We start from the raw sequence: 57671 nt of genomic DNA on the forward strand, positions 1-57671 counted from the left end.
CTACACAACTATGTAAGCTATACGCAAATTGTTTTTCTCTTTCACCTTTAACATAGTAACCAGCTTCTGGATCGGTAGTACTGACTTTCTTATTTTTAAACTCCTCCTTTTTCTTATTTTTTATGGGCTTTTTTCCTTGCGCTAACCTCTGTTGATTAATTTCATTATTAAGTTCTTCTTGGAAATGTAATGTATCCTTTTTTACAACTTGATTAATATATTTATTTTTATTCGCATTAGCTTTGATATGTGTTGAATCAATGAATAACGTTGAGTGGTCAATTAAGTTATTCTTAATCGCAATTTCTAATATTCTTTCGAATATTTGTTCAAACAGGTCAGTATCATGAAAGCGTCTTGTATAATTTTTACTGAATGTACCATAATGAGGGACTTTATCAAGAAAGCTAAATCCTAAATACCAACGGTAAGCTACGTTAGTTTCAATTTCTTTAATAGTTTGCCTCATTGATTTTATGCCAAATAATCTTTGAATCAGTAAGATCTTAACTAAGATAACAGGATCAATAGAAGGACGTCCGTTATCTAAACAGTATTTATCTTCAACAAGTTCATAAACGAAGTTTAAATCTAATATTTTATCAACTTTTCTCAATAAATGATTTTTAGGTACTAACTCTGAAACAGAAATCATTTCATATTGGTCACGTTTATTCTCGGATTTATTTAACATAGAATCAACTCCTAAATAAAATTTCAACTATATTATAAAATGGATTATTAATTTTTGGTATTTTTTTAGCGCTGACTCCTGCGGGAACAGCATGATTCGAAGACTACAGGCTGAGAACATGCCCGCGGAAAGCATGCGCATAAAAAAATGCCGGCAAAGTCTAAGACTTTGTCGACACTCTGAGGCGAAGACATGGTAAATGTCTTTGCCTTTATTTTTTTCTGAGTTCATGGATGTTTTTTCTAAGTCAATTAGTATATCTATACGAAATGACTTGTGGTATCATTATATAATGAAAAAAAGAGGTGACAGTATGATATATCTTGATAATGCTGCAACGACAAAGCCTAATGAGGACGTTATTCAAACATATACACAAATGAATCAACATTACTTTTTCAATCCAAATAGTCCTCATTCTGCCGGCATAAAGATTGCTCATTTACTTGATAAAGCAAGAGAAAATATTAAGCAATATTTAAATTTAAAAGATCCATTCAATATTATATTTACAAGTGGTGCTACTGAATCGAATAATATCGCACTTCAAGGGATGGCGAAAGCGAAGAAGAGATTTGGTAACACAATCCTTACAACTAAAATGGAACATCCGTCAGTTCTTGAAACGATGAGAGGATTAGAGGACGAAGGTTTTAATTTGAAATATATTAAAACGACGAAGGATGGGAAATTAGATATATCATCTTTACAAGAATTGCTTAACGATGATGTTGTTCTTGTTACATGCATGCATGTCAATAATGTAATGGGGCAGATTCAACCAATTGAAGAAATTAGTCGAATTTTAAAAGGTTATCCTAAAGTACATTTTCATGTAGATGGTGTACAAGGTTATGGAAAATTACCATTAGATATTAATTTAGCAGATAGTTATAGTTTAAGCGCACATAAATTCCACGGATTAAAAGGTTCAGGTATACTGGCAATTAAACAAATTAAATCGATTAAACAAATTATATTTGGTGGCGGACAAGAGCAAGGCTTAAGAAGCGGTACAGTTAATGCACCTGTCAATATTGCATTAGCAAAAGCGATGAGAATAATGAACGATCATATGGAAGATAATGCTCAAGTATTAAGTCAAAGAGGTAAAGAAATTAGAGCTTTTGTAGAACAATATAAAGGTGTCTTGATTAATTCACCAATCGATGCAGCACCATATATATTAAATATTTCTTTTCCAGGCGTTAAAGGTGAAGTATTAGTCAATGCATTTTCTAAATTTGAAATTTATTTGTCTACAACGAGTGCATGTTCTTCAAAGAAAAGTTCTCATAACGAAACGTTAAAAGCAATGGGATTAAGTAACCTTGTTATTGAAGGAAGTATAAGAATAAGTATTGCACCAGATTTAACGAATGAACAAATAGAACGTTTTAAAGATGCCTTTGATAAAGTATATAAAGAGGTAAAGGAGTTAATAAAATATGAATTATGATCACATATTAGTGAGATACGGAGAGCTGACTTTAAAAACAGGTAATAGAAATATGTTTGTGAATAAATTAAAAGCAAATATCAAAAGCCGATTAATGCCACTTCAAGGTTATAAAGTACGGGCAAATCGTGACCGTATGTATATCGATGTACACGAAGGTTCTGACATTGAAGAAATGATGAGCAGAATTCAAACTGTGTTTGGCGTACACTCTGTAAGTCCAGTAGTTCGAATTGAAAAAGATTTAGATTTAATGAAAGAAGTCGCTTTAAAGTTTGCGCATGATTTTAAAGATGGAGACACATTTAAAATTGACGTCAAACGTGCTGATAAAACGTTTGAACTTGATACTTTTCAATTGCAACAAGAGTTAGGTGGGCATGTACTTCAAAACACTGATCACATAACAGTAAATGTTAAACAACCAGATCATAAAATTAAAGTAGAAGTTCGTAAAGACGCTATTTATATGTACAACCGCGTACTTGAAGGCGCTGGTGGATTACCTGTTGGGACAGGTGGTAAAACATTGCTTATGCTTTCAGGTGGAATAGATTCACCAGTAGCAGGTGTGGAAGTGATGAAACGAGGCGTGACAATTGAAGCTATTCATTTTCATAGTCCGCCGTATACAAGTGAACAGGCTAAACAAAAAGTAATCGATTTAACAAAACAACTTGCACACTTAACAGGCGATATCAAATTGCATATTGTACATTTTACAGAACTTCAAAAGCAAATTCATAAAGTTGTTGAAGAAAGCTATACAATGACAAGTACAAGAAGAATGATGTTAAGAGTTACTGAGAAAGTAGCACATGAAATCGGTGCACATGCAATTGTAAATGGTGAGAACTTAGGACAAGTAGCGAGCCAAACTTTAGGTAGTATGTATGCTATTAATAGCGTAACATCAATGCCGATTTTACGTCCGTTACTTACATTTGATAAAGAAGACATTGTTAAAAAAGCGAAAGCTATTAATACATTTGATTTATCAATTCAACCATTTGAGGATTGTTGTACGATATTTACACCAAAAAATCCAAAGACAAATCCTAAACTAGAAAAAGTGGAATATTTTGAATCAAAATTTGATTTTGGTCCACTAATTGATGAAGCGGTTAAAAATGTAGAAACACTTACAATTTCTAAGCATGATGATTTGAATCAACAAAAAGACGAATGGATGGATGAACTACTTTAATACGAACGTTGGGATGTCGTTATCATTAAAGTAGAGGAGATATCCATATGGAGTTTGATTTAAATATATTATTAATCATTATTTTGTTTGGTTTAATTGCATCGTTTATCGATTCAGTTGTAGGTGGAGGAGGATTGATTTCTTTACCTGCATTACTAGCAGTAGGAATGGATCCAGCCACAGCTCTAGGTACAAATAAATTAGCGAGTTCATTCGGTTCATTTACGAGTACGATGAAATTTATAAGAGCGAAGAAAGTAGATTTCGATATTGTAGGTAAATTATTTCCATTATCCTTTGTAGGTTCGATATTTGGTGCGATTACGGCTACATATTTACCACCAGAATATTTAAAGCCATTGGCAATCATTATATTGGCACTTGTAACCATATACTCAATTGTAAAAAAAGATTGGGGAGACATTAATCGATATAAGAAATTGTCACTAAAAAAAGCAATCTTGTTTATTATTGGTGTAACGGTAATTGGTTATTATGATGGATTTCTTGGAGGCGGAACAGGATCATTCTTCCTATTTGCTTTATTAATGATTGGTCTTGATTATTTACACGCAGCCGGAAATGCTAAATTTTTAAACTTTGCTTCTAACATAGGTGCATTACTGTTATTTATGGTTTTAGGACATGTCAATTATATCTATGGATTAAGTATGGCAGTATCTATGGTAATCGGTTCGTATTTAGGGGTTACATTTGCAATTAAAAAAGGCGTATCTTACGTTAAAGTATTATTTATTATTGTAACGATAACGTTAATTCTCAAAAATCTATATGACTATATTAGTAGTCACTTTATGTAAAAAAACACCTTAGCGTCTATGCGCTAAGGTGTTTTAATTTATGAGGTTGTTGCTTATTTTTATAAGAATTTTCTTTGTACTTTACTCCAGAATGAATTCTGAGGTAATTTCAATGTTCGAATATATTTATCTTGAATTCTAAGTGAAATAAAGTCTGTTTCTTGAATACTTAATGCTTCATTATCTAGTCCCATAATTGGATAATAGTTACCTTCTTTATCAAGAATGATTTTAAGGGTTCTTGTATCACCCAATACTACTGAACTACTCACTGTTCTGAAATTGTTATTATTCAGTGACGCGATTTCGGTTAATTGCATGCTTCTAATTTTAGGGTCAATAATTGCGCCGTCTAATGATTTGTTATATCCAGTTGATCCTGTTGGTGTTGAAATTAATAAACCGTCTCCGTTGAATGCCTCGAAGTATTCGTCGTCAATGTATATTTCCATCTTCATCGGCTTGATGACGCTTGATTTAATGTAAAAATCATTTAAACACATATAAGACATTTGGTTATTCAAGTTTACTTCTAGGACAGGATATTTTCTGACACTTACTTCATGAGAATCAATAGATTCAATTAAATGTGGAATGTCATCTATACTAAAATCAACATATAAGTAATTCTGATCTAGTCGTGTTTTGATACCAATATAAACTTTGTCTTTATTAAAGTTCGTTTTTCTACAAGCTTGTAAGAAACTCCCATCTCCCCCGACTGAAGCAATAATATCTGCATCATCGTAATTTGAAATAAATTCAAATCCGTGTGGTTCCATTTCTTTCTGGATTTTTTCACGTGTTTCTAATACGTCACGGTCTTTTGAACTAAATAAATAAATACGTTTATACGAAGTCATAATTTGTTCCTCCCAAAAGTTACAGTTATTATTAAAGTCTGTTATTATTATAAATGTAAATATTTAAAATAGAAAGGATGATACTATGTCTAAACGAATTATTGCGATAATCATCGCAGCTGTTTTAGTTGTAGGTGGTATAGTTGTCAGCACAGTTGGCATATTTTTAGACGATTCGTGGAAAAAAGCAGTAACAGATTCAGATGGCATAAGTGAGTCTGTCGTATCTGGTAGTGATAGTAGTAGCAAAATTGTTAAATTATCAGTAGATGGTACCATTCAAGATACAGGTGTCCAAGAGTCATTATTTAGTGGTGGAGGGTATAATCATCAATCCTTCTTAAAACAACTTGATAAAATTAAAAAAGACGATCAAGTTAAAGGTGTACTTCTAGTTGTCAATTCACCAGGTGGTGGAACATATGAAAGTGATGAAATACATAAAAAATTAGAAGAAATTAAAGCTAAAGATAAAAAAGTTTATGTTCAAATGAAAAATATGGCAGCATCAGGTGGCTATTATATCTCAACACCAGCTGACAAAATTTATGCAGGATCACAAACATTAACAGGTTCACTTGGGGTTATTATCTCAAGCATTAATTATTCAGAACTTGCGAATGATCTAGGTGTGAAAGATGAATCTGTAACTTCTGGTAAACATAAACAAATCTTGAACCCAATGAAAGAAATGTCGAAAGAAGAACGTGATATCATGCAATCCATCATTGATGATAGTTATAAACAATTTGTAAATGTCATTAAAGATGGTAGACATATGTCAGAATCAGAAGTTAAGAAATTAGCTGACGGTAGAATTTATTCTGCACAACAAGCTAAATCAAACGGTTTAATTGATGAAATTGGTTATGAAGATGATGCTATTAAAGCATTAAGAAGTGACATAAAATCAAAACATGCACAAGTTATAACGTATGATACAACAGGAGGATTCTTAAACTTCCCAATGGCTGCTAAAAGTAAACTTTCTTCTATGATAGGTTTAGATGATATGACTAAATACGAAGCCTTAATTAAAGCGAATAAATCACCACAACCTATGTATTTATACGGTGAATAAGGAGGGATTGTAATGACAGAAACAAGTTATGAACAAGTCGCTACTACACGTGAACAAAGTGAAATTGAGCGTACTGTCAATAAATATATGTCTGATATTAAATCCATCGTATTTGCTGGATTCTGGGTCCGATTTTTAGCTTATATCATCGATATTTTAGCTTTAGCAGGATTTAAAGGTATTGTACTAAGTCCGATATTTGCACTTACAAGTATTAATACTTCATATCTGTGGGTTCCATACTTCAGTGTTGAAAATATGGCAAGTGCCTTAATATTTTATTTATATTTCGTGTTGATGACGTATTATTTTAAAGCAACACTAGGCAAGATGATCTTAGGTTTAAGTGTCTATCGAGAAGATGCACAACCGCTCAAATTGAAGGATGTTCTATTTAGAGAATGGATCGGGCGAATTATCTCTGGTGCATTATTAGGCATTCCATATATTGTAGTAGCATTTACGAAAAAGCATAAAGGTATTCATGACTATTTTGGGGAAACAGTCGTTCTCAAAAACAAATATGTTCAAATGAGAAAAGACTTCCAAAATGTGATTGGATAATTAAGTTATAATCAAAAGAATTTTAAAGTCTCTTTAATCATGATAAAATATATTTATCATGAATAAGGAGGCTTTTTTTATGGCGCAAGTTACATTCAAGAATGAACCAATTACAATATTAGGTGAGGAAGTTAAAGTAGGTTCAGTAGCACCTGATTTTACTGTATTAGCAAACGACCTATCTGAAAAGACATTAAAAGACTATGAAGGTAAAAAGAAACTTATTAGTGCCGTACCTTCTTTAGATACAGGCGTGTGTAGTCAACAAACACGTAAATTTAATGAAGAAGCTGCAAATGAACAAGATGGCGTTGTCTTAACGGTTTCTAACGACTTACCATTTGCTCAAAAAAGATGGTGTGCAGCTGAAGGTTTAGATAATGTGATTACATTAAGTGACCACCGTGATTTATCATTTGGTGAAAACTATGGTGTTATCATGAAAGAACTTCGTTTATTAGCACGTTCAGTATTTGTTTTGGACAAAGATAATAAAGTTGTTTATGCAGAAATAGTGAGTGAAGGTACAAACCATCCTGACTATGACAAAGCTTTAGAAGCATTTAAAAATTTAGACTAATTAACAACCATAAACTGCTGTCCATTTAGTGGACAGCTTTTTATACGAAAGAGGGCAATTATGACTGAAGAAAAGAATATGATGGAAGTATTATTTGAAAAACTTGATGTAAAAAGTAAAGACCTCCACGACGAGAATGGACAAAGCTATATAGAGAATCTTGGTTTGGCAATGGAAGACATTTATACAAACCAAAGAGATCTTTTAGAACAATCAACATTACAAGAACGAAGAAAAGCGTTCCAATTTGCTTATTTAAGTTTATTAAAAGAAGAAGTGATTCAACCCAATCATCAAATGACGCCAGATTCAATTGGGTTTATTTTAAGCTACCTTGTAAACTTATTTAATAAAAACAAAAAAGAATTAAACATTGTAGATATTGCAAGTGGTACAGGACATTTGAGTGCAACAATCAATGAACAAAATCAAGATAAGACATTGATGCACCACTTGATTGAAGTAGATCCTGTATTACAACGTGTAAGTATACATTTAGCTAACTTCTTAGAAATACCATTTGATGTATACCCACAAGATGCTATTATGCCACTACCTTTAGAAGAAGCGGATGTCATTGTCGGCGATTTACCAGTCGGATATTATCCAGTTGATGAACGCAGTAAAGAGATGAAATTAGGCTTTGATGAAGGGCATAGTTATAGTCATTATTTATTATTAGGACAAGCTGTTACAGCAACAAGACCAGGTGGTTATGTATTCTTAATCGTACCAACAAATATCTTTGAAGGTGAAGAAGTGAAACAGCTTCAAAAATATATTGCAACAGAAACAGAAATGCAAGCATTTTTAAACTTTCCTAATTCATTGTTCAAGACAGAACAATCACGTAAATCACTATTGATTTTACAGAAGAAAGACCCTGGAAATACTAAGAGTGTTGAAGTATTGCTAGCAAATATACCAGATTTCAAGGCACAATCTCAATTGCAAACGTTTTTATCAGAAGTAGATGAATGGATGAAAGAAAATCATTCTTTATAAACTGTATTAATGCTTGATTCATAACTGTATTAGTGTTTAAATAGTATAGAATAGTATTATCAGGAGGAAGTCTAAATGACAAAAATTATAGCAATTAATGCTGGTAGCTCATCTTTAAAATTCCAATTATTTGAGATGCCTGAAGAAAAAGTTATCACAAAAGGATTAGTCGAGCGTATCGGATTGAAAAATTCAATTTTCTCAATTTCGGTAAACGGGGAAAAAATCACAAAAACATTAGATATTGAAAATCATGAAGTTGCAGTAAATATCATGATTGAAGCTTTAAAAGAGCACAATATCATCGAAGACATTAATGATATTCAAGGTACTGGTCATCGTGTTGTTCACGGCGGAGAATTATTCCCAGAATCAGCACTTGTTACTGAAGATGTATTAGCTAAAATCGAATCATTAACTGATTTAGCACCATTACACAATCCTGCAAACATCATGGGTATTAAAGCATTTAGAAAATTATTACCAAGTATCCCACACGTTGCAGTATTCGATACATCATTCCACCAAACAATGCCAGAAGAATCATATTTATACAGCTTACCTTACAACTTCTATAAAGATTTCGGTATTCGTAAATATGGTTTCCATGGGACAAGTCATAAATATGTATCTGAAAGAGCAGCAGAATTATTAGATCGTCCATTAGATCAATTAAGAATTATCTCTTGTCATATCGGTAATGGTGCTTCTATTGCTGCAATTGACGGTGGTAAATCTGTTGATACTTCAATGGGCTTCACACCATTAGCAGGTGTTACAATGGGTACACGTTCAGGTAACCTTGACCCAGCTTTAATTCCATACATCATGGAGAAAACTGGTAAAAATGCTGAAGAAGTATTAAATATCCTTAATAAAGAATCAGGTTTACTTGGTATTTCAGGTTCATCAAGTGACTTAAGAGATATTCAGCAAGATGCTAACGAAGGTAGCGAACGTGCTAAATTAGCATTAGATGTATTCGCATCTAGAATCCATAAATATATGGGATCATATGCTACAAGAATGCACGGCTTAGATGCAATTGTATTTACAGCTGGTGTAGGGGAAAACTCTGACACAGTTCGTGCTAAAGTATTAGAAGGATTAGAATTCATGGGTGTTTATTGGGATCAACGCTTAAACACAGGTTTACATGGAGAAGAAGCGTTCATCAACTACCCACATTCACCAGTAAAAGTTATTGTAATTCCAACTGACGAAGAAGTTATGATTGCACGTGACGTTGTGAAATTTGGTAACTTAGGATAATAAAGTATTTTTAAAAGCGAGACAGGCGTATCTTATATGTGAATAAGATGCCAGTCTCGTTTTTTTTATGTTTAAAAAGTGATTCTACGGTTATATGTAAGTAATGCATATTCTAAGGAGGATATATAAATGAGACCAGAAAGAGCATTAATGAAATTAGTTAGAATTGTTACACGTAGAGTCGTTAGAGAACAATCTAAAAAACAGAAACAAGAAAATAACCAAAACTTAAAAGATCAAAATAATAATCAAAACTAATATAAAAGCGTTCAGCCATAAGGTTGAATGTTTTTTTATTGTAATAGAAAATATGTGAAAATGAGTAATAGATTTATGTGATTTGGGGAGAATATGAGATAAAGAGGTAGTAAACCCACGAGATTAGGAAAGATGTGAGTTAATGAGGAAGTAAACTCACGAGATTGAAAAAGATGTGAGTTAAAGGTGGAATAAACTCACATGTTTTAAAAATTTTATAAAAATCATTTAAAAATGAAAAAAGCGTCCAGCCATTACGACTGAACGCTTTTCTGATATTTATTTACCTTCGTGGTGTTCTTCGAATAATTCTTTTGTTGCTACAACTGGTTCGAAATCTTCAGGCATTGTTTCTGTTCTTACTACTAGAACGTCACATGGTGAGTTTCTTACAATTGATTCTGATACAGAACCGACGATAAATCGTTCTACTGCATTTAATCCAGAAGTACCACACATGATTAAATCTACGTCAAATTCTACTGCTAATTTTTTAGGAATAACTGTTTTTGGAGATCCGAATTCAAGTTTAGTCGCTACATTATGAACACCATTATTCTCAGCGAATTCTTTATATCCAGATAATAAACTTTCAGCAAAACTTGTTGCTTTATTTACTATTTGAGTATCATAGGCTTCAACACTTGCATATGATCTAGAATCTACAACGTTAACAATTGTTAATTTAGCGTCATTACGTTTAGCAACGGCTACAGCTTTATTATAAGCCCATTCTGATTCAGTTGATCCATCTACTGCAATTAAAATATTTTTGTAACTTAACATAGAAACCGCCTCCTAGTTCTTTTGTTTAATTATATCATAATTTTCTGAAAAAATAACATTATAAACTTTTAAATAATAGGGAATTTACACGATTTTTATATAATGTGTGTTAAAATTAGCTGTAGTAAGAAAATTTAAAAAATTTAGAAAATAAGGATAATATAAAAATTGAATAATAATGATTGCGCTTTCAAATTAGTGGCGTTATGATAAAAACAAGGAGGAATGAAAAATGATTATTGGAGTACCAAGAGAGATTAAAAATAACGAAAATAGGGTGGCATTAACACCTAGTGGCGTGGCAAGTTTAGTTGCACAAAATCATGTTGTTAAAGTAGAAACTGAAGCAGGATTAGGTTCACAATTTACTAACGAAGATTATCAACAAGCTGGAGCAGAAATTGTAAGTCAAGAAGAAGCATGGAATGTTGAAATGGTTATGAAAGTTAAAGAACCATTACAAGAAGAATATCAATTCTTCAAGAAAGACTTAATTCTATTTACATACTTACATTTAGCTGCTGAAGAGGCTTTAACAAATGCATTACTAGAAAATGAAGTAACTGCAATTGCTTATGAAACTGTTCAGTTAAGCGATCGTTCATTACCATTACTAGCGCCAATGAGTGAAGTAGCTGGAAGAATGTCAACTCAAATTGGTGCGCAATTCCTACAAAAAACACACGGAGGCATTGGAATATTATTATCTGGTGTGCCAGGTGTTAAAAGAGGGAAAGTAACAATAATCGGTGGAGGTCAAGCAGGAACAAATGCTGCTAAAATGGCAGTTGGTCTTGGAGCAGACGTTACGATTATTGACTTAAATCCTACACGCTTACAACAATTAGATGATTTATTTGGTGCAAGCGTGCAAACGATGATGTCATCACCATTAAATATTGAAGAAGCAGTTGTTGAAAGTGATTTAGTAATTGGATCAGTACTTATCCCAGGCGCTAAAGCACCAAAACTTGTAACTGAAGAAATGGTTAAGAAAATGAAACCAGGTTCAGTATTAGTAGACATCGCGATTGACCAAGGTGGTTCATTCGAAACATCAGATAGAATTACGACACACGATGATCCAACATATGTTAAACATGGTGTCGTACACTATGCAGTTGCTAATATGCCAGGAGCAGTTCCAAGAACATCTACAATTGCATTAAATAATGCAACAACTCCATATGCAATTCAATTAGCAAACAAAGGCTACGTTAAAGCATGTCAAGATAACGAAGCACTTGCTAAAGGCTTAAACACAATACATGGTAAATTAACATATAAAGAAGTTGCAAAAGCTTTTGATAAAGAATACACACCTTATCAAGAAGTTTTGAGATAACTCCACCAAAAAAACCTGAGACGAATTTCGTCTCAGGTTTTTCTTATTATACGATTTTTGTACCGTGTACTTCATCGAATGGTATGTCTTCTATTAATTGTGATAAGTTATCTTTATTGAGTCCGCCACCTGGCATGATTGTGATATTGCCTTTTGAGTGAATCAACAACTTTCCTAAATGGTTAATGTTATCAAATATCACACTATCACTTGGTCCGCCATGTGTTAGTAGGCGACTGAATTGGTGTTTAATTAACCAGTCTAATGATTTTAATTGATGATATGGATTAATAGAATCAAACGCCATATGACAAACGGCGGGTATGATACCACATGTTTCTTTTAATGCTTTCATCTTCCATTCGTCAAGATGTCTGTGTTCATCTAAGCATCCAAATACAAATGCATCAACTTTCAAATCTTTCAGATGTAATATATCTTGTCTCATGATTTCATATTCGAAATAATTATAATTAAAATCTCCACCACGAGGTCTAATCATGACAGCGACTTCAACGTTATGTTGATGACATAATTCTATTGCAATCTTTACCATTCCGTAACTTGGTGTTGTGCCACCAACTGAAAGGTTATCGCAAAGTTCAATTCGATTTGCACCATTTTTAATAGCATGTTCAATTTGCGAAATTGTTTCTACACAAGCTTCTTTAATCATTTTTGGTAGCCTGTTAGTATGCGATGTCCGTCTTCAGTTACAACGATATCGTCTTCAATTCTAACACCAGCAACACCAGGAACGTATATTCCAGGTTCAACTGTTAATACCATGCCTGGTTTGAATTCATCCGTATTTGCACTTGAAATGTCTGGGAATTCATGGACACTTAATCCAAGTCCGTGACCAAGTCTATGTGGGAAGTATTCACCATAACCAGCATTGCTAATAATATCTCTAGCTACTTTATCGCAGTCAGCAATTTTAGCACCTGGTTTAATCATTTCAATCGCTTGTTTGTTAGCATCAAGAACGACATTGTAAATTTCTTGTGCTTTATCAGAAGGTGTACCGAATGGAACAGTTCTAGTGATATCTGAACAATAACCTTTATAAATGACACCTAGGTCAAATAGTACATATTCGTTTTCTTTTAAAGTTCTTTCTCCTGGTGTACCATGAGGAGCTGCTGCATGATCGCCGAATAATACCATAGTATCAAAGCTCATCTTAGAAATACCATGTTGTTTCATAGTTGTTTCAATATGATTTAATACTTCAATTTCAGAAACGCCAACTTCTAATTTATCAACGCCAGCTTGAATAGCTAAATCTGCATATTTAGCCGCTTCTTGTAACAACTCAATCTCGTCATTTGTTTTTACATTTCTAATATCTTTTAATACTTGATCAATATCAACAATTGTTTCAACATTAAATGCTTTTTCAATTTCACGAAGTCTTTTAACTGATAAATGCTCTGATTCAATCGCGAAAGTTTTATAAGATTGTTGTTCAATCAAATCGAATGGTGATTCTGTATCTAAGTATCCAACGATGTTTCCAGTGAAACCTGCATTTTTAGCTTCTTCTACTTCCATTTTTGGACAAAATAGCGTTTCTTCACCATCTTTAGTGACTAATAAACTAAATAGACGTTCATGTGGTTCAGATAAATAACCTGTTAAATAAAAGATGTTTAAAGGCGTTGTAATCCATGCTGCGTCCGCACCTTTATCTTTTAAAAATGTTGCAATTTCATTATGTTCCATTATTCTTCCTCCCAAATCTCTTTCTTACATCATTATTTTAGACTTCTTGATTCATAAATTCAAATTTAGGGTATATAATATACGGAAAAGACAATTTGAGGAGGGAGATTCATGAAAGTATCATTTCATGGACAATCAGTAATCTATTTTGAAAGTAAAGGACATAAAGTGATTGTGGATCCATTTATAACAGGGAATCCATTATCAGATTTGACGGCAGATGAAGTAGAAGCAGATTATATTATATTAACTCATGGTCATGGTGATCATTTAGGTGATACTGTTAGCATTGCAAAAAGAACAGGTGCAACGGTTATAGCGTTACCTGAAGCGATTGATTATTTATCAAATAAACACGGATTAGAAAACTTACATCCAATGAATATTGGTGGGAATATTGAATTTAATTTCGGAAAAGTAAAATATGTGCAAGCCTTTCATAGTAATAGCTTTACAGAAGAAGATGGGGAAATCGTCTATTTAGGTATGCCAGCAGGAATTGTATTAGAAACAGAAGCAGGTACTATTTATCATACAGGTGACACAGGTTTATTCAGTGATATGAAATTAATCGCAGATAGACACCCAGTTGATTTATGTTTTATTCCAATAGGCGATAACTTTACAATGGGCATTGATGATGCAAGTTATGCAATTAATGAATTTATCAAGCCGAAAAAAGTAGTACCTATTCATTACGATACATTTGATTTTATTAAACAAGACCCTAAAGATTTTGAAAAAGCTGTTACAGAATCAGAAGTTCACATTTTAAAACCTGGTGAATCGGTAGAATTATAAATGAATATGATAGATAGTTTAGTAAGCTGAGATGATTTTGTCGTCTCAGCTTTTAAGTTTAAGAAATGAACTGTATAAGAAACTTAATTTAATGAGCGGTGTTTCAATCTTTTATTAAATTTTTAAGATATCATTTAAGACATTAAAAATGTATAATAGAAAGTAATTCATAAAATTTGATAGAGGGTATAAACATGACGAAACATGAGCAAATTATTGAGTATATTGAATCGTTATCTGTTGGACATAAAATCTCGGTCAGACAGATAGCGAAAGATTTAAATGTCTCTGAAGGTACAGCTTATCGTGCAATTAAAGAAGCGGATAATCAAGGGCTTGTAGCATCTATTGATAGAGTAGGGACAGTTAGAATTGAGAGAAAATCTAGAGAACAAATTGAAAATTTAACATTTAATGAAATTGTTAAAATTGTAGATGGTCAAGTATTGGGCGGTAAACAAGGCTTATATAAAACTTTATCAAAATTTGCAATAGGCGCAATGGAATTAAATGATGTCGTTAAATATTTAACTAAAAATACTTTACTTATTGTTGGTAATAGAGCAGATGTACAAATGGAAGCTTTAAAAAGAGGTTCTGCCGTGTTAATTACAGGTGGTTTTGAAGCGCATGAAGATATTATAAACTATGCTGATGAACACGAACTTCCAATTATTTCATCTAATTATGATACATTTTTAGTGGCCAATATTATTAACAGAGCCATATATGATCAAATGATTAAAAAAGAAATTTTAATGGTTGAAGATATTATGATTCCAATTGAATCAACTTCTTATTTAGATGATAAACAAAAAGTGCGAGATTGGAATGAATTATCACAACAAACATCTCATACACGTTTTCCAGTTGTTGATAGCGAAATGAAAGTTGTAGGTATTTTAACTAGTAAAGATATTGTAAATGAAGAACAAGATAAAAGTATCAGAACGTTGATGACTAAATCACCTATCATTGCACATTTAAATACGACAATCGCAACTTGTGCCCACCTTATGATCTGGGAAGGAATTGAATTGTTGCCAGTTGTATCAACCTCTAAAGTATTAATCGGTATCATTTCTCGTGAAGATGTATTAAAGACGATGCAATTAATGAGTAGACAACCACAAATAGGTGAAACGATTCATGACCAAATTGCAAAACAAATCACAATGGACAATGGTAATGTTGTGGTGAATATATCCCCACAATTAACAAATCAATTCGGTATGTTAACGAAATCAGTCTATATTGCAGTTATTGAAGAAGCGTTACGTTATGAAATAAGAAAAATGAAAAAATCAGAAATCATGATTGAACATATAGATATTTATTATTTGAAAACTGTTCAAATCGATGACGATGTAGAAGTGAAGATTACAACATTAGATATCGGTAGAATATTTGCTAAATTCGAAGTTACAATGGTGAGCGGTAGTGCCACAGTTGCGAAAGCATTACTGATGTGTCAAATTCTCGAAAAATAAAAAAGCGTTATGTAATACAACGCTTTTTAAAATATTATTGATGTTTTTTTTGTTCGAATTCTTCCCAAGCTTTGTTCTCGATAGGTAAGTTACCTTTAAAGTATTTACTTGCTCTATAGCCATAAGATACGTTTAAAATACCAAAGAATAATAATACTAAAACAATAATATAAGTGACTAATGTTGGGAATAACAATACTTGGTCTGCTGCAAATGCGATCATAAATATACCAAAGTAAAATCTTGAACGCGCTTTATGATACGCTTTTCTAACGTCACGTTTCGTTCTAAATGAACGTGCTAAATTTAAAATAGCAAATATTAAAGCAATAATCATAACAGTTACTGCCAAAGCAACAAGTGTAGACATAATTTCAGATGACATGTTTGATTCCTCCTACCAAGTCGAATTATATCAATTAATAAAATATAAGTAAATATAAAGAAAGAAGGATCACAATGGAAGAAATATTAAATAAAATAAAGCAATATGAAACAATTATCATACATAGGCATGTTAGACCAGACCCTGATGCATATGGCTCTCAATTAGGCTTGAAATATATATTACAAGAGGCTTTTCCTGAAAAACATATATATGCAGTCGGTCAACCTGAACCGACGCTAACATTTATTGGAGATTTGGATGAAATTGCAGATGAAACATATAATGGCGCACTTGTGATTGTTTGTGATACAGCAAACGCACCACGTATTGATGATAGTCGCTATAATACTGGTGACGAATTAATTAAGATTGATCATCATCCACCAGTAGATTCATATGGTGATATTAATTTTGTAAATACAGAAGCATCATCTACAAGTGAAATTATCTTTGATTTAAATAAATCATGGAATTTAAATGGTTCAAATGTAAGTGAGAAAGCAAGTAGAGTATTATATTTAGGAATCGTTGGTGACACAGGTAGATTCTTATTTGATAATACGTCTACACATACAATGGAAGTTGCAGCAGAGTTAATGACGAAAGAATTCGAACGTACTAAATTACTTAACCAATTGAGTGAAAGAGATCCAGCTTTACTTCACTTCCAAGGATATATCCTTCAGAATTTCAAATATGATGGTGAAGGATTCTGTTCAATTAAGATTACGAAAGATATACTTGAACAGTTCAACTTACAGCCTAATGAAGCTTCATTATTCGTGAATACCGTTTCAGATATAAAAGGATTAAAAGCATGGGTATTTGCTGTTGATGAAGGTAAAGAAATAAGATGTAGAATTCGTTCAAAAGGCATAAAAATTAATCATATCGCAGCTAAATATAACGGTGGAGGACATCCAAATGCTTCAGGTGCATCTGTATATAGTTGGGAAGAGTTTGATGCATTAGCAGCAGATATTAAATCTGAAATATAGGAGGTGAGCGCATGGTAAGTCATTTAAATATTCATTCATCATATGATTTGCTTAATTCAAGTATTAGAATCCCAGATGTTGTTCAAAAAGCTAAAAATGAAAATTATCAAGCGCTTGCTCTTACAGATTTAAATGTTCTGCACGGTGCTTTACAATTTTATGATGCATGTATAAAAGAAAATATAAAACCAATCTTCGGATTAACTATTTATTTAGATGACCAACTCAATCAAGTTGAATGTGTGGTCTTAGCTAAAAATAAAACAGGCTATCATAATTTAATTAAGTTATCATCTGCTATATCTATTAAAGAACGATTTTCAACACCCATTGAATGGGTTAATGCTTATTCAGAAGGACTTATAATTATTGGTAAACAAATCAATGAAGCCAACTATTATTTATTCCAAGCTATAACAATTGGGGATGATGATAAATATATTTCTCATGATTCTACGATACATATGAATCATAAAAAAGTATTTATGAAGTCTGCACTTTATTTGAATGAAGAAGATGGGGATAGTTTAATCGCACTTCACGCAATTAAAAATAATGAAAAATTAACGATGAGTGATTTTCAACAAAATTTAAATCATCATTTTTTAACTAAAGAAGATATATCTCAAATTAATGTAGATGAAGCGTACATACAAAATACAGATGAAATAGCTCAAAAATGTCAGGTTGAAATTGAGTATCATCAAGATTTATTACCAAAATATAAAACGCCTAATAATCAATCAAGTGATGAATATCTTTGGGAATTATTAATGATGAATAAAGCCAAGTATCCACAATTTAATGAAGTATATGAAAAACGACTTAAATACGAATACGATATTATTGTGAAAATGGGATATTCAGATTATTTCTTAATCGTTAGTGACTTAATCAATTATGCGAAAGATCAAAATGTATTAGTTGGTCCTGGACGTGGTTCATCTGGTGGATCTCTAGTTAGTTTTATTTTAAATATTACTACTATTGATCCGATTGAATTTGATTTGTTATTTGAAAGATTTTTAAACCCTGAACGTGTGACGATGCCGGATATTGATATCGACTTTCAAGACACTAAGCGCGATAAAGTGATTCAATATGTTCAAGAAAAATACGGTGATAATCGTGTTGCTGGTATTGTAACTTATGGTCATCTTCAAGCGAGAGCAGTAGCAAGAGATGTAGGTAGAATATTGCAGTTTGATGATGCTACACTCAATTACATTTCAAAATTAATTCCTCATAAATTAGGTATTACATTAGACGAAGCATTTGAAGATGATGCGTTTAAACAATTTGTTAACCAGAATCATTTGCATGAAAAATGGTTTCAACTAAGTAAACAATTAGAAGGTTTACCGAGACATACATCTACACATGCAGCAGGTATCATTATTAATGATCAGTCATTACATCAATTTGTACCTACGATGATGGGTGATACAGGTGTCTTAACGCAATGGACTATGACTGAAACTGAAAAGATCGGGTTATTAAAAATCGACTTTCTTGGTTTAAGAAATTTATCGATTATTCAACAAGTGGTCAATCAAGTTAAATATCAAGAAAATCAAATTGTAGATATTGAAAAAATTCCTTTTGATGATCCTAAAGTCTTTCAACTATTGTCTAAAGGTGAAACAACAGGTATTTTCCAACTTGAATCTCAAGGTGTTAGAAGTGTATTAAAAAGGTTAAAGCCTGACCATTTTCTCGATATTGTAGCAGTTACCTCTTTATATAGACCTGGACCAATGGAAGAAATACCAACATATATTAAAAGACGTAGACAAAATGCAGAGATAGAATATTTACATCCAGATTTAAAAGATATATTGAAATCAACATATGGCGTTATTATATATCAAGAACAGATTATGCAAATCGCAAGTAAGTTCGCAGGATTTTCATATGGTGAAGCGGATATTTTGAGACGTGCGATGAGTAAGAAAAATAGAGCAGTGTTAGAAAATGAAAGAAAACATTTTGTGAATGGTAGCTTAGAAAGAGGTTACGAGGAATCAACAGCTGTAAAAATATTTGATTTAATACTGAAGTTTGCAGACTATGGTTATCCAAAAGCACATGCTGTAGCATATAGTAAAATTGCGTATATCATGACTTATTTGAAAGTACATTATCCGACATACTTTTATGCTGCGATTCTTTCTAATGTTGTTGGTAATGAAGTTAAGACAGAACAAATGGTAACGGAACTTAAAAGAATTGGTGTGAAAATATATCCACCGTCCATTAATCATAGTGAATGGTTTTATAAAGCAACTAAAAAAGGAATATATACGTCACTTGGTGCAATTAAAAGCGTTGGTTATCAAAGTGTAAAAGTGATTGTTGATGAAAGAAAAACAAACGGAACGTATAAAGATATGTTTGATCTTGTACATCGATTACCAAGTAAGGCTAAAAGTAAGAAATTGATACAAGCGCTTATATATGCTGGTGCTTTAGATGATTTTGGTCAGACTAGAGCGACATTGTTACAGTCTATTGACGATGTTTATGAAAGTAGCGAGTCTGTCGGAGATTCTAATAATTTATTGAAAGAATTAGGTTTGAACGTAAAGAAAGAATTTAAAGAAGTTGAAGAAATGCCTAATCTTATGAAAAGTGAATATGAAAAAGAATACTTAGGGTTCTATGCAACTGAGCATCCAATCATTGCATTATTCAATCAACATCAATATTTATCGATTTATCCATTAAGAATAGACCATAATAAAGTACCGATGCTCGTAATGATTGCGTCACTAAGAAAAATTAGAACTAAAAAAGGTCAAAATATGGCTTTTGTCAATTTAATAGACGGATTAAATGAAGTTGAAGGGGTTATATTCCCTGATGCATATAAACAAATTGAAACAACTAATATCATCAATGTCCCAGTAATTATCAATGGCAAATTCGAAAAAAGAAACGGTAAGACACAAATTATTATTAACAAAATAGATACATTAGATGCATTTAAACAACATAAATTTAATACGACAAAAGAAGTCGTCGTAAGAAATGTAGAAGATTTAGCAGAGTGGATAACAAAAGACCACAATCGACAAATTAAAGTAACGTATTTTAATGATGAAGATTATAGTTCAAAAATGCTTGGCTATTTAAACTTAAATCATGGTAACTTTGAAGAATTTATAAATCAAATAGGTTATGAAAATGTACGTCTTTTATAGGCTTTATTAATTAAATAATTTATGCTATAGTATTCTTCATGGTGGTCTGACCACTATGAAGAATTTTTTAATTTAATTATAGAAATTTAATGTATAATAAAGGGATAGATACATACATACAATGAAGGGATGATTATTTTGTCATTAAGAGATGATGCTCTATATATGCATAAAGAAAAACAAGGTAAATTAGGCGTTTATGCCAAAGTTAAAGTTACTAATAAAGAGGAATTAAGTCTTGCTTATTCTCCAGGTGTAGCAGAGCCATGTAAAGATATACATGAAGACGTAAGAAAAGTATATGATTATACAATGAAATCTAATGCGGTAGCTGTAATTACAGATGGAACAGCTGTATTAGGCCTAGGTGATATCGGTCCTGAAGCAAGTATTCCTGTAATGGAAGGGAAAGCAGTTTTATTCAAAAGCTTTGCTGGTGTAGATGGTGTGCCAATCGCACTTAATACGACAGACGTTGATGAAATTGTGAATACTGTTAAATTATTAGAACCTAACTACGGTGGCGTTAACTTAGAAGATATTTCAGCACCTCGATGTTTTGAAATTGAAGAACGTCTAAAAAAAGAAACTAAAATACCTGTCTTTCATGATGATCAGCATGGTACGGCTATCGTAACGGTTGCTGGTTTGATTAATGCATTGAAAATTACTGACAGAAAATTATCCGATATAAAAGTTGTTTTAAACGGTGCAGGTGCAGCAGGAATTGCAATTATTAAATTATTATACAGTTATGGTGTAAGAAATATGATTATGTGTGATTCTAGAGGTGCGATTTACGAAGACCGTCCTTATGGTATGAATCCTACTAAAGACTTTGTTGCCAAATGGACAAACAAAGACAAAACAGAAGGTCAATTATCAGATGTTATTAAAGATGCGGATGTATTCGTAGGTGTATCTGTTGAAGGCGCATTAACTAAAGAATTAGTTGAAACTATGGCTGAAGATCCAATTATCTTCGCTATGGCTAACCCAGTTCCTGAAATTATGCCAGATATAGCAAAAGAAGCGGGTGCTAAAGTTATTGGTACAGGTCGTTCTGATTTCCCTAACCAAATTAATAATGTATTAGCATTTCCTGGTATTTTTAGAGGTGCATTAGATATTCGTGCAACTCATATAAATGAAGAAATGAAACAAGCAGCAGTAGAAGCAATTGCTAACCTTGTTTCAGAGGAAGAATTAAACGCGGATTATGTCATTCCTGGACCATTCGATCCAAGAGTTGCACCATACGTTGCGAAAGCAGTAGCAAAAGCTGGTATGGAATCAGGCGTGGCACGTATTGAAGTTGATGTTGATGAAATAGAACGTAGAACATATGAATTAGCAGACTTGTCATAATTTTGGAAGGAGACTCACGTTGGATAAAGAAAAGCAAAAAGGATTAATCAAGATTGTCGAACAAATTCAGTCAATTATTGTTGAAAAAAATATTCAAGTGGGTGAAAAACTGCCTTCCGAAAGATTTTTAAGTGAAACCTTAAATGTTGGACGTTCAAGTATCAGAGAAGCCCTAAGAGCATTAGAACTTTTAGGGGTGATACATACTAGAAGAGGTGAAGGTACATTCTTAAGTGATATGTACCAACACCAACTTTTTGATTTAATCGGAAGGTTCTTAATTCATAATGAATCACAACTAGATGAAATCAATGAATTAAAATGGATGATTGAAAATTTCTGTGAAGAACACAATAACATTGAAACAAATTCAAAAGAAGAACTTGTTTCAAATAATAATAATCAAATTATGTATATGATTTGGAAGCTACTCTCTCAATATAGTGATAGATTTGAAAGAGATAATTGTAAATAAAATCAGGGGGATAGTGACATGTTTAAAGACTTGTTCAATCGAAGCCAGAAAAAGAAGAAATATGTAACTGTTCAAAACAGTAAAGATAATGACGTGCCTGAAGGTATCATGACTAAATGCCCTAAATGTAAAAAAATCATGTATACAAAAGAGCTCGTACAAAACTTAAATGTCTGTTTTAACTGTGATCATCATATTGCATTAACTGCTCACGATAGAATTAGAGCTGTGAGTGATGAAGATGCATTTAAAGAGTTTGATGTTGGTATGACTGCTTCAAACCCATTAGAATTTCCTGGATATGAAGAAAAATTAGAAAAAGATAGAAAAAGTACTGGTTTAAATGATGCAGTTGTTACAGGTGTAACGTCAATTGACGGTATTCCTTATGGTATCTGTGTTATGGATTCTAGATTTAGAATGGGAAGTATGGGTGCAGTAGTAGGAGAGAAAATTTGTAGAATTGTCGATTATTGTGCAGATCACAATTTACCATTTGTATTGTTCACAGCAAGTGGTGGTGCAAGAATGCAAGAAGGCATCATCTCACTTATGCAAATGGCAAAGACAAGTGTATCCATTAAACGTCATAGTGATAAAGGCTTACTATTCATTTCATATATGACACACCCTACAACTGGAGGCGTTTCAGCAAGCTTTGCGTCAGTAGGTGATTTGAACTTTGCAGAACCGAAAGCTTTAATTGGATTTGCTGGTAGAAGAATCATTGAACAAACGATTAGTGAAAAACTACCTGACGATTTCCAAACGGCGGAATTTTTACTAGAACATGGCCAATTAGATAAAGTTGTACATCGAAAAGATATGTATAAAACTTTAAGTACTGTGCTTAAGATGCATCATAACGAGGTGAAAGACAATGCTTGAATTTGAAAAACCTTTAGAAGAAATTAAAGAAAAAATAGCATCTCTACAATCTTATCAAGAAAAACATGGTGTAGACTTAACAGATGAAATAGAAATATTGGAAGCCACTTTAACAAAAGAAACAGAACACATTTATAATAATTTAAAGCCTTGGGATAGAGTACAAGTTGCGAGATTACAAGAAAGACCTACAACTTTAGATTATATCCCTTACATATTTGATGATTTTATCGAACTTCACGGTGATCGTACTTTCCGTGATGATCCAGCATTAATAGGTGGATTGGCTTACTTTAATGGGTTACCAGTAACAGTTATAGGTCACCAAAGAGGTAAAGACACTAAAGATAATATTTTTAGAAACTTTGGTATGGCACATCCAGAAGGATATCGTAAAGCTTTGCGTTTAATGAAGCAGGCTGAGAAGTTTAATAGACCGATCATTACGTTCATTGATACGAAAGGTGCATATCCTGGTAAAGCTGCAGAAGAACGTGGACAAAGTGAATCTATTGCTAAAAACTTAGTCGAAATGGCATCTTTAACAGTACCTGTTATTTCTATTGTTATTGGTGAAGGCGGAAGTGGTGGCGCACTTGGATTAGGCGTAACCAATCGTCTACTCATGTTAGAAAATAGTACTTATTCAGTTATTTCTCCAGAAGGTGCAGCAGCATTGTTATGGAAAGATTCTGGGCTTGCTCAAATGGCAGCTGAAACAATGAAAATTACAGCACCTGACTTATTTGATTTAGATGTTGTAGATGAAGTTGTTAAAGAACCATTTGGTGGTGCTCATAAACATCTAGAATCACAAGCTTCACTTATAAAGACATCAATTGAAAAACATCTTTCAGACTTAAGAACATTAAATGCAGAAAGTTTAGTTGAAGATCGTTTTAATAAGTATCGTAATATAGGAAGTTATATCGATTAGGATATTTAAAATGACAAGTAATCATTTATACTGATATAATTTCTTTTCATAAATTTATGTATATGTGCATAATTGAATTAAAATTAAGCGATTCCAACTTTTGAAAAATTACAAAAGTTGGAATCTTTTTTTAAGAAGACGTTTACATATTTAAATAACAGTAGTTTTAATGGAATCAAGCCAATATTTGTGTTATTTTTAAATTAACAATCATATAACAAGAGAGGTCTGTATATTTATGAAAAAAATTGCGGTTTTAACGAGCGGTGGAGATTCACCAGGGATGAACGCAGCAATTCGTGCAGTTGTTCGTAAAGCTATTTATCATGATATTGAAGTTTATGGTGTATACCAAGGTTACTTAGGCTTAATAAATGATAATATCAAAAAACTTGAATTAGGTTCAGTTGGTGACATGATTCAAAGAGGTGGTACATTCCTTTATTCTGCTAGATGTCCAGAATTTAAAGAAAAAGAAGTGCGTGCGAAAGCAATTGAAAACCTTGAAAAAAGAGGTATAGAAGGATTAGTTGTTATCGGTGGAGATGGAAGTTATAGAGGTGCACAAAGATTAAGCGAAGAAGCTAAAAATCTTAAAACAATCGGTGTACCCGGTACTATCGATAACGATATTAATGGTACAGACTTTACAATTGGTTTTGATACAGCACTTAACACAATCATTGATGCTGTCGATAAAATAAGAGATACAGCATCAAGTCATGAACGTACTTTTATTATTGAAGTAATGGGAAGAGACGCTGGTGATTTAGCGCTATGGTCAGGATTAGCAGCTGGAGCGGAAACAATTTTAATTCCAGAAGTTAAATCAGACATTGAAGAAATCGCTGAAAAAATTCAACATGGTATGGATAGAGGGAAAAAACATTCTATCATTATTTGTGCTGAAGGTGTCATGACTGGTCATCAATGTGGGGAAGAATTGAAGAAATTTATTAACATTGATACACGCGTTTCATGTTTAGGCCACATCCAAAGAGGCGGTACACCTACTGGAATGGATAGAGTACTTGCTTCTCGTTTAGGCGGTTATGCAGTTGAACTACTTATGCAAGGTGATAGTGCTAAAGCAGTTGGAATCCAACAAAATGAATTAACATGTACGCATTTTGATGAAATATTCCAAGCAGAACATAACATCGACAAGAAAATGTATGATTTAGCACATCAATTATCTATATAAAAAAAGAAAAACTACGGAGGTCATTTTAATATGAGAAAGACAAAAATTGTATGTACGATAGGTCCAGCATCAGAATCAGAAGAAATGTTAGAAAAATTAATGCTTGCAGGCATGAACGTTGCTAGATTGAACTTCTCACACGGAAGTCATGAAGAACACAAAGGTCGTATAGATACAATTAGAAAAGTAAGTTCTAAATTAAATAAAAATATTGGTATCTTATTAGATACAAAAGGTCCTGAAATTAGAACTCATAACATGAAAGATGGTTTAATTGAACTTACTAAAGGTAGTGAAGTAACAGTTAAAACAACTGAAGTAGAGGGTACTAAAGAAGCGTTCTCAGTTACTTACGAAAAATTAGCAGAAGATGTAGAAGTTGGATCAACAATTCTACTTGATGATGGTTTAATCGAACTTACAGTTAAATCAATTGATATCGCTAAAGGTGAAGTTCACTGTGCAGTAGAAAATACTGGCGAATTAAAAAATAAAAAAGGTGTTAACTTACCAGGTGTTAAAGTAAACCTTCCTGGTATTACTGATAAAGACGCTAGTGATATCCGCTTCGGTATCGAACAAGGTGTAGACTTTATTGCAGCTAGTTTCGTAAGACGTCCATCAGATGTATTAGATATTCGTGCAATTTTAGAAGAAAAAGAAAATAACGTTATTAAAATTATTCCTAAAATTGAAAATGAAGAAGGAATTGAAAATATCGATGAAATTCTTCAAGTTTCAGATGGTTTAATGGTTGCTCGTGGTGATATGGGTGTTGAAATTTTACCAGAAGCAGTTCCAATGGTACAAAAACAATTAATCCAAAAATGTAATAAATTAGGTAAACCAGTTATTACAGCAACACAAATGTTAGATTCAATGCAAAGAAACCCACGTTGTACAAGAGCAGAAGCAAGTGACGTAGCGAACGCTATTTACGATGGTACAGATGCAGTTATGTTATCTGGTGAAACTGCAGCAGGATTATATCCTGAAGAAGCAGTACGCACAATGCAAAATATCGCAGTAGCTGCTGAAGAAGCTCAAGATTACAAAAAATTATTATCTGATCGTTCAAAAATGATCGATACGAATTTAGTTAATGCAATCGGTGTATCAGTTGCACATACAGCTTTAAACTTAAATGTAGAATCAATCGTTGCAGCAACTGAAAGTGGTGCTACAGCTCAAACAATCTCTAAATATAGACCACATTCACACATTATAGCTGTTACACCTAATGAAACAACTGCTCGTCATATGACATTAGTATGGGGCGTATTACCAGTTGTGAAAAAAGGTAAACAAACAACTGATGAATTATTAAATAATGCTGTATCAACAGCTGTTAACACAGGTTTAGTTGATAATGGTGATTTAATCATTATTACTGCAGGTGTACCAACAGGTGAAACAGGTACAACTAACTTAATGAAGATTCATTTAGTAGGTGATGAATTAGCTAAAGGTCAAGGAATCGGTCATCATTCAACAGTAGGTAAAGCTGTAGTAGCAAATACTGCTGACGATTTAAAAGGTAAAGATTTAAGTGAATCAATCGTTGTGACACAATCAACAGATGCTGATATGGTTCCATATTTAGAAAATGCTAAAGGAATTGTAACAGAAGAAGGCGGATTAACTTCTCACGCTGCAGTTGTTGGCCTTAACTTAGGCGTAGCAACTATCGTTGGTGTTGAAGGCGCTCGCGAAAAAATAGCAGATGGTACATTAATTACATTAGATCCAAAACAACACAAAGTGTTCGAAGGATATGCTAACGTATTATAATATATAAGACAGAGGCTGGGATATGATATCTTAGCCTCTTTTTTTATTTATGAATGCAAATGCCGTTATTAGCAGTTCTGGCTAAAAGTACAAATACTGGTGCCGTTATAATAAATAAGGCTACAAAAAAACATCTCATTTTCTGATTTGCTCAGGAAAATGAGATGTTTTAATTTACTTTATTTAAATACTTTACGTTTTTGATTAAAGTACATGAATGTCAAAATGATAAACCAAATTGGTGTAATTAATATAGCGATTAATGTCACTTTATTTGTCATCAATAACACGAATACGAAAATAAAGAATATTAATGTAATCCATGCTACTGGAACACCACCAGGTAATTTGAAATCAGATGCTTTGTTTAATTCTGGTGATATTTTACGATATCTAATATAAGCAACAATGATTAATGACCATACTACTAAGAAAAGAACAGTTGAAACTGATGTTACATATTTAAATACTTCACCAGCATCTTTAATCACGTAGTTTAAAAGTACTGAGATCATTAATAAGAAACAACTAAATAGTGTTGCTTTATAAGGGACACCAGTTTTGTTTGTTTGACCAAAGCTCTTATTTGCTTGTCCATTTTGTGATAAACCATAAAGCATTCTACTATTTGAGAAAATACCACTATTACAAGACGAAGCTGCAGCTGTTAAAACAACAAAGTTGATAATTGCTGCTGCGATTGGAATACCAATCAGTCCGAATAATTTTACGAATGGACTTTCGGCAGGGTCGATTTTGTCCCAAGGTGTAATAGACATGATGATAATAAGTGAACCTACATAGAAAAGCATAATTCTAATTGGAACACTGTTAATCGCTCTTGGTATTGTCTTATGTGGATCTTTCGTTTCACCAGCTGTAACACCGATTAATTCAATACCTACAAATGAGAAAGCTGCCATTTGGAATGATAAGAAGAAACCATTCATTCCATTCGGGAATATACCATTATGATCCCAAATATGTGTTAGTGAAGCTGTACCGTATGGTGTTTCATATGCCATTACGATCATGATAATACCGACAACGATTAAAGCTACGATTGTTGTAATTTTAATAATAGAGAACCAGAACTCTAATTCACCAAATAGTTTAGCAGTCATTAAATTCATCGTCATCAATATGAGTATTGTAAATAATGCTGTAATCCATGTTGGTATGTCAGGAAACCAAAAACTTATGTATTTTGCTACTGCAGTTACTTCGGCCATACCAGTTACAATCCAACAGAACCAATAAGTCCATCCTGTTATATATCCTGCGAACGGGCCGATGTATGTATGTGTGACATCTGCAAAAGAATGAAAATCAGTGTTTGAGAGTAATATTTCCCCTAGAGCTCTCATAAACAGAAATAAAATTAAACCTATTATAATATAGGTCAGTAGTATTGAAGGGCCTGCTGAACTGATTGTTTCTCCAGCACCTAAGAATAAGCCTGTACCTATAGCACCACCTATCGCAATAAGTTGTACATGCCTATTGCTTAACTCCCTTTGTAAATTGTTAGCCATATAAACTTTATCCCTCTTTCATATACAAACTTTCATGTTATTATTATGCGCTTGCTGTAAGAAAATAGCAATTAAAAAATGAATGTTTAACAACTGTTTGATACCTGTTAACATGATTTATTATTTTTATCATATATAATAATAAAAATGAATGGATAAACGACGAAATGACCTATTCTGATAAAAATGATAGGGTATTATTCACTCGTAAATCCTTCTGTGTTCACGTTTTCGGGATATATTTAATTTACTATAGCAATATTATAAAAAATATAAAATTACAACTGTTTATTTTTATTCATCTAAAATTACTAAAGAATTTAAAGTTTAAAGGTCCTTCGCATTCACAAATCTCAAGAAATTATATATAATGATAGATGAAAGCCATTACATATATGGGCAATTATTTAGTAAGGGGGATATTATTATGGCACAAGTAGCAAAAGGGTTAGAGGGCATCATTGCTTCTGAAACTCAAATTAGTTCAATCATAGATAATCAATTAACTTATGCAGGTTATGAAATAGATGATCTAACTGAAAATGCTTTATTTGAAGAAGTTATGTTTTTACTATGGAATTTAAGATTACCAAACAAAGAGGAATTAGCAGAACTAAATGAGAAACTACTAGGATATATGACTCTAAACCCTAGAATGTATACACATTTCGAAGATTATGCGACTGATAAAGTTCATCCAATGACTGGATTACGTACTTCATTATCTTATTTAGCGCATTTCGATCCAGACGCTGAAAAATTTGATGAAGAAATGAACTATGAACGTGCAATTAGAATTCAAGCAAAAGTTGCATCATTAGTAGCAGCATTTTCTCGTGTAAGACAAGGTAAAGAAGTTGTGAAACCTAAAAAAGATTTAACATATGCAGCAAACTTCTTATATATGTTAAGAGGTGAAGTTCCAACTGATGTTGAGGTAGAAGGTTTTAACAAAGCGTTAATTTTACACGCTGACCATGAATTCAATGCTTCAACATTTACAGCACGTGTAGCAGTTTCGACTTTATCTGATATGTATTCAGGTGTGACAGCAGCAGCTGGCGCATTGAAAGGCCCATTACATGGTGGTGCTAACGAACAAGTTATGAAAATGTTAACTGAAATTGGTACTGTCGACAAAACTGATGATTACATTAAAGATAAAATCGCAAACAAAGAAAAAATTATGGGCTTCGGACACAGAGTTTATAAAAATGGTGATCCTAGAGCGAAGTACTTAAAAGAAATGAGTCGTCGTATTACAGATGAATCAGGTCAAAAAGAATTGTTTGAAATTTCTTTAAGAATTGCTGAAATTATGAAAGAAGAAAAAGGATTATTACCTAACGTTGACTTCTACAGTGCAACTGTATATCACAGCATGGGTATTGATCACGATTTATTCACACCAATATTTGCAATTAGCCGTATGTCAGGTTGGACAGCTCATATTCTTGAACAATATAGAACAAATAGAATTATGAGACCAAGAGCTGAATATACTGGTGAACGTGATCGTAAATATGAACCAATTGAAAACCGTTAATTTAATTAATATAATATAACTAACAAATTTAGATGGAGGAATCATATAATGACAGCAGAAAAAATTACAACAAATCAAGGCGTTTTAAATGTTCCAAATAATCCAGTTATCCCATTTATTATTGGGGATGGAATTGGACCAGATATCTGGAATGCAGCAAGTAGAGTATTAGATGCAGCTGTAGAAAAAGCATATAATGGCGAAAAGAAAATCGAATGGAAAGAAGTATTAGCAGGTCAAAAAGCATTCGATGAAACAGGTGAATGGTTACCAAACGAAACTTTAGAAACGATTAAAGAATATTTAATCGCTATTAAAGGTCCATTAACTACACCAATCGGTGGCGGAATTCGTTCATTAAACGTTGCTTTACGTCAAGAGTTAGATTTATTCACTTGTCTACGTCCAGTACGTTGGTTTAAAGGTGTTCCTTCACCTGTTAAACGTCCTGAAGATACAGATATGGTTATCTTCCGTGAAAATACTGAAGATATTTATGCTGGTATTGAATTCCAAGAAGGCTCAGATGAAGCTAAAAAAGTTATAGACTTCTTACAAAATGAAATGGGTGCTAAAAATATCAGATTCCCTGAAACTTCAGGTATCGGTATTAAACCAGTTTCTAAAGAAGGTACTGAAAGATTAGTAAGAGCAGCTATTAACTATGCATTCGATAATAATCGTAGAAATGTTACATTAGTTCATAAAGGTAACATCATGAAATTTACTGAAGGTGCATTCAAAAAATGGGGTTACGATTTAGCTGAACGTGAATTCGGAGATCGCGTATTCACTTGGCAACAATATGATAAAATTGTTGAAGAAGAAGGTAAAGATGCTGCTAATAAAGCACAATCAGATGCAGAGGCTGAAGGTAAATTAATTATCAAAGACTCTATCGCTGATATCTTCTTACAACAAATTTTAACGCGTCCTGCTGAATTTGATGTAGTAGCTACAATGAACTTAAACGGTGACTACATTTCAGATGCATTAGCAGCTCAAGTTGGTGGTATTGGTATTGCACCTGGTGCAAACATTAACTACGAAACAGGACATGCAATTTTCGAAGCGACACACGGTACAGCTCCTAAATATGCTGGTTTAGATAAAGTTAACCCTTCATCAGTATTATTAAGTGGTGTATTAATGTTAGAACACTTAGGTTGGCAAGAAGCTGCTGACAAAGTAACTCAATCTGTTGAAGCTACAATCGCTTCTAAAGTAGTAACATATGACTTTGCTCGTTTAATGGATGGCGCAACTGAAGTTAAATCTTCAGAATTCGCTGATGAATTAATTAAAAATTTACCATAATAGATTGTTATTTGAGGAAGGTTATTTATTAACCTTCCTTTTATTATAAGGAGATGAACAACATGGCAAGAAAGAAAATTTCAATTATTGGAGCAGGATTTACTGGCGCTACAGCTGCATTTATAGCAGCTCAAAAAGAGTTAGGTGATATTGTACTTGTTGATAGGCCACAATCTGAAAACCCAACAAAAGGGAAAGCGTTAGATATTGCAGAAAGTGCACCGGTATTAGGCTTTGATGCAAAAGTAACGGGTACTGCTAATTATGAAGATACAAAAGATTCAGATGTCGTCATTATTACAGCTGGTATTGCAAGAAAACCTGGGATGTCACGTGATGATTTAGTACAAACAAATCAAAGTGTTATGAAATCTGTAACTAAAGAAATTGTTAAATACTCACCTAATTGCGTTATCTTAGTCTTAACAAATCCAGTTGATGCTATGACTTATACAGTGTATAAAGAATCAGGATTTCCGAAAGAGCGCGTAATTGGTCAATCTGGCGTATTAGATACTGCTAGATTTAGAACATTTGTTGCTGAAGCATTAGATCTTTCAGTTAAAGATGTAACAGGATTTGTATTAGGTGGTCATGGAGATACAATGGTTCCACTTATTAGATACTCAGCAGCTGGTGGCGTACCTTTAGAGAAGTTATTATCTGAAGAAAAAATTGCTGAAATTGTTGATAGAACAAGAAAAGGTGGAGCTGAGATTGTTAACTTACTAGGTAATGGTTCAGCATATTATGCACCAGGAGCAGCTTTAATTGAAATGACAGAAGCAATATTGAAAGATCAAAAGAGAGTATTACCTTCAATTGCTTATTTAGAAGGTGAATATGGTTATCAAGACATCTATTTAGGTGTACCAACTGTATTAGGTGCTAATGGTATTGAAAAAGTCATTGAGTTAGACTTAACTGATGAAGAAAAGAAATTACTTGATGAATCTGCTCAATCTGTTGAAGCAGTAAAGAATATTTTACAATAAAATAACAGTTGAGAGACGCATTCTGCTTTGAATGCGTCTCTTTTATTTAGCTAGTGTTAACTTTTTGTAAAGTTCTCTAAATAACCATTATTTTTTTAATAATTTAAGTTATAATTATATTAAATCGCTTAAGGAGGACCTTGAATGTCACAAAAAGTATTGGTAGTAGACGATGAGCAATCTATCGTTACATTGCTTAAATATAATATAGAACAAGCTGGTTACCAAGTAATTGTAGCTTATGATGGAGTTCAAGCGTTAGAGAAAGTAAATGAAGAGAAACCAGATTTAGTAGTATTAGATGTAATGTTACCTGAGAAAGATGGAATTGAAGTTTGTAAAACGATTCGATCAGATAAAAATCAAGTTCCGATTCTTATGCTTACAGCTAAAGACGATGAATTTGATAGAGTATTAGGTCTAGAATTAGGTGCAGATGATTATATGACTAAACCATTTTCACCTCGTGAAGTTGTAGCACGTGTTAAAGCTATATTAAGACGCGTTGGGCAAGTTGAAAATAAAAACTTAGATGATGATGAAGATATTATTCTAGGTGCAATTAGAATTAGACCTGACTTCTTTGAAGTGTATAGAAATGATGAGTTATTAGAATTAACACCAAAAGAATTCGAACTTTTACTTTACCTTATTGAGAGACAAGGTCGTGTGATAACTAGAGAACATATGTTGAATTCAGTTTGGAATTATGAATTTGCTGGAGACTCTAGAATAGTCGATGTGCACATTAGTCATTTGAGGGATAAACTCGAAGAAAATCCTAAGCAACCTCAATTCATTAAAACGGTGAGAGGTTTAGGCTATAAGTTAGAAAGACCAAAGAATAATGATTAAGTTCTATAATAAATTACTAATTATACTTACAACGGTTACTGTTGTAAGTTTTCTTATATTAGGGTTTTTCCTTCATAATTCTAGTTACGATTTAATTTCTAAACAACAGCAAAAATTATTAAAGACTGAATCCAAAAAAGTTTACGATATTGCAAAAAATAATCCTGAAAATCTTAAAGATATTTTAAGTGTCTTTGATCAAGATATTTTACTGCAAAAAGATGGACGTGTGTTATATCGTTCAAGTGAAAAAGATACAAACATATTTAATCAAAATAAAAAGCAAGCTTTATCAGATGCAAAAGCTTTTGATGAATATTTTGCAGTAGATAAGTCGGAATCTGAAGTCATGTATGCAAGAACGTATGGTGATTATACAGTTGTCATTGCAAAACATACAGATACGATAGCAATTATTCAAAAAGATATTTGGAAATATTTATTGTTAGTCTTATGTTTTACATTACCTTTAATCTATTTTGTCGTTCGATATATTAACACTTCTTATATTCATCCAATTAAAGAAGTGACATATGCTACTAAATTATTGGCTTCAGGTAAATATCGTGTCAGAGTGCCAGAAAGTAATGTGAAAGAAACGAAAGAACTCTTTGTTAATACGAATGAACTTGCTAGAACATTAGATAATTTAAATAATGAACAGAAATTGCAACGTAATCGATTGGAAACGACTTTAGAGAATATTCCAAGTGCAATTTTAATGTTAGATAGAGAAGGTTATATTGTCATTGCAAACAAGACGTACCATGACTTATTTGATAGAGACAGTCATTCTGAAGGACAGTTATTTAAAGAAGCAATGCCTAATGTTGAGATTATACAGATGATGAACGAAGCGTTAAAATTAGAAAAACCTATGTTTGAACAAGTCGAAATGTATATAAATGATGTACATAATAAGTTCTTTGAGGTTTCAGTTATTCCAGTATTATCTCGAAAAAAACGAAATCTATTAGGTTTAGTTGTCGTTATGCATGATATAACGAAGTTGAAGAAGTTAGAACATATGCGAAAAGATTTTGTGGCAAATGTATCTCATGAATTAAGAACGCCAATTACATCAATAAAAGGATTTGCGGAAACATTATTAGATGGTGCTAAAAATAATCCTGAATCGTTAGATATGTTCTTAAATATCATGTTAGATGAATCTAATCGAATTCAATCACTTGTTCAAGATTTACTCGAGTTATCAAAAATCGAACAAAATAGCGAGATACCGAAAGAACAAATATCATTAACTGAAATTGGCGAACATTCGATTAATACAGTATCAAATGTTGCTTCTAAAAAAGACATTCACATTACAAATCATATCGATAAAGAAGTGTATGGATATGGTGACAAAGATAAATTAACACAAGTGTTGATTAATTTATTAACGAACGCCATTAGTTATTCACCGAAATCTAGTGAAGTTATTATAACGATTAAAGAAGTAGATGATGGTCAAATCATTTCTGTGAAAGATAACGGTATAGGTATATCTAAAGATGAACAAAAACGAATTTTTGAAAGATTTTATCGTGTAGATAAAGCGCGTAGTAGAGATTCAGGAGGAACAGGACTTGGTTTATCCATTACGAAACATATTGTAGAAGCACATAATGGACAAATCAAAGTAGAATCAGAAGTTGGAAAAGGATCTAACTTTATTGTAAAACTCTTTAATAAGTAATCTTCATATAATCTTTACAATTTATTCATATTGAATTAATCATGAACAGATAGAATAAACATAGACCCCTTCATTTTGATGATTATGCGAAATACATTGTGTATTTCGCTTTTTTTATTTATGCGAAACAATCTTATTATATTGTGAGATATGATAAAATATAATCAATATAAAGATGGAGGTATCTTATCGTGGAAAAATTGGTACTGATTGATGGTAATAGTTTATCATTTAGAGCATTTTTTGCTTTGCCTTTATTAACAAATAAAGCTGGCGTTTATACGAATGCTATATATGGTTTTACGATGATTTTAGATAAAATAATTAAAGAAGAAGAACCAACTCATTTTATGGTTGCTTTTGATGCTGGAAAAACAACTTTCAGAAATAATATGTACAGTGAATATAAAGGTGGTCGTGAGAAGACGCCGGATGAATTAAGAAGCCAATTACCATATATCCGTCAACTTGTGGAAAGTTATCATATTAAACATTATGAATTAGAAAATTATGAAGCGGATGATATTATTGGTACATTATCTCGTGAAGCAGATGAGAAAAATATTAAGACAATCATTATTACGGGTGACCGAGATTTAACTCAGTTAGCAAGTGAAAATGTAACGATTTATTATACTAAAAAAGGTGTAACAGATATTGATCATTATACGCCTGAATTTATCGCTGAAAAATATGATGGTTTAGTACCTAACCAAATTATTGATATGAAAGGGCTTATGGGTGATAAGTCAGATAATATACCAGGTGTGCCGGGAATAGGTGAGAAGACAGCGATTAAATTACTGAAACAGTTTGAGACTGTAGAAGGTGTTTATGAAAATATTGATGAGTTAAAGAAATCAAAAATGAAAGAAAAATTAATAGATAACGAAGACAATGCTAAGTTAAGTAAAGAACTTGCTACGATTAATCGTAAGTCTCCTATTGAAGTTACAATAGATGACTTGAAGCTTACAGATCAAAGTAATGACGAGAAGATAAAGTTATTTAAGACATTAGAATTCAAACAATTGCTTGATCAAATGGATGCAAGTGCTGAAGCAACAGATGACCGAGAGATTAAATACTCAACTGATATTGATGACTTTGATTTTGATAGTGTAACTGACGCGGCAATTCATTTTGAAACGAACGAAGCTAATTATTTAAAAGCAGATATACTTGGATTTGCGATTCATGCAAATGACGAAACATATGTTGTTTCTCCTGATGCTTTAAAAGAGCATAAAAAATTAAAACAATGGCTTGAAAATGATCAAGTAACATTTGCAACATATGATGCTAAAAAAACGATTATATTATGTAAAAGATTAGGTATTGAAATTAATGGTATTCAGTTCGATACAATGTTAGCGAGTTACATTTTAGATCCTTCTAGAACGATTGATGATGTATACTCAGTCGTATCAGAATTTGGCATTTATTATGTACCGAATGACGAAAGTATATATGGCAAAGGTAAAAAGTTGCACGTCCCAGAACAAGATATGCTTTTTGAAAGTATTGCTAAAAAGGTAACGGCAGTTTACGAAACAAAAGATAAAATGATTCAATTACTAGAAGAAAAAGATCAATTAAGTCTACACGATGACTTGGAATTACCGTTAGCACGTGTATTAGCTGAAATGGAATATATCGGCATAACGGTTGATAAAGATACTTTAGTTGAAATGCAAGAAGACTTGAAAGTACGTATCGATAAATTGATTGAACAAATTCATCATCATGCCGGTTCGGAATTCAATATTAATTCACCAAAACAGCTAGGTGTCGTATTATTTGAAGATTTAAAACTACCAATTATAAAAAAGACAAAGACTGGATACTCAACTGCAGTTGATGTATTAGAACAATTACGTAATGAACATCCAATTATTGAAGATATATTAGTCTATAGACAGCTCGCTAAACTTCAATCTACTTATATTGAAGGATTGCAAAAAATGATTACGTCTGAAGGTAAGATTCATACAAGATTTAATCAAACATTAGCTCAAACGGGTCGTTTAAGTTCTGTAGATCCTAATTTACAAAATATACCTATAAGATTAGAAGAAGGTAGAAAAATTAGAAAAGCATTTAGACCAAGTAAAGAGAATCACGTTATATTTGCTGCTGACTATTCTCAAATTGAATTACGTGTATTAGCAGATATTACTGGTGACGAGCATATGAAAGAGGCCTTTACTGCTAATGAGGATATTCATACGACAACTGCAATGCGTGTGTTCAATGTCAGTAAAGACGAAGTAACCTCAAATATGAGAAGACAAGCAAAAGCAGTTAACTTTGGTATTGTGTATGGTATTAGTGACTATGGTTTAAGTCAAAGTTTAGGCATTACAAGAAAAGCTGCTAAGCAATTTATTGATGATTACTTAGATAGTTTCCCTAAAGTAAAAGAATACATGGATACAATCGTACAAGATGCTAAACAAAAAGGTTATGTAGAAACGCTACTTCATAGAAGAAGATATACACCAGACATCACAAATCGTAACTTTAATTTAAGAAGTTTTGCTGAGAGAACAGCTATGAATACACCAATTCAAGGTAGTGCAGCGGATATTATTAAATTAGCAATGGTACAATTTGCTAACAAGATGAAAGATAAAGATTTTAAAGCTAAATTATTATTACAAGTACACGATGAATTAATATTTGAAGTTCCAGAAGATGAATTAGAAGCATTCCAACCGTTTGTAGAAGACATCATGGATAATGCACTCGAGTTATCTGTACCATTAAGTGTAGAATCTAGTTCAGGACAAACTTGGTATGATGCTAAATAATAAAAGGAAAGAAGATTATATATGCCTGAGTTACCAGAAGTAGAAAGTGTTAAAAAAGTGATAGAGCCTAAAATTGTCGGTGCCACAATACAAGATGTAACTTTTTCAGAAAAAGTTGAATTGGGCAAATCAACAGGTAAAGAAACAATTATAAAAGGTAGTTCATTAGCTGAATTCAAAGAACGTACCGAACATTACAAGATTATGAGTGTCTATCGTAGAAGTAAATATATTTTTATGGAAATTGATAACGGTGAAAATAGCAATGTTATTATGTGTCACTTCGGTATGACGGGGGCATTTTTTACGGTTCCAGAATTAAGTCATATTGAAGTTGATAACCATAGAAAGCATTGGCACGTTATTTTCGAATTAGATAACGGATTACAGCTCATTTACACAGATATTAGAAGGTTCGGTGAATTAAGAGCATTGGAAGATTTAAGTGAGTATCCTTCAGTCTTAAAAATTGCACCAGAACCGTTTGTTGAAGAGGCTTACCAACATTACTTAAATAAAGTAATGTCAAATAAATTTATAAATAAACCAATTAAAGTCGCGATATTGGACCATACAGTTATTTCAGGTTGCGGTAACATCTATGCTTGTGAAGCTTTGTTAAGAGCAGGTGTTCTTCCGATGAGACCAGTGAAAGATTTAACTTCAAAAGAACGTAAAGCGGTCTTTGATGAAGTGGTTAACGTGTTACAAGAAGGCATCGATAACGGTGGTTCAAGTATATCTGATTACTACAATGCAGATGGTGAAAAAGGGACAATGCAAGAAAAGCATAGAATATATGGTAAAAAAGTGTGTGGCCAATGTGGTGGGCAAGTATTACAAAAAGTCATTGCTACAAGAAACACGCACTATTGTCCAAATTGTCAAAAGTAGGTGTGAAAATGGCGAAAGTAATAGGTTTAACTGGAGGTATTGCAACTGGAAAGTCTACAGTATCTCGTATTTTAAAAGATAAAGGATTTTGTATAGTAGATGCCGACGTAGCTAGTCGAAAAGCAGTCGAAAAAGGTAGCGTTGGTCTACAACAAGTTAAAGAAGTATTTGGAGAAGATGCAATTATAGATGGTGAAATGAATAGACAATATGTTGGTTCTATTGTATTTAAAGATCTAACAATGCGAGAAAAACTAAACAATATTATTCACCCGATAGTAAGAACAATAATGGATAAAGAAAAAGAAGAGGCGTTAAGTCATGGTAAAAATGTCATAATGGATATTCCGTTATTGTTTGAGAACAAATTGCAAAATACAGTCGATGAAACTTGGTTAGTTTATACAAATCAAGAAACTCAAATACAACGACTTAAAGAACGTAATCAGTTTAGTGATGAAGAAGCGGAAGCAAGAATTCAATCACAAATACCAATAGATGAAAAGAAATCATTAGCTGATTGTATAATTGATAACAATGGAACCTTAGAGGAATTAAATCATAATATTGATGATTTACTTAATAGTAAGGCGTTAAATCATTAAAATTAAATAAGCTTGAAATTAAAGTGGATGAATAGCATTTGTTATTCATCCACATTTTTAATTTATTTTAGAAAAAGATAATAGAAAACGTTTTCAACCAACTTTTAATGTGATATACTAATTGCAATAAATAGTATATCACATTAAAAGGGGTTCTCGACTATGAAGAAAAATATCGCAATTAATGGTTTAGGAAGAATTGGAAGAATGGTCTTAAGAGGTGCACTTAAATCAAATGATTTAAATATTGTGGCTATTAATGCTTCATATCCACCAGAAACAATTGCTCATTTAATTAAATATGATTCTACACATGGCAAATTAGATGGAGAAATTAAAGCAGTTGAAGATGGCATCATCATTGATGGTCATAAAATTTTACTTGTATCTGAAAGAGATCCTAAATTATTACCGTGGGGAACTTTAGGAATTGATATTGTTATAGAAGCAACTGGTAAATTTAATCGTGGAGATAAAGCTATCGCACATATTGACGCTGGCGCAAAGAAAGTTATTTTAACAGGACCATCTAAAGGTGGACATGTTCAAACAATTGTTAGAGGTGTAAATGATGATGCACTTGATTTAAATGATTTTGATATTGTGTCAAATGCATCTTGTACAACGAATTGTTTAAGCCCAGTAGCCAAAGTTTTAAATGATACATTTGGAATCGAAAATGGATTAATGACAACTGTACATGCATTTACGAATGACCAAAAGAACTTAGATAATCCTCATAAAGATTTGAGAAGAGCACGTTCTTGTACGGATAGTATCATTCCAACTTCAACAGGTGCAGCAAAAGCATTGTCACTTGTATTACCTGAATTAGAAGGGAAAATGCATGGTATGGCATTGAGAGTACCAACTTCTAATGTTTCACTTGTAGATTTAGTTGTCGATTTAAAACAAAATGTAACAGTTGAAGAAGTGAATGAAGCATTACGTCAAGCTAGTAATGGACCATTAAAAGGGATTATGGATGTTAATGATGAGCCACTTGTTTCAATTGATTTCAAAACGAATCCACATTCAGCAATCGTTGATGAACAATCTACAATGGTCATTGCAGATAATAAAGTGAAAGTACTCGCTTGGTATGATAATGAATGGGGCTACTCAATGAGAGTTGTTGAACTAGCAGAACAAATTGCTCAAATACTTTCAGAAGTGAGAGAACAAAAAATTTCATAAGTGATATAAGTTACATTTAAAACGTAATGTGGTAAATTAAATACCGCGTTACGTTTTTTTATTTAATAATAATACTGTTAAGTATCTATAAGTGCATTTTGAAAAGTAGTGAGCGTTTAAAAAAATAACAAACTACTGTATAATCAACCTATGTAATAAGTATATGAGGGGTGAAACGAATGAGATGTCCAAACTGTAAATATGAAAATTCCAAAGTTGTAGACTCTAGACACGCGGATGATTTAGTAGCAATTAGAAGACGAAGAGAATGTGAATCATGTGGATTTCGTTTCACAACTTTTGAAAGAGTAGAGCTCACACCTTTAATCGTCGTAAAAAAAGACGGCGCAAGACAAACATTTAATAGAGATAAAATATTAAACGGTTTAGTACGTTCTTGTGAAAAAAGACCAGTTGCTTATCAAAAATTAGAAGAAATTACAAATCAAGTTGAAAAAGAATTAAGATCTGAAGGTAACACAGAAGTATCTTCAAATGATATTGGTGAAAAAGTTATGGAACATTTAATGGATGTCGATCAAGTATCTTATGTAAGATTTGCATCAGTATATAGAGAATTTAAAGATGTCGATCAATTATTAAAGTCTATGCAAGGCATATTGAAAGACCGAAAGTAAGGTGAGTATTAATGGCGGAATATTTTAGTGGTATCAAGCCAAGTGATGGCTTCTATGTTAAATCGAATTATAATTATACACATGTACATCAAGATATATTAGTTAGTTTATATACGCCATTAATTGGAACTGATGCAATTGGTGTTTATTTATATTTATCGCAGTTTAATTATCATCATGAAACAGAAGCGTATAATCATTATACAATTATGAATGATTTAAGAATAAATTTATCTAGCTTTAGAGATGCTTTAGACTTGTTAGAAGGTATCGGTTTATTAAAAACATACTTCAAGACGAATCAAGAAGCACAATCATTTATTTATCAATTAGAGCAACCTGCTACAGCAGAACAATTCTTTAATGATCCTTTATTATCTGTATTTCTATATCAACAAATTGGTAAGGCGAGATATATTAGGTTAAAAAATAGATATAAGGATTACAGTGTGACAACTCAAGGCTTTCATGAAGTTACTAAAAAATTTACAGATGTATTTAAAGTGCCAAAGTTAACGAATGTTGAACAACAAGATGATATTAATATTCGGCCTGAATATAAAAGTAAAGGTCTCGATTTGTCAGACGTTCAATTTGATTTTGAAATGTTAGAACTATTGTTGAGTAATCATTTGATTTCTAAAGAAATTTTAAATAAACAGACGAAAGAAGTTATTATACAAATTGCTACATTATACGGAATTACACCGGTTGAAATGAAGTCTATTATCTTAAAATCCATTACACAGAACCAAACGATTTCACTACAAGATTTAAGAAAACATGCACGCACAATCTATCAAATAGAGCATGATGGACAATATCCAGAATTAGACTTGAAAAATGAAAAACCTAAAGCAAATACGCAATCTGAAAATACCGAAGTGAATTCCTTAAAGTCCTGGTTTGAAATGTTAGATAATACAAGTCCGATAGACGTGTTATCATCATTTACACAGTCTGAACCGACAATTGCACAAAAGAGAACTGTTGAAGATATAATTACACGAGAGAAGTTACCGTATGGTGTCATAAATATTCTACTTGAGTATGTCATGTTCACGAATGATATGCAATTACCGAAAGCATATATTGAAGAAATTGCTTCGAATTGGAAAAAGCTTAAAATATCGTCAGCTGAAGAAGCATACTACCATATTAAAAAACGCGATAAGGACATAAAGGATAAAGTTGAAAGGAAAAAAGAGCGTAAAGAAAATACAAATATTCCTTATGTATTGAGATCTATTGAAAAGACACCAGAATGGTTATTAAAACAAAAAGCTTCTGAATCAACTAAAGAAGATAAACCAAAAGAAGAAGAATATGATCCTAAGTTTGAAAAGGAAAAACAAGCACTTCTAAAAGAAATGGAAGAATTTTGGAAAGAAGATGATTAATAATGGAACCACTTGGGCAACATTTGAAACAAAATAAAGATTTTCAAAAACGATTAGAAAAAATTAAAAAAGATACATTGTCTCATAAAGAGGTAAAGGCATTTTTAGAAGAACATCAATCTGAATTAACGAATGCAATAATTGATAGAGATTTAGATCAATTACAAGCATATAAAGATCAATCGAAATGTTGTGAGAAATGTGGTAGTTATGGTACTTGTATTAACTTTGTAAAAGGTCATGTACCTGAACTATACATTGAGAATGACCATATCAAAACGAGATACTTACCTTGTCCAAACAAAATCGAATACGATAAACAAAAATTTGAATCAAGTTTAGTGACATCATTCCAAATACCAAAAGAAATTTTGACAGCAACAATTAAAGATCTATATCTTGACGGAGCTGCTCGAATGAAGATTGTTAAGAAAGCTATGGATATTTGTAATAAAATTGTATCAGGTGAAGAAGTTAAAGGACTGTATATACACGGTCCGTACGGTGCTGGTAAATCATATATATTAGGTGCAATTTCGAATCAGTTAAAAGTCAAAAAGCAACCTTCCACAATTATATATGTACCTGAATTTATTAGAGTGCTTAAAAATGGATTTAATGACGGGTCGTTCAGTAGTCGATTTGAAGCGGCTCGTGAAGCTAAAGTGTTGATGTTAGATGATATCGGTGCAGAAGAACTGACGCCGTGGGCTCGTGATGAAATAATAGGTCCATTATTACATTATAGAATGGTTCATAAATTACCGACATTCTTTAGTTCGAATTTTAACTTTGAAGAGTTAGAATTTCATTTGAGCAAGACACGACAAGGTTCAGAAATGACGAAAGCTAGTCGAATAATGGAACGCATCAAAACAATCTCTGAACCATATGAATTAGATGGTAAAAACTATCGCTATTAATTTTAGCTTGATATTTTACAGTAGAGTTGTATAATTGAATTATCTTAAATGAATATACAAATTTAGAGGACATGACGTCTATAAAGCATTAACAGAGAGTCTCATTGAGCTGGAATTGAGATAATGCAATATAAATGGTTACTCCCTCAATACATGATGTGTTAATCCACATTCGGCTCAAGACCGTTATCTTATGTAGAGTTATCGTACTTATATGTGAAGTGCGTTAATGAGGGTGGTACCGCGAGAGATTTCGTCCCTTTGGATGAGGTCTCTTTTTTGTGTTCTTTAATAAAAAAGAGGAGGAAGTCGTTATGAGTGAGATAAATATTAAGTTTCCGGATGGTAATGTGAAAGGGTTTGAACAAGGCACAACTACTGAAGAAATCGCTCAATCTATTAGCCCAGGTTTAAGAAAAAAAGCTGTAGCTGGTAAATTTAATGGACAATTAGTAGATTTAACAAGACCTTTAGAAAATGATGGGGAAATTGAAATCGTTACACCTGGAAGCGACGAAGCTTTAGAAGTGTTAAGACATTCAACTGCACATTTAATGGCACAAGCTTTACAAAGATTATACGGAGATGTGAAGTTTGGTGTAGGTCCTGTAATCGAAGGTGGTTTCTACTACGATGTAGATACAGAACATAAAATTTCTAGTGACGACTTTGAAACTATCGAAAAAGAAATGAAACAAATTGTGAATGAAAACTTTAAAATTGAACGTAAAGTTGTAAGTCGCGATGAAGCAAAAGCATTCTTTAAAAATGATGAGTATAAATTAGAGTTGATCGATGCTATTCCTGAAGACGAAAATGTAACACTTTATTCTCAAGGTGAATTTACAGACTTATGTCGAGGCGTACATGTTCCTTCAACTTCAAAAATTAAAGAATTTAAATTGTTATCTACTGCAGGTGCTTATTGGAGAGGTGACTCAAACAATAAGATGTTGCAACGTATTTATGGAACAGCATTCTTTGATAAAAAAGAATTAAAAGCTTACTTGAAAGTATTAGAAGAAAGAAAAGAACGTGATCACCGTAAAATCGGTAGAGAACTAGAATTATTTACTACTAATCAAGATGTTGGTGCTGGATTACCTTTATGGTTACCAAATGGTGCAACAATTAGACGTGAATTAGAACGTTATATTGTAGATAAAGAAGTTGCAATGGGTTATGACCACGTGTATACACCAATTATGGCTAATGTAGATTTCTACAAGAGATCTGGACATTGGGATCACTATCACGAAGATATGTTCCCTCCAATGGATTTAGGTAATGAAGAACTTGTGCTTAGACCTATGAACTGTCCACATCACATGATGATTTATAAAAATAGTCGTCATTCATATAGAGAGTTACCAATTCGTATAGCTGAATTAGGTATGATGCATAGATATGAAGCAAGCGGTGCAGTATCTGGTTTACAACGTGTTAGAGGTATGACTTTAAATGATGCACATATCTTTGTTCGTCCAGACCAAATTAAAGAAGAATTTAAACGCGTTGTTAACATGATACTTGATGTGTATAAAGATTTCGGTTTCGAGGATTATAAATTCAGATTAAGTTATCGTGATCCAGAAGATAAAGAAAAATACTTTGACGATGACGAAATGTGGAATAAAGCACAAGCGGTTCTTAAAGAAGTAATCGATGAAATGGCTTTACCATATGAAGAAGCAATCGGTGAAGCGGCGTTCTATGGTCCTAAATTAGACGTTCAAGTTAAAACAGCAATGGGTAAAGAAGAAACACTATCTACTGCTCAATTAGATTTCTTATTACCACAAAAATTTGATTTAACTTATATCGGTAATGATGGTGAAGAACATCGTCCAGTTGTTATTCATAGAGGCGTAATTTCTACTATGGAAAGATTTACTGCATTCTTAATAGAAGAAACTAAAGGTGCATTCCCACTTTGGTTAGCACCAAAACAAGTGGAAATTATACCTGTAAATGTTGACTTACATTACGATTATGCAAGAGCATTAAACGATGAATTAAAATCTCAAGGTGTACGTGTTCATATTGACGACCGTAACGAAAAAATGGGATATAAAATTCGTGAAGCTCAAATGAAAAAAATACCGTACCAAATCGTTGTCGGTGATAAAGAAGTAGAAAACCAAGAAGTAAATGTACGTCGATACGGATCAAAAGATTCAAAAACAGTTGAAAAAGACGAATTCATCTGGAATATTGTGGATGAAATTCGACTAAAAAAGTAATAGCCTATTGAAATTTCTAGAATCATCGGGTATAGTTTTAATAGTGAAATTTAATTAAATATTCCTCAGTAATGAGTTAGAGGTTGCGATGTTCAAGAGTAATTATTCAGAAGCGAAATGGCGCGTATGTTGAAATAATGAAAGGGTGCATCGCCGAAACGAATCATATCCATAATATGATTTGTTGGGTCAGTGTTTAATAGATACTGGACTGTCACACTAAGTGATGTGCTACCAATTTGTATGGAATGTTCATATATCGGTCGCATATCTCTTGAGATATGCGACTTTTTTAGTGGCTCGATTGTGGAATGGAGAAAGGAAATAGCAATGAATCAAGAAAAATCAACGAACAATATTCAAAGGAAACTCAAAGATAGACATATCTCTATGATAGCCATCGGTGGTTGTATTGGTACAGGTTTATTTATGACTTCTGGCGGAGCCATTAGAGATGCTGGACCGGGTGGTGCATTACTAGCATATGCAATAGTTGGCTTGATGGTCTTCTTCCTTATGACATCATTAGGAGAAATGGCGACTTATTTACCAGTCTCAGGTTCTTTTAGTACTTACGCAACTCGATTTGTCGATCCTTCACTAGGATTTGCATTGGGATGGAACTATTGGTTTAACTGGGTTATTACAGTTGCAGCTGATATTACAATTGCATCTCAAGTTGTGAGTTACTGGGAACCACTAGAAATCATTCCATCATGGTTATGGAGTGTCATTTTTATGGTTATCATATTTGGTCTTAATGCACTTTCAGTTAGAGTATACGGGGAAAGTGAATACTGGTTTGCATTTATTAAAGTAGCTACAGTAATTATTTTCATTGGTGTAGGTTTATTAACGATATTTGGTTTACTAGGTGGCGAATACTTAGGATTTGATAACTTTGTAGCAGGTGATGCACCATTCTTAGGTGACTCGAACGTTAATACATTCTTACTTGTATTAGGTGTATTCTTAGTTGCAGGATTCTCATTCCAAGGTACTGAGTTAATTGGTATTACAGCTGGAGAATCTGAAAATCCTGAAAGAGCAGTACCTAAAGCGATTAAACAAGTATTCTGGAGAATTTTATTATTTTACATTTTAGCAATCTTTGTAATTGGTATGATTATTCCTTATACAAATCCAAACTTAATGGGTGGAGACGAAATTGCGAAATCACCATTTACACTAGTATTTGAGAATGCCGGTTTAGCATTTGCTGCTTCATTTATGAATGCTGTTATTTTAACTTCAGTATTATCAGCAGGTAACTCTGGTATGTATGCTTCAGTTAGAATGCTATTCTCAATGAGTAAAGATAAATTAGCATCACCAGTATTTTCAAAAACAAATAAATCAGGTGTTCCATACACAGCATTATTTGCAACAGCAGTAGTTGTTATACTTATATTTGCAATTGAGCATTTAAGTGGTGGCGCATACGAATATATTATCGCTGCTTCAGGTATGACAGGCTTTATTGCATGGTTAGGAATCGCAATCAGCCATTATAGATTTAGAAGAGCATTTGATCTACAAGATTATGATAAGACTAAATTAAAATATAAAGCTAAATGGTTCCCATTTGGTCCATTGTTCGCATTTGCTTTATGTGCGATTGTAATCGTAGGACAAGATGTTGATTTCATCCAAACTGGTGAATTCGAACCAAGAAGATTCTTTATTACTTATATGGGTATTCCTGTATTTTTAGCGTTTTATATTTTCCATAAACTAAAATATAGAACTAAAATGATTCCACTTGATAAAGTTGACTTAAGTCAAGATGTGGATATGAAAGAATTTGAAAAGAATATTAAATAAACATTGACATAAGGGTTTATAATTGGTAAGATAAGTTTTGTTGAATACGAAACGGACCAAGTAGAAGCATACCCGCTTCTCACCTGTAGTGACGCGTAAAGCAGTTAGCAGGTACAATAAACCTTTAAAGTTTATGGATGAGAACGGGTGCATTATGCATTCGTTCTTTTTTTCTTGGACGACTTCGTAAAATTCTAGGAGGTGTCAACCATAGCTAAAGATCAGACTCAAGTTAACGACAAAATTCGTGCAAAAGAACTTCGCCTAATTGGCCAAGATGGTGAGCAAATTGGTGTTAAATCTAAATATGAAGCCCTTGAAATGGCTGAACGAGTAGATTTAGACGTTGTAATCGTAGCGCCTAATGCTAAACCACCTGTTGCAAGAATTATGGATTACGGTAAATACAAATTCGAACAGCAGAAGAAAGAAAAAGAAATGCGTAAGAAACAAAAAGTAGTCAATGTTAAAGAAATTCGATTAAGTCCAACTATCGAAGAACATGACTTCGAAACTAAATTGAAACATGCTCAAAAATTCTTATCTAAAGAAGATAAAGTTAAAGTATCGATTAGATTTAGAGGTCGTGCGATCACGCATAAAGAAATTGGTCAACGTGTGTTAGAACGCTTTGCAGAATCTTGTAAAGACATAGCAACAGTTGAACAAAGACCTAAAATGGAAGGGCGTTCAATGTTCTTAATGTTAGCGCCAATTTCAAACGACAAATAAACCGAAATTATAGGAGGAAATCTCAATGCCTAAAATGAAAACTCATCGTGGAGCAGCAAAACGTGTTAAAAGAACTGGTTCAGGTCAATTAAAACGTTCTAGAGCGTTCACTTCACACTTATTCGCAAACAAATCTACAAAAGCAAAACGTAAATTGCGTAAAGCTTCATTAGTTTCTAAATCAGATACTAAACGAGTTAAACAAATGTTAACGTACGTAAAATAATAAACATAGCGGACTAATGGTCCATTTTAAGGAGGAATTATCATGCCACGTGTTAAAGGTGGAACAGTGACGAGAGCTCGTCGTAAAAAAGTTTTAAAATTATCTAAAGGTTACTTTGGTTCAAAACATACATTATATAAAGTTGCTAAGCAACAAGTTATGAAATCTGGTAACTACGCTTACCGTGACCGTCGTCAGAAAAAACGTGAATTCCGTAAATTATGGATTGCACGTATTAATGCGGCAGCTCGTCAAAACGACATCAGCTATAGCCGTTTAATGAATGGTCTTAAAGTAGCTGGTATTGAAATTAACCGTAAAATGCTTTCTGAAATCGCTATTTCAGACGAAAAAGCATTTGCTGAATTAGCTACTAAAGCTAAAGACGCTTTAGCTAAATAATTGCATTTCATTGTTGTATAAGCTGTCAATAAAGTTATTAACTTTATTGATGGCTTTTTTTATGAAATAATATAGTAGAAAGTGCGTCTTCTTTACGCTTCAAATTCGCTTTGATAAAATAGTGTAGAAATAAGAATAAGGAGTCTATTATGTCTAAATTTGATGAAATGATTACAGTAGTACCACGTAAATTAATATTTAAAGACGAAGCTTATCAATTTGATGGGTTTAAATCTATTCAAGATGAAGAAACTAAATATATTTATGAAACAATTAGTCAATTTGAAACAAAACGTCGTGGCGATATGGAAGAAGATCCTTCATATAAACAACTTATTTCATATTGTATATTAGAAAATGAGGACGACGAAGTACTTGTGTATGAAAGATTAACTGGTGGTGGCGAAAGCCGATTACATGGTTTAAGTTCAATAGGAGTAGGCGGTCATATGAATGATGTCCCTGAAGCTGTAACAGTTGAAGAGGTAATCAGAGAGAATGCTGCTAGAGAACTTGAAGAAGAAGTTGGTTTAAACAAACAAGATGTAGCTAACATGGAGTTAATTGGATTTATAAATGATGATCAAGATGAAGTAGGTAAAGTTCATATTGGTGTTGTTTTTAAATTAAAAGTTAATAAATCTAGCGTTGAAGCAGTTGAAACAGACACTTTAAAAATTAAGTGGGCTGATCAAACAGAATTGTTGAATCATAAGAATTATGAAACATGGAGTAGTCTAATTATAGATGGTATATACAGAAGAGGTGAGTAACCTTGAGTGAAATTATTCCATTTCCAAAATTAAAAAAACAACTGGTTAACAATATTAATCTTGCGATTCGAAATGAACAATTTGATGAAGCGTATGAATTGTTTGAAACGTATGAGCAACATTTTGAGATGGATGATGACCTATCAATAAAGAAATGTGAAGTCTTAAAATCTTGCGGTTACTATCTTGAATTGCGAGAAGAAGCGAGTATATTGCTCAATCAAGGTCATCCATTCTATGACAAAATAGTTATTTATTTTGTAGAAAGTTTATACTTTTTAGAACAATATCAAACGGTAGTTGAAATTATTAATCAAATTAAAGATGAAAATATCGAACATGCTACGAGAATGGCATTGCTACCTATACAAGATATGGCTAAAGAAAAGTTAAACCAAAGACAGTTGAAAGCTTCAGAGGTATTGAGAACATTTCAAGAAACACAATTTGAAGAACAAATTAATCTACTTATAGATTTAATTGATCATCACTTAGGTATATTTAATTTAACTTTAGCTCAAATTATTGAGAATGAAGTATTGCATCCTAATGTGCAAAGTTTAATATTAGAATATTTAAGATTAAGTGAATGGTCAGCTGAAGTTAAATTCAATAAAATAGATGAGAATATTACTGTTATACCGACTGAATTACCTGGTATAGAAAGAACAAATTTTACACAAAATATCATTCCTAAAGTAATTGATCAACTTGAAATTGATAGCCCAGCATCTATAGAGTTAGCTAAAAGTTTATTAAACCAACATGCCATTATTATGTATCCAATTACACTAAATGATATAAATGATGATGTTTTAGTTGCATGTTACTTGAAACTTTTATCAGAACGTTTTAATATAGACGCTAACTACGAAAGTGTGACTCAACAAGATTGGGACATATTCATTGAAGTCATTCAAAAATTGCAATGAATATAAACACTATAGTTGAAACATTAGAAAGCTATGTTATAATTAAAGAGTTGAAAATTTATAAAATTAGGATAATCACGGAGGTTTTTATTCATGACAGCAACATGGGAAAAGAAAGAAGGTAACCAAGGTTTATTAACTGTTACGGTTCCTAAAGAAGAAGTAGATAAAGGATTAGACAAAGCATTCAAAAAAGTTGTTAAACAAATTAATGTACCTGGTTTCCGTAAAGGTAAAATGCCAAGACCATTATTTGAACAAAGATTTGGTGTTGAATCATTATACCAAGATGCTTTAGATTTCATTTTACCTGAAGCATATGGTAATGCAGTAGAAGAGGCAGAAATCAACCCAGTTGATCGTCCAGAAATCGACGTTACACAAATGGAAAAAGGTAAAGAACTTATCTTTGAAGCAACTGTAACTGTTGAACCAGAAGTTGAATTAGGAGACTATAAAGGTCTTTCAATCGAGAAACAAGATCGTGAAGTAACTGACGAAGAATTCAATCAAGCAATTGAAGATGCAGTAAGCCGTCAAGCTGAATTAACAGTTAAAGAAGGCGAAATCGCTGAAGGAGACGTTGTTAACATTAACTTTGATGGTTATGTTGATGGTGAAGCTTTCGAAGGTGGTCAAGCAGAAGGTTATGATCTTGAAATTGGTTCTGGATCATTCATCCCTGGATTTGAAGAACAATTAATCGGTCTTAAAGCTAACGATAGCAAAGATGTTGTTGTCACATTCCCAGAAGAATACCACGCTGAAGAATTAGCTGGTAAAGAAGCTACTTTCAAATGTGAAGTTAACGAAGTAAAATCTAAAGAAATTCCAGAATTAGATGACGAGTTAGCACAAGAACTTGATGAATCAGTTAGCACAGTTGATGAATATAAAGAAAAATTACGTAAAGACTTAGAAGAAGCTAAAGTTAATCAAGCAGAAGCAACTGAAAAAGAAGAAGCTATTACAAAAGCTACTGACAATGCAAAAGTTGATATTCCAGAAGCTATGATTAATACAGAATTAGATCGTATGATGCAAGAATTTGAACAACGTATTTCTCAACAAGGTTTAAACCTTGAGTTATACTATCAATTCTCAGGTCAATCAGAAGAAGAACTTAAAGCACAAATGAAAGAAGATGCTGAAAAACGCGTTAAAACTAATTTAACTTTAAGAGCTATTGCTGATGCAGAGAATATCGAAGTATCTGATGCAGATGTTGAAGCTGAATTCGCTAAAATGAGCGAACAATTTGGATTATCTGTTGAAGATATTAAAGCAACATTAGGTAATAACGATATTTTAGTTAATGACCTTAAAATCCAAAAAGTTATCGATTTATTAGTAGCTGAATCAGCTGGAGAATAATAATTATTCGGTATTAAAGTAACTATAGTAGCAGAATATTTCTGCTACTATTCTTTTTTAGTCCGTTTAATTTGAAAAAGTAAAAAACATTTAGTATAGTCTAAAAAGAATAGGGGTGTAAAAATGTTTAAATTTAACGATGGTGAAGAAAACTTAAAATGTTCTTTTTGTGGTAAAGAACAGGATCAAGTTAAAAAACTTGTTGCTGGTAGTGGCGTATATATTTGTAATGAATGTATAGAATTATGTTCTGAAATTGTAGAGGAAGAATTAAAGTCACAAGAACCAGAACAGTTTACTGATGTTCCTACACCTAAAGAAATTATGGAACAATTAAATGATTATGTTATCGGTCAAGAAAATGCGAAAAAATCATTAGCTGTAGCTGTTTATAATCATTATAAACGTGTACAACAACCTTCTGAAAGCGAAGATGGTGTTGAATTACAGAAAAGTAATATTGCATTAATCGGACCTACTGGTAGTGGTAAAACATTGCTTGCACAAACGTTAGCTAAATCATTAAATGTACCATTTGCAATTGCAGATGCAACAAGTTTAACTGAAGCAGGTTACGTTGGTGAAGACGTTGAAAATATATTATTAAGATTAATCCAAGCAGCAGATTTCGATGTTGAAAGTGCTGAAAAAGGTATCATTTACGTGGATGAAATTGATAAGATTGCACGTAAATCAGAGAATACGTCAATTACACGTGATGTATCTGGTGAAGGTGTACAACAAGCGTTACTTAAGATCTTAGAAGGTACGACAGCAAGTGTACCGCCACAAGGTGGAAGAAAGCATCCAAACCAAGAGTTTATTCAAATAGATACAACAAATATTCTATTTATCCTTGGTGGTGCCTTTGATGGTATTGATGAAGTTATTAAACGTAGACTTGGTGAAAAAGTTATCGGCTTTAGTAGTTCAGGTGATGAAATTAGTGACGAAGAATCATTATTATCACAAATTAGACCAGAAGATTTACAGGCATATGGTTTAATTCCTGAATTTATTGGTAGAATTCCAATTGTAGCTAACCTTGAAACATTAGATGTTGATGCATTGAAAAATATTTTAACGCAACCTAAGAATGCGTTAGTTAAACAATATACTAAGATGCTTGAATTAGATGATGTTGAACTACAATTTGATGAACAAGCACTTACGGCTATTAGTGAATTAGCAATAGAACGTAAAACAGGTGCACGTGGACTTCGTTCAATTATTGAAGAAGCTTTAATCGATATTATGTTTGATATTCCATCTAGCTCTGATGTAAGTAAGGTAGTTATTACTGAAGATACAATTAGAGATCATAAATTACCAAACTTATATGATAGTGAAGGTAATTTAATCAATGATGAAAAAACATCAGCATAATCACATATGATTATAAAGGCTGAGACATGTTATTAACTGTCTCAGCCTTCTTTAATGTTTAAAAGTGATTTGATAGACCTATCGTTACTGTGTTTAAAATATAAGTAAGATAAGATATAATAAAAGAAACAAACTTGTAGGAGAAAACGATGAAAATTAATCCGAATAATGTAGATATTATAATCAGTGCAGTAGATCCAAAACAATATCCTGAGACTGGTTTGCCAGAAATAGCACTTAGCGGACGTTCAAATGTTGGGAAATCAACATTTATCAATACGTTAATTTCAAGAAAAAAAGTTGCAAGAACGTCATCGAAACCAGGTAAGACACAAACATTAAACTTCTTTAATATCGATGAGCAACTTATCTTTGTAGATGTGCCAGGTTATGGATATGCTAAAGTTAGTAAAAAACAAAGAGAACAGTTTGGTAAAATGATTGAGCAGTATTTAACAACTAGAGAAGCATTAAGATGTGTAATTCAATTAGTTGATATTAGACATAAACCGACTCAAGATGATGTGTTGATGTATAACTATCTGAAACATTTTGAAATACCAACTATAGTCATTGCGACTAAAGAGGATAAAATTCCTAAAGGTAAAGTACAAAAGCATTTAAAAATCATTAGACAAACCTTAGAATTAGATCCTGAAGATAAATTGATTAGTTACTCATCTTTAAACAAAGATAAGACAGACAATATTTGGGCATTATTGTCACAATTTATTTAAACAAATTACTCACATTTCTAGATTAGAAATGTTATAATTTAGACATTGGACATAAATTAATGGGGGCGTTAGAAGTGCATGTTGTTGTAGTAAGCGTAAACTATAAGACTGCAGATGTTGCAATGCGTGAAAAACTAGCTTTTAATGATCAAGAAATTGAGAATGCGCTTGTAACACTAAACAATCAAAAATCTATATTAGAATGTGTAATCTTATCGACTTGTAATAGAACTGAAGTATATGCTGTTGTAGATCAAATTCACACTGGTAAATATTATATTCAGTCATTTTTAGCAGATTGGTTTGATCAATCTTTAGATACAATTAAACAATATACAAATGTTTTAACTGAGAATGACGCAGTGGAACATTTATTCAGAGTAACTTCTGGATTAGACTCTATGGTTCTAGGAGAGACTCAAATTCTAGGTCAAATGAAAGACGCATTTCAAATTGCTCAAACAGAGGTTACAACCGGAACGATGTTTAACCGTCTGTTTAAACAAGCAATTACTTTAGCTAAACGTGCGCATCATGAGACTGATATTGCGTCAAATGCTGTTTCAGTTTCTTATGCAGCTGTTGAATTATCTAAAAAAGTTTTAGGTAAATTAGATAATAAGAAAGCATTAATCATTGGTGCAGGGGAAATGGCTGAGTTAGCTGTTGCGAATTTAAATGGTAGTGGCGTTAAAGACATCACTGTTTTAAACCGTACAGTAGCAAAAGCGGAATCTCTTGCGATGCAGTATAAAGGTGTAGCGAAAAGCATCAATGAATTACAATGTTCATTAATGGAAGCTGATATTGTGATCAGTTCTACTAGTGCGGAACATTATGTATTAACTAAAGATATGATGCGTGATGTAGAGCGTTTTAGAAGAAATAAGCCGTTAGTATTAATTGATATTGCGGTACCTAGAGATATAGACCCAGGTGTAAATGATTTAGATTCAATGTTTAATTATGACGTGGATGATTTAAACGGACTTGTTGATGCTAATTTAGCTGAACGTGAACAAGCAGCACGTGAAATTGAATTATTAATTGCTAAAGAAATTGATAAACACGATGAATGGGTAAATATGTTAGGTGTTGTGCCAATCATTACGGCATTAAGAGATAAAGCATCACATATACAACAAGATACAATGATGAGTGTTGAAAGAAAGCTTCCTGATATGACTGACAGAGAGCGTAAAGTTATTTCTAAACACATGAAGAGTATCGTCAATCAACTATTAAAAGATCCGATTACACAAGCAAAAGAATTATCAACGGACAAAAAATCAAAAGAAAAATTAGAATTATTCCAAGAAATCTTCAATATCTCAAGTGAAGTTGAGCGAATAAATGAAACTAAGAAAGAATTAAAACAAGATCAATTGTCTCCTAAAACAGTTGAATCTTAATACAAAATAATGGTGATGCTATGCAAGATGTAATTTCTGTACGTTTGCATGAAATAGTATTAATTATTTACATGATTTGTTTAGGGTGCTATTTTTATGACTTTATTCAAAAGAATTCTAAAGTTAGAAAGTTTGGGTATTATGCGCTAGGGATTGTTTGGATTTTTCAAACAATCTTTTTGTGCATGTATATTTTTACAACTAAACAATTCCCTGTACTTACAATTTTCGAAGGATTTTATTTTTATACATGGATGATTATCACTGTTTCATTAGTTTTAAATTATTTTAAATCCACAGATTTAACAGTCTTTATTATCAATTTGATTGGATTTGTATTTTTAGTTATTCATACATTTAGACCAGAACAGTATGACACAGAAAATACTGCTGCAAATATAATGAATGAATTACTTTTAATACATATTTCTTTAGCTATTTTAAGCTATGTTCTTTTTGCATTGAGTACATCACATGCAATTTTGTATTTGTTACAAAGAAAAAATTTAAAAGAGAAAAAATTTAATCAAAAGTTCTTTAGAATGGGCAGTATTGACCAATTAGAACAAAATGTATTTAGATTTACATTAGTAGGATTTTTAGTCTTATTAATTAGTTTAATACTTGGCATTCAATGGGGACTTATTATAATTGGTAGTGAAATATGGGTTGATAGTAAAGTAGTCGGTTCCTTAATTGTCTTACTACTTTATGGTATTTATTTATTTTTAAGAGTAAGAAAATCAATCAACACAAAAACGTTAGTTATAGCAAATATTATGATGTTTCTCGTGTGTATGATAAATTATTTGGTGGTCTCAAAATTTTCAGGATTTCATCAATGGTTTAACTAAACAATGGTGGAGGAAATTATGCGTAAAATTATTGTAGGTTCAAGAAAAAGTAAATTAGCTATGACGCAGAGTCAGCAATTTATAGATAAACTAAAAGAAAAACACCCAGATTTAGATATTGAAATTAAAGAAATCGTTACAAAAGGTGACAAAATTATTGATGTTCAATTATCTAAAGTTGGCGGTAAAGGATTATTCGTTAAGGAAATACAACAAGCATTATTCAATCATGAAATTGACTTTGCTATTCATTCCTTAAAAGATGTTCCAAGTGAATTACCTGATGAATTAACATTAGGATGTATTCCAGAACGTGAAAATCCATTTGATGCATATATCGCAAATAACCATGTCAAACTTGCAGATTTGAAACCAGGTAGTATTGTTGGTACAAGTTCATTAAGACGTGGTGCACAATTATTAGCAAAATATCCTCATTTAGAAATTAAGTGGATTCGTGGAAATATTGATACACGCTTAAATAAATTAGAAACTGAAGACTTCGATGCGATTATACTTGCTGCAGCTGGATTAAAACGTATGGGCTGGAGTGATGATATCGTTACTGAATATTTACAAGAAGATACGATGGTACCTGCTATAGGGCAAGGTGCACTAGGTATCGAATGTCGAAGTGATGATCAAGAATTATTAGATATTCTTAAATCAGTTCATGATGAGAATGTTGAAACATGTGTAACGTGTGAAAGAACATTCTTAAATGAAATGGATGGTAGTTGTAAAGTGCCAATAGCTGGTTACGCAACACTTGAAAATGATGAAATTTCATTTACAGGTTTAATCATGTCTCTAGACGGTAAAGAAAGATATGAATCAACAATAAAAGGAACTGACCCTGTTGAAATAGGTAAACAAGTTTCTGAAGAACTAAAAGCACAAGGTGCATATGAAATCATTAAGAAATTGAACGAAGAAGCATAATAAGGAGTCGTTAACATGAAGCCAATCATTGTGGTTACAAGTACAAGAACTGTTCAACGTGAAGATGTCGAAATTCGTCATTATCCGTTCATTGATATTGTTCCTATCAAATTTGAACAATCTTGTTTAAAACCACACTATGATTGGCTTATTTTTACGTCTGTAAATGCGATCAAAATATTTGAACCATATTTAAATCAAATAGAAGTCG

The 57671-nt window shown here is 32.4% G+C and carries 53 protein-coding genes, 1 riboswitch and 1 other annotated feature (1 of these 55 running past the window's edge); of the genes, 46 read left to right on the plus strand and 7 right to left on the minus strand.

The window, feature by feature from the left end; translation table 11 throughout:
• A partial coding sequence (locus LQ611_RS02040) for a transposase (RefSeq protein WP_239709316.1) occupies positions 1-694 on the minus strand: 694 nt, incomplete at its 3' end.
• A 313-nt stretch (positions 695-1007) separates the two neighbouring features.
• On the opposite strand from LQ611_RS02040, the gene LQ611_RS02045 reads away from it, so the two are divergent.
• From LQ611_RS02045 to LQ611_RS02055, 3 genes are read left to right on the plus strand one after another with little or no spacing between them, the layout of a single operon-like run.
• Positions 1008-2153 (plus strand): cysteine desulfurase family protein, encoded by a 1146-nt coding sequence (locus LQ611_RS02045; RefSeq protein ID WP_025905510.1) that lies wholly within the window; start codon positions 1008-1010, stop codon positions 2151-2153.
• Positions 2143-3360: a tRNA uracil 4-sulfurtransferase ThiI gene (thiI, locus tag LQ611_RS02050; protein ID WP_025905509.1), complete on the plus strand. Its 1218-nt coding sequence runs from the start codon at positions 2143-2145 to the stop codon at positions 3358-3360. The genes LQ611_RS02045 and thiI overlap by 11 nt, the downstream gene beginning before the upstream one ends.
• Positions 3361-3407: 47 nt before the next feature.
• Positions 3408-4181 carry a sulfite exporter TauE/SafE family protein gene (locus tag LQ611_RS02055; RefSeq protein ID WP_025905508.1) on the plus strand — a complete coding sequence of 258 codons (774 nt, stop codon included), beginning with the start codon at positions 3408-3410 and terminating at the stop codon, positions 4179-4181.
• A gap of 59 nt (positions 4182-4240) precedes the next feature.
• Here LQ611_RS02055 and LQ611_RS02060 read toward each other — a convergent pair whose 3' ends face one another.
• Positions 4241-5044 (minus strand): NAD kinase, encoded by an 804-nt coding sequence (locus LQ611_RS02060; protein WP_204174848.1) that lies wholly within the window; start codon positions 5042-5044, stop codon positions 4241-4243.
• Positions 5045-5129: 85 nt separating this feature from the next.
• On the opposite strand from LQ611_RS02060, the gene sppA reads away from it, so the two are divergent.
• From sppA to LQ611_RS14095, 6 genes are all read left to right on the plus strand, one after another.
• A complete protein-coding gene (sppA, locus tag LQ611_RS02065) occupies positions 5130-6125 on the plus strand; it encodes a signal peptide peptidase SppA (RefSeq protein ID WP_025905506.1) in 996 nt (331 codons plus the stop codon).
• Positions 6126-6137: 12 nt separating this feature from the next.
• Positions 6138-6689, plus strand: a complete 552-nt coding sequence (locus LQ611_RS02070; protein WP_025905505.1) for an RDD family protein — start codon at positions 6138-6140, stop codon at positions 6687-6689.
• A gap of 79 nt (positions 6690-6768) precedes the next feature.
• Positions 6769-7269: a thiol peroxidase gene (tpx, locus tag LQ611_RS02075; protein WP_239709317.1), complete on the plus strand. Its 501-nt coding sequence runs from the start codon at positions 6769-6771 to the stop codon at positions 7267-7269.
• A gap of 60 nt (positions 7270-7329) precedes the next feature.
• Entirely contained in the window at positions 7330-8274 is a 945-nt protein-coding gene (locus LQ611_RS02080) for a class I SAM-dependent methyltransferase (RefSeq protein WP_239709318.1), read from the plus strand.
• A gap of 75 nt (positions 8275-8349) precedes the next feature.
• Positions 8350-9546, plus strand: a complete 1197-nt coding sequence (locus LQ611_RS02085; RefSeq protein WP_107590593.1) for an acetate kinase — start codon at positions 8350-8352, stop codon at positions 9544-9546.
• Positions 9547-9675: 129 nt separating this feature from the next.
• A complete protein-coding gene (locus LQ611_RS14095; RefSeq protein ID WP_258028098.1) occupies positions 9676-9804 on the plus strand; it encodes a hypothetical protein in 129 nt (42 codons plus the stop codon).
• Positions 9805-10083: 279 nt separating this feature from the next.
• Here the strand turns inward: LQ611_RS14095 and LQ611_RS02090 are convergent, their stop codons facing one another.
• On the minus strand, positions 10084-10590 hold the full coding sequence (locus tag LQ611_RS02090) for a universal stress protein (protein ID WP_025904325.1): 507 nt from the start codon (positions 10588-10590) through the stop codon (positions 10084-10086).
• A gap of 232 nt (positions 10591-10822) precedes the next feature.
• Between LQ611_RS02090 and ald the strand changes: the two genes are divergently transcribed.
• Positions 10823-11935, plus strand: a complete 1113-nt coding sequence (gene ald / locus LQ611_RS02095; protein WP_025904324.1) for an alanine dehydrogenase — start codon at positions 10823-10825, stop codon at positions 11933-11935.
• Between the two features lie 46 nt (positions 11936-11981).
• Here ald and LQ611_RS02100 read toward each other — a convergent pair whose 3' ends face one another.
• Together LQ611_RS02100 and LQ611_RS02105 are read right to left on the minus strand one after the other, a co-directional pair.
• Positions 11982-12611 carry a copper homeostasis protein CutC gene (locus LQ611_RS02100; RefSeq protein WP_107565388.1) on the minus strand — a complete coding sequence of 210 codons (630 nt, stop codon included), beginning with the start codon at positions 12609-12611 and terminating at the stop codon, positions 11982-11984.
• Entirely contained in the window at positions 12608-13663 is a 1056-nt protein-coding gene (locus tag LQ611_RS02105; protein ID WP_103354277.1) for a M24 family metallopeptidase, read from the minus strand. The genes LQ611_RS02100 and LQ611_RS02105 overlap by 4 nt, the downstream gene beginning before the upstream one ends.
• A gap of 111 nt (positions 13664-13774) precedes the next feature.
• Between LQ611_RS02105 and LQ611_RS02110 the strand changes: the two genes are divergently transcribed.
• Positions 13775-14464, plus strand: coding sequence for a metal-dependent hydrolase (locus LQ611_RS02110; protein WP_025904321.1), 690 nt, complete (start codon positions 13775-13777; stop codon positions 14462-14464).
• Between the two features lie 194 nt (positions 14465-14658).
• Positions 14659-15954, plus strand: coding sequence for a DRTGG domain-containing protein (locus LQ611_RS02115; protein WP_025904320.1), 1296 nt, complete (start codon positions 14659-14661; stop codon positions 15952-15954).
• A gap of 34 nt (positions 15955-15988) precedes the next feature.
• On the opposite strand, the gene LQ611_RS02120 is transcribed toward LQ611_RS02115, so the two are convergent.
• Complete coding sequence (locus LQ611_RS02120) at positions 15989-16339, minus strand: YtpI family protein (RefSeq protein ID WP_025904319.1); 351 nt, start codon at positions 16337-16339, stop codon at positions 15989-15991.
• 74 nt (positions 16340-16413) lie between these two features.
• Between LQ611_RS02120 and LQ611_RS02125 the strand changes: the two genes are divergently transcribed.
• From LQ611_RS02125 to pyk, 8 genes are all read left to right on the plus strand, one after another.
• Complete coding sequence (locus tag LQ611_RS02125) at positions 16414-17340, plus strand: DHH family phosphoesterase (protein WP_119499136.1); 927 nt, start codon at positions 16414-16416, stop codon at positions 17338-17340.
• A gap of 11 nt (positions 17341-17351) precedes the next feature.
• Positions 17352-20543 (plus strand): DNA polymerase III subunit alpha, encoded by a 3192-nt coding sequence (locus tag LQ611_RS02130; RefSeq protein WP_107573109.1) that lies wholly within the window; start codon positions 17352-17354, stop codon positions 20541-20543.
• A gap of 138 nt (positions 20544-20681) precedes the next feature.
• Complete coding sequence (gene ystJ / locus LQ611_RS02135) at positions 20682-21911, plus strand: NADP-dependent malic enzyme (protein ID WP_025904316.1); 1230 nt, start codon at positions 20682-20684, stop codon at positions 21909-21911.
• Positions 21912-21930: 19 nt separating this feature from the next.
• Positions 21931-22386, plus strand: a complete 456-nt coding sequence (locus tag LQ611_RS02140) for a FadR/GntR family transcriptional regulator (protein ID WP_025904315.1) — start codon at positions 21931-21933, stop codon at positions 22384-22386.
• A gap of 18 nt (positions 22387-22404) precedes the next feature.
• The gene (gene accD, locus LQ611_RS02145) at positions 22405-23274 is read left to right on the plus strand and encodes an acetyl-CoA carboxylase, carboxyltransferase subunit beta (protein ID WP_025904314.1); all 870 of its coding nucleotides are present in this window, start codon (positions 22405-22407) and stop codon (positions 23272-23274) included.
• Positions 23267-24211 (plus strand): acetyl-CoA carboxylase carboxyltransferase subunit alpha, encoded by a 945-nt coding sequence (locus LQ611_RS02150; protein ID WP_025904313.1) that lies wholly within the window; start codon positions 23267-23269, stop codon positions 24209-24211. Before accD ends, LQ611_RS02150 begins: the two co-directional genes overlap by 8 nt.
• Positions 24212-24449: 238 nt before the next feature.
• Positions 24450-25415: a 6-phosphofructokinase gene (pfkA, locus tag LQ611_RS02155; RefSeq protein ID WP_025904312.1), complete on the plus strand. Its 966-nt coding sequence runs from the start codon at positions 24450-24452 to the stop codon at positions 25413-25415.
• Between the two features lie 30 nt (positions 25416-25445).
• Complete coding sequence (gene pyk, locus LQ611_RS02160; protein ID WP_025904311.1) at positions 25446-27206, plus strand: pyruvate kinase; 1761 nt, start codon at positions 25446-25448, stop codon at positions 27204-27206.
• 179 nt (positions 27207-27385) lie between these two features.
• On the opposite strand, the gene LQ611_RS02165 is transcribed toward pyk, so the two are convergent.
• The gene (locus LQ611_RS02165; protein WP_025904310.1) at positions 27386-28741 is read right to left on the minus strand and encodes an amino acid permease; all 1356 of its coding nucleotides are present in this window, start codon (positions 28739-28741) and stop codon (positions 27386-27388) included.
• Between the two features lie 427 nt (positions 28742-29168).
• Between LQ611_RS02165 and LQ611_RS02170 the strand changes: the two genes are divergently transcribed.
• The 26 genes from LQ611_RS02170 to LQ611_RS02295 all read left to right on the plus strand — a co-directional run.
• Entirely contained in the window at positions 29169-30287 is a 1119-nt protein-coding gene (locus tag LQ611_RS02170) for a citrate synthase (protein ID WP_204167863.1), read from the plus strand.
• A 48-nt stretch (positions 30288-30335) separates the two neighbouring features.
• The gene (gene icd / locus LQ611_RS02175) at positions 30336-31604 is read left to right on the plus strand and encodes an NADP-dependent isocitrate dehydrogenase (protein WP_025904308.1); all 1269 of its coding nucleotides are present in this window, start codon (positions 30336-30338) and stop codon (positions 31602-31604) included.
• 62 nt (positions 31605-31666) lie between these two features.
• Positions 31667-32599, plus strand: coding sequence for a malate dehydrogenase (mdh, locus tag LQ611_RS02180; protein ID WP_204167864.1), 933 nt, complete (start codon positions 31667-31669; stop codon positions 32597-32599).
• Positions 32600-32743: 144 nt separating this feature from the next.
• Complete coding sequence (locus tag LQ611_RS02185) at positions 32744-33454, plus strand: response regulator transcription factor (protein ID WP_103360783.1); 711 nt, start codon at positions 32744-32746, stop codon at positions 33452-33454.
• Complete coding sequence (gene pnpS / locus LQ611_RS02190; RefSeq protein ID WP_204173952.1) at positions 33447-35153, plus strand: two-component system histidine kinase PnpS; 1707 nt, start codon at positions 33447-33449, stop codon at positions 35151-35153. Before LQ611_RS02185 ends, pnpS begins: the two co-directional genes overlap by 8 nt.
• A 191-nt stretch (positions 35154-35344) precedes the next feature.
• Positions 35345-37966: a DNA polymerase I gene (gene polA, locus LQ611_RS02195; RefSeq protein WP_204167866.1), complete on the plus strand. Its 2622-nt coding sequence runs from the start codon at positions 35345-35347 to the stop codon at positions 37964-37966.
• Between the two features lie 21 nt (positions 37967-37987).
• Positions 37988-38860, plus strand: coding sequence for a bifunctional DNA-formamidopyrimidine glycosylase/DNA-(apurinic or apyrimidinic site) lyase (mutM, locus tag LQ611_RS02200; RefSeq protein ID WP_204184373.1), 873 nt, complete (start codon positions 37988-37990; stop codon positions 38858-38860).
• Positions 38861-38868: 8 nt separating this feature from the next.
• On the plus strand, positions 38869-39465 hold the full coding sequence (coaE, locus tag LQ611_RS02205; protein ID WP_204167868.1) for a dephospho-CoA kinase: 597 nt from the start codon (positions 38869-38871) through the stop codon (positions 39463-39465).
• Between the two features lie 162 nt (positions 39466-39627).
• Positions 39628-40662, plus strand: coding sequence for a glyceraldehyde-3-phosphate dehydrogenase (locus LQ611_RS02210; RefSeq protein WP_204167869.1), 1035 nt, complete (start codon positions 39628-39630; stop codon positions 40660-40662).
• Positions 40663-40841: 179 nt separating this feature from the next.
• Positions 40842-41300, plus strand: coding sequence for a transcriptional regulator NrdR (gene nrdR / locus LQ611_RS02215; RefSeq protein WP_025904300.1), 459 nt, complete (start codon positions 40842-40844; stop codon positions 41298-41300).
• Positions 41301-41311: 11 nt separating this feature from the next.
• On the plus strand, positions 41312-42700 hold the full coding sequence (locus LQ611_RS02220) for a replicative helicase loading/DNA remodeling protein DnaB (RefSeq protein ID WP_107634021.1): 1389 nt from the start codon (positions 41312-41314) through the stop codon (positions 42698-42700).
• 2 nt (positions 42701-42702) lie between these two features.
• On the plus strand, positions 42703-43623 hold the full coding sequence (dnaI, locus tag LQ611_RS02225; RefSeq protein ID WP_107634020.1) for a primosomal protein DnaI: 921 nt from the start codon (positions 42703-42705) through the stop codon (positions 43621-43623).
• A 314-nt stretch (positions 43624-43937) separates the two neighbouring features.
• Positions 43938-45866: a threonine--tRNA ligase gene (thrS, locus tag LQ611_RS02230; protein WP_103360779.1), complete on the plus strand. Its 1929-nt coding sequence runs from the start codon at positions 43938-43940 to the stop codon at positions 45864-45866.
• A 69-nt stretch (positions 45867-45935) separates the two neighbouring features.
• Positions 45936-46108, plus strand: a riboswitch (Lysine riboswitch).
• An 88-nt stretch (positions 46109-46196) separates the two neighbouring features.
• Positions 46197-47690 carry an amino acid permease gene (locus LQ611_RS02235; protein WP_025904296.1) on the plus strand — a complete coding sequence of 498 codons (1494 nt, stop codon included), beginning with the start codon at positions 46197-46199 and terminating at the stop codon, positions 47688-47690.
• A 52-nt stretch (positions 47691-47742) separates the two neighbouring features.
• Positions 47743-47868 (plus strand) — a sequence feature (ribosomal protein L20 leader region).
• A gap of 23 nt (positions 47869-47891) precedes the next feature.
• Positions 47892-48422, plus strand: coding sequence for a translation initiation factor IF-3 (gene infC, locus LQ611_RS02240; RefSeq protein ID WP_025904295.1), 531 nt, complete (start codon positions 47892-47894; stop codon positions 48420-48422).
• A 25-nt stretch (positions 48423-48447) separates the two neighbouring features.
• On the plus strand, positions 48448-48648 hold the full coding sequence (gene rpmI, locus LQ611_RS02245) for a 50S ribosomal protein L35 (RefSeq protein WP_016910907.1): 201 nt from the start codon (positions 48448-48450) through the stop codon (positions 48646-48648).
• Positions 48649-48690: 42 nt separating this feature from the next.
• Entirely contained in the window at positions 48691-49050 is a 360-nt protein-coding gene (gene rplT / locus LQ611_RS02250) for a 50S ribosomal protein L20 (protein ID WP_025904294.1), read from the plus strand.
• 149 nt (positions 49051-49199) lie between these two features.
• Positions 49200-49823, plus strand: coding sequence for an NUDIX domain-containing protein (locus tag LQ611_RS02255; RefSeq protein ID WP_025904293.1), 624 nt, complete (start codon positions 49200-49202; stop codon positions 49821-49823).
• 2 nt (positions 49824-49825) lie between these two features.
• Positions 49826-50755: a hypothetical protein gene (locus LQ611_RS02260; protein ID WP_103360778.1), complete on the plus strand. Its 930-nt coding sequence runs from the start codon at positions 49826-49828 to the stop codon at positions 50753-50755.
• 93 nt (positions 50756-50848) lie between these two features.
• Entirely contained in the window at positions 50849-52129 is a 1281-nt protein-coding gene (gene tig / locus LQ611_RS02265) for a trigger factor (protein ID WP_025904291.1), read from the plus strand.
• A gap of 123 nt (positions 52130-52252) precedes the next feature.
• Entirely contained in the window at positions 52253-53515 is a 1263-nt protein-coding gene (clpX, locus tag LQ611_RS02270; RefSeq protein ID WP_025904290.1) for an ATP-dependent Clp protease ATP-binding subunit ClpX, read from the plus strand.
• 149 nt (positions 53516-53664) lie between these two features.
• On the plus strand, positions 53665-54252 hold the full coding sequence (gene yihA, locus LQ611_RS02275) for a ribosome biogenesis GTP-binding protein YihA/YsxC (RefSeq protein WP_025904289.1): 588 nt from the start codon (positions 53665-53667) through the stop codon (positions 54250-54252).
• Between the two features lie 74 nt (positions 54253-54326).
• Positions 54327-55664 (plus strand): glutamyl-tRNA reductase, encoded by a 1338-nt coding sequence (gene hemA, locus LQ611_RS02280; protein ID WP_103360777.1) that lies wholly within the window; start codon positions 54327-54329, stop codon positions 55662-55664.
• A 20-nt stretch (positions 55665-55684) separates the two neighbouring features.
• Entirely contained in the window at positions 55685-56518 is an 834-nt protein-coding gene (locus LQ611_RS02285) for a cytochrome C assembly family protein (RefSeq protein WP_025904287.1), read from the plus strand.
• A gap of 18 nt (positions 56519-56536) precedes the next feature.
• Entirely contained in the window at positions 56537-57460 is a 924-nt protein-coding gene (hemC, locus tag LQ611_RS02290; protein WP_210142518.1) for a hydroxymethylbilane synthase, read from the plus strand.
• 15 nt (positions 57461-57475) lie between these two features.
• Positions 57476-57671 carry the beginning of a uroporphyrinogen-III synthase gene (locus LQ611_RS02295; RefSeq protein WP_025904285.1) on the plus strand. It continues 488 nt past the right edge of the window, so 196 of the gene's 684 nt are visible here — the first part of the coding sequence; its start codon is at positions 57476-57478; the stop codon falls past the right edge of the window.

This window comes from Mammaliicoccus sp. L-M44 (assembly GCF_022386355.1).
GTDB classification, from domain to species: Bacteria; Bacillota; Bacilli; order Staphylococcales; family Staphylococcaceae; genus Mammaliicoccus; species Mammaliicoccus sciuri_A.

Coding starts and splice junctions, on each gene's coding strand:
- LQ611_RS02045 (WP_025905510.1), top strand. CDS start 1,008: ATGATATATCTTGATAATGCTGCAACGACAAAGCCTAATGAGGACGTT.
- thiI (WP_025905509.1), top strand. CDS start 2,143: ATGAATTATGATCACATATTAGTGAGATACGGAGAGCTGACTTTAAAA.
- LQ611_RS02055 (WP_025905508.1), top strand. CDS start 3,408: ATGGAGTTTGATTTAAATATATTATTAATCATTATTTTGTTTGGTTTA.
- LQ611_RS02060 (WP_204174848.1), bottom strand. CDS start 5,044: ATGACTTCGTATAAACGTATTTATTTATTTAGTTCAAAAGACCGTGAC.
- sppA (WP_025905506.1), top strand. CDS start 5,130: ATGTCTAAACGAATTATTGCGATAATCATCGCAGCTGTTTTAGTTGTA.
- LQ611_RS02070 (WP_025905505.1), top strand. CDS start 6,138: ATGACAGAAACAAGTTATGAACAAGTCGCTACTACACGTGAACAAAGT.
- tpx (WP_239709317.1), top strand. CDS start 6,769: ATGGCGCAAGTTACATTCAAGAATGAACCAATTACAATATTAGGTGAG.
- LQ611_RS02080 (WP_239709318.1), top strand. CDS start 7,330: ATGACTGAAGAAAAGAATATGATGGAAGTATTATTTGAAAAACTTGAT.
- LQ611_RS02085 (WP_107590593.1), top strand. CDS start 8,350: ATGACAAAAATTATAGCAATTAATGCTGGTAGCTCATCTTTAAAATTC.
- LQ611_RS14095 (WP_258028098.1), top strand. CDS start 9,676: ATGAGACCAGAAAGAGCATTAATGAAATTAGTTAGAATTGTTACACGT.
- LQ611_RS02090 (WP_025904325.1), bottom strand. CDS start 10,590: ATGTTAAGTTACAAAAATATTTTAATTGCAGTAGATGGATCAACTGAA.
- ald (WP_025904324.1), top strand. CDS start 10,823: ATGATTATTGGAGTACCAAGAGAGATTAAAAATAACGAAAATAGGGTG.
- LQ611_RS02100 (WP_107565388.1), bottom strand. CDS start 12,611: ATGATTAAAGAAGCTTGTGTAGAAACAATTTCGCAAATTGAACATGCT.
- LQ611_RS02105 (WP_103354277.1), bottom strand. CDS start 13,663: ATGGAACATAATGAAATTGCAACATTTTTAAAAGATAAAGGTGCGGAC.
- LQ611_RS02110 (WP_025904321.1), top strand. CDS start 13,775: ATGAAAGTATCATTTCATGGACAATCAGTAATCTATTTTGAAAGTAAA.
- LQ611_RS02115 (WP_025904320.1), top strand. CDS start 14,659: ATGACGAAACATGAGCAAATTATTGAGTATATTGAATCGTTATCTGTT.
- LQ611_RS02120 (WP_025904319.1), bottom strand. CDS start 16,339: ATGTCATCTGAAATTATGTCTACACTTGTTGCTTTGGCAGTAACTGTT.
- LQ611_RS02125 (WP_119499136.1), top strand. CDS start 16,414: ATGGAAGAAATATTAAATAAAATAAAGCAATATGAAACAATTATCATA.
- LQ611_RS02130 (WP_107573109.1), top strand. CDS start 17,352: ATGGTAAGTCATTTAAATATTCATTCATCATATGATTTGCTTAATTCA.
- accD (WP_025904314.1), top strand. CDS start 22,405: ATGTTTAAAGACTTGTTCAATCGAAGCCAGAAAAAGAAGAAATATGTA.
- LQ611_RS02150 (WP_025904313.1), top strand. CDS start 23,267: ATGCTTGAATTTGAAAAACCTTTAGAAGAAATTAAAGAAAAAATAGCA.
- pfkA (WP_025904312.1), top strand. CDS start 24,450: ATGAAAAAAATTGCGGTTTTAACGAGCGGTGGAGATTCACCAGGGATG.
- pyk (WP_025904311.1), top strand. CDS start 25,446: ATGAGAAAGACAAAAATTGTATGTACGATAGGTCCAGCATCAGAATCA.
- LQ611_RS02165 (WP_025904310.1), bottom strand. CDS start 28,741: ATGGCTAACAATTTACAAAGGGAGTTAAGCAATAGGCATGTACAACTT.
- LQ611_RS02170 (WP_204167863.1), top strand. CDS start 29,169: ATGGCACAAGTAGCAAAAGGGTTAGAGGGCATCATTGCTTCTGAAACT.
- icd (WP_025904308.1), top strand. CDS start 30,336: ATGACAGCAGAAAAAATTACAACAAATCAAGGCGTTTTAAATGTTCCA.
- mdh (WP_204167864.1), top strand. CDS start 31,667: ATGGCAAGAAAGAAAATTTCAATTATTGGAGCAGGATTTACTGGCGCT.
- LQ611_RS02185 (WP_103360783.1), top strand. CDS start 32,744: ATGTCACAAAAAGTATTGGTAGTAGACGATGAGCAATCTATCGTTACA.
- pnpS (WP_204173952.1), top strand. CDS start 33,447: ATGATTAAGTTCTATAATAAATTACTAATTATACTTACAACGGTTACT.
- mutM (WP_204184373.1), top strand. CDS start 37,988: ATGCCTGAGTTACCAGAAGTAGAAAGTGTTAAAAAAGTGATAGAGCCT.
- coaE (WP_204167868.1), top strand. CDS start 38,869: ATGGCGAAAGTAATAGGTTTAACTGGAGGTATTGCAACTGGAAAGTCT.
- LQ611_RS02210 (WP_204167869.1), top strand. CDS start 39,628: ATGAAGAAAAATATCGCAATTAATGGTTTAGGAAGAATTGGAAGAATG.
- nrdR (WP_025904300.1), top strand. CDS start 40,842: ATGAGATGTCCAAACTGTAAATATGAAAATTCCAAAGTTGTAGACTCT.
- LQ611_RS02220 (WP_107634021.1), top strand. CDS start 41,312: ATGGCGGAATATTTTAGTGGTATCAAGCCAAGTGATGGCTTCTATGTT.
- dnaI (WP_107634020.1), top strand. CDS start 42,703: ATGGAACCACTTGGGCAACATTTGAAACAAAATAAAGATTTTCAAAAA.
- thrS (WP_103360779.1), top strand. CDS start 43,938: ATGAGTGAGATAAATATTAAGTTTCCGGATGGTAATGTGAAAGGGTTT.
- LQ611_RS02235 (WP_025904296.1), top strand. CDS start 46,197: ATGAATCAAGAAAAATCAACGAACAATATTCAAAGGAAACTCAAAGAT.
- rpmI (WP_016910907.1), top strand. CDS start 48,448: ATGCCTAAAATGAAAACTCATCGTGGAGCAGCAAAACGTGTTAAAAGA.
- rplT (WP_025904294.1), top strand. CDS start 48,691: ATGCCACGTGTTAAAGGTGGAACAGTGACGAGAGCTCGTCGTAAAAAA.
- LQ611_RS02255 (WP_025904293.1), top strand. CDS start 49,200: ATGTCTAAATTTGATGAAATGATTACAGTAGTACCACGTAAATTAATA.
- tig (WP_025904291.1), top strand. CDS start 50,849: ATGACAGCAACATGGGAAAAGAAAGAAGGTAACCAAGGTTTATTAACT.
- clpX (WP_025904290.1), top strand. CDS start 52,253: ATGTTTAAATTTAACGATGGTGAAGAAAACTTAAAATGTTCTTTTTGT.
- yihA (WP_025904289.1), top strand. CDS start 53,665: ATGAAAATTAATCCGAATAATGTAGATATTATAATCAGTGCAGTAGAT.
- LQ611_RS02285 (WP_025904287.1), top strand. CDS start 55,685: ATGCAAGATGTAATTTCTGTACGTTTGCATGAAATAGTATTAATTATT.
- hemC (WP_210142518.1), top strand. CDS start 56,537: ATGCGTAAAATTATTGTAGGTTCAAGAAAAAGTAAATTAGCTATGACG.